Source organism: Blastomonas natatoria (genome assembly GCF_003201955.1).
Taxonomy (GTDB): Bacteria; Pseudomonadota; Alphaproteobacteria; order Sphingomonadales; family Sphingomonadaceae; genus Blastomonas; species Blastomonas natatoria.
In genome coordinates this window covers 117,728-173,476 of sequence record NZ_QJJM01000007.1, presented here as the reverse complement: position 1 = coordinate 173,476, position 55,749 = coordinate 117,728, and the positions used below count along the sequence as shown (strand labels likewise).

Genomic DNA, 55,749 nt, shown 5'->3' with positions numbered 1-55,749 from the left:
GGTCGACGCGACGCTCCTTACCCATTTCCATTCCGATCATATCGACGGACTGGGTGAAGTGCTGATGTTGCGCTGGGCCGGCAGCGGGCGTGATGCACAGATGCCGATCTATGGCCCGGAAGGAGTCGACAAGGTCGTCAGCGGTTTCGACGCCGCTTATACCGCCGATTACGGCTATCGCATCGCGCATCATGGCGCGGACATCATGCCCCGCAGCGGAGCAGGCGGACGGGCGGTGACGGTCGCGACATCTGCCACGCCGGTGCCAATCTACGATCGGGGCGGTGTGAAAATCAGTGCATTTCAGGTGAAGCACGATCCGGTGGAGCCTGCGCTGGGCTATCGCTTCGATTACAGGGGCCGCTCGGTCGTCATCAGCGGCGATACGGCACCCGCCGCCAGCGTTTCACGAGCGTGCAATGGGTGCGACCTTCTGGTGCACGAGGTCCTCAATCCGGCGATGGTCGGAGTGATTTCGCGCACCGCTGCGGCCCATGGTGACAAGCGCATCGCGAAGATCATGTCGGATATTCCAGGCTATCACAGCTCGCCGGTTGCGGTTGCGCAGGTTGCAAAGCGAGGCGGCGCGAAAATGCTGGTCTTCACCCATATCGTACCGCGGATGCCCTCGAAGCTGCTCCATCCCTATTTCCTGCGCGGGGTCGCCAAAGCCTATTCCGGCAAGGTCGTGATGGGCGAGGATGGAATGCGGATCAGCCTGCCCGCCGGCAGCGACCGGATCGAACAGGCTGATCTGCTGTAAACTGAAACGTCCGGATTACTGGGCTTCTTCCTTGGCCTCGGCCTTGGCTTCGTCCCATTCCTTCTCGATCTTGTCGCCCGCCTTGTCGGCCTCGGCATCGAGATCCTTGGCAGCTTCATCGACGCTCGCTTCGACGTCGGCCGCAGCATTATCGATCATTTCGCCAGCGGCATCAGCATTGGCCTCGATATCGTCGCCGGCTGCATCGGCAGCGGCATCAGCCTTTTGTTCGGTCTCGGCCGAGCAGGCAGCGAGCCCCAGGGCAAGGGCGGCAGCGCTGACAATGGCAAGATTTCGCATGGGATAGCTCCTTCATAAAAGTGCCCGATGGGACACCTTCCCCGACCGCCTTACGCATCCCGCAAAGCGTGGTTCCAAAATCGCATGACCGTTCGCAGCACCGCTGCTATCGCTTCGGTCATGGCACAGCAGAACCATCTCTATCTCGTCGACGGCTCCTCGTACATCTTCCGCGCCTATCACCGGCTGCCCCCGCTGACCAATCCGGAAGGCACGCCGGTCGGCGCGGTCTATGGCTATACGACCATGCTCTGGAAGCTCGCCGACGATCTGCACAAGGCCGACGGCCCGACCCATATGGCGGTGATTCTCGACAAGAGCTCGCAAAGCTTCCGCAATGAACTGTACGACCAGTACAAGGCGCATCGCCCCGAGCCGCCCGAGGATCTGCGCCCGCAATTCCCGCTGATCCGCGATGCGACCAGGGCCTTTTCCATGCCCTGCATCGAGGAGGACAATGTCGAGGCGGATGACATCATCGCAAGCTATGCCAAGGATGCACTGGCCAAGGGATGGAAGGTCACCATCGTCAGCTCCGACAAGGATCTGATGCAGCTGATCCAGCCCGGGCTCGACATGCTCGATACGATGAAGAACGCGCGGCTCGGCCCCGAGGCGGTGATGGAGAAGTTCGGCGTGACCCCTGAGCAGCTGGGCGATGTGCTGGCGCTGATGGGCGATGCCGTCGACAATGTGCCGGGCATTCGCGGTATCGGCCCCAAGACGGCTTCCAAGCTGATTGTCGAGCATGGCGATCTGGAGAGCGTGCTCGCGGCAGCGCCATCGATGAAACCGTCAAAGATGCGCGAGAGCCTGATCGAACAGGCAGATATGGCGCGGCTGAGCAAGGTGCTGGTGACGCTCAAGGACGATTGCCCGCTCCCCAACGAACTTGACGATTTCCTGCTCAAGGACATTCCGCCCGAGCCACTCGCCGCATTCCTGACCAAGCATGGCTTCACCAGCCTGCTGCGCAAGCTCGGCGCGAGCGGTCCTGCGGATGCGGCCCCTACCCCATCCGGCGCTGCGAACGATGTTCCGCGCAGCGACAATGCCATTGCGCCGCAGCCGCTCAGCATGCCCACGATCAATGTCGACGACTATGTCTGCGTCCAGGATGCAGAAACGCTTGATGCCTGGATCGCGAAGGCGCGCGCCGAAGGCATGGCCGCAGTCGATACCGAAACGGATTCGCTCGATTCGATGCAGGCGGCCCTGGTCGGGGTCAGCCTGGCAGTCGCTCCGGGCGAGGCCTGCTATATCCCGCTCGGCCATGGCGGCACCGACATGTTTGCCGAAAAGCCCAGGCAGTTACCGTTCGAGGAGGCTGTCGCCAGGCTGAAACCGCTGCTGGAGGACGATGCCGTCCTCAAGATCGGTCAGAACCTCAAATATGACCTCAACGTGCTGGCGCGCCACGGCATTCATGTCTCCCCGATTGATGACACGATGGTGATGAGCTTCAACCTCGATGCCGGGCACGAGTTCGGAACCGGCGGTCACGGCATGGACGCCCTGGCCGATCGGCATCTGGGGCACACATGCATCAGCTTCAAGTCGCTGACCGGCACCGGCAAGAAGCAGATCGGCTTCAACGAGGTGCCGCTCGCCGATGCGACCCGCTATGCCGCCGAGGATGCCGATGTCACGCTGCGCCTGTGGCATGTTCTACGTCCCCGGCTGCCAATCGAGGGGGCGACGCGGATCTACCAGAATGTCGACCGCCCGCTCATTCCCGTGGTGGCGGGCATGGAACGGGAGGGCATCAAGGTCGACCGCGAGCAGCTTGCGGCACTGAGCCAGGATTTTGCCACCCGCATGGCCGCGCTCGAAGGCGAGATTCACGAGCTGGCGGGCCAGAGCTTCTCGATCGGCAGCCCCAAGCAGCTCGGCGAAATCCTGTTCGACAAGCTGGGCCTCAAGGGTGGCAAGAAGGGCAAGACCGGGGCTTATTCGACCGACGTCACCGTGCTCGAGAAGCTGGCGGGCGAAGGGTCGGAAATCTCGCGCAAGGTGCTCGACTGGCGGCAGCTGTCCAAGCTCAAATCCACCTATACAGATGCGCTGCAGGAGCAGATCAACCCGAACACTGGCCGCGTGCACACCAGTTACAGCCTGGTCGGCGCGCAGACCGGGCGACTGTCCTCGACCGAACCGAACCTGCAGAACATCCCGATCCGCACCGAGATCGGCCGGCAGATTCGCCACGCCTTTGTCGCAGAGCCGGGCAATGTCATCCTGGCAGCAGACTATAGCCAGATCGAGCTGCGGCTCGCCGCGCACATGGCCGATGTCGAGACGCTGCGCGATGCCTTTGCCAAGGGCGAGGACATTCACAACCGCACCGCGCAGGAGCTGTTCGGCGAGGTCAATCGCGACACCCGCGGGCGCGCCAAGACGATCAACTTCGCGATCCTGTACGGCATTTCGCGCTGGGGACTGGCCGGGCGGCTGGAGGTGAGTGCGGACGAGGCGCAGGCGATGATCGACACCTATTTCCAGCGCTTTCCCGGCATCAACCGCTATATCGCAGAAACAGTGGAAAAGGCCCGCGAGTGCGGCTTCACCGAGACCCTGTTCGGCCGGAAGACCCACTTTCCCCGGATCAACTCGAAGAACCAGGCCGAGCGTCAGGGCAGTGAGCGCGCGGCGATCAACGCGCCGATCCAGGGGACCAGCGCCGATATCATCAAGCGCGCGATGGTGCGGATGGGGCCGGCGCTCGAAGCGGCGGGTCTCGCCCATGTGCGGATGCTGCTGCAAGTCCATGACGAACTGGTGTTCGAACTGCCCGAGAGCGATGTCGAAGCGGCCTCGGCCGTCATTCGGCAGGTCATGGAGAATGCAGCGGAACCGGCCGTGACGCTCAGCGTACCCTTGGGCGTGGAGATCGGCACCGGGCCGAGTTGGGGGGCCGCACACTGATGCACGATATCATCCGGCAAGTGATCATTCCCAAAACGCCGGAGCTTGATGTCACCGCTTTTGCGGACCCGCTCTTCACGTCGGTGATCGGCCAGTTCCTGCTGACGCACTACAAGCTGTGGCTGCTCGCCATCGGCCTGGTCGTGCTGCTGGTCGCTTGGCTACCGCTGCTGCTAAAGAAGCTGCCCCTGTCGCTGCCGATCATCTTTGTCGGCATGGGCATGGCGATTTTTGCCTACACACCCGTGGGGCAATTCTCGCCGCACCCGGTGGAATCGCCAGTGCTGATCGAGAAGGCGAGCGAGTTCATCGTCATCATCTCGCTAATGGGTGCGGGGCTGAAAATCGGCAGGCCGCTGAGTTGGCGCGGGTGGAACCTGACGATCCGCCTGCTCGCCATCGTCATGCCGCTGACGATCCTGTTCATCGTCCTGTCGGGCATGTGGATATTGAGCCTACCGCTCGCTTCCGCGCTTCTCCTGGGCGCATGTCTTGCGCCGACCGATCCGGTGCTCGCGGCGGATGTGCAGATCGAACGCCCCGATAGCGACGACAGCGACGAGGCGCGCTTTGCGCTGACCTCGGAAGCGGGACTGAACGATGCGCTCGCCTTTCCGTTCGTCTATCTGGCGCTCGCCGCCAGCGCCGCCGCAGTGACGGGTGGCATGCTAGCGGAATGGGTCTGGTACGACGTGATCTGGCGGCTGGGGGTCGGCGGGCTGGTGGGCGCATTTGGCGGCTGGCTCATGGGGCAGATCATCTATCGCCTGCCGCAGGACACCCGCCTATCGCGAACTGGCGACGGCTTTATCGCGGTCGGCGCGACGCTCGCCATCTATGCCCTGACGGAATTTGCCCATGGCTATGGCTTTCTCGCCGTGTTCATCGCCGGACTGATCTTGCGGCGTTCCGCCGAGGGGGATGATTTCAACAGCGAGTTGCACGACTTTGCCGACGAGACCGAACGCCTGGTGATGATGGTGCTCCTGGTGCTGTTCGGCGGGATGCTCACCGGGGGCGAACTGCTGAGCGATATCGGCTGGACGAACGTGCTCGTCGCAGCGCTGGTGCTGCTCGTGATCCGTCCCGTGATCGGCTATCTCGGGCTGATCGGGGTCGACCGGCCACCATTGGAAAAGTTCGTGATCGCCTTTTTCGGCATTCGCGGCCTGGGCTCGGTCTATTATCTCGCCTTCGGCCTCAACCACGGCGACTTTCCGATGCAGCATACACTCTGGGAAACGCTGGGGCTGATCGTGCTGGGATCGATCCTGCTGCACGGGCTGACGGTGACGCCGATCATGCAGCACCTGTCGAGGCGGATCTACAACAGGACTGAGTGAGCCCCCTATTCGCGCGACATGGCTTGGGGATAGCTGCCGAGAATCCGCACCCATTTGCTGTGATAACCCAGCACCTCAAGTGCGCGATCGACCCCGGGCTGGCCTGGCATCCCCTCGATATCGGCATAGAATTCGGCGGCAGAGAAGCTGCCGTCGCGAATGTAGCTTTCCAGCTTGGTCATGTTGATGCCGTTGGTGGCAAAGCCAGACAGCGCCATGAACAGCGCGGCCGGAATGTTCTTCACCTCGAAGATGAAGGTCGTCATCACCTTGGGCACATCGGGCATGGGATCGTCGCGATGCGCAGCCAGCACGACGAAGCGCGTCATGTTGTGCGCGGCATCCTCGATGCCTTCCGCAACGACCTTCAGGCCGAAGACTTCGCCCGCGAGCCGTGAAGCGACCGCGCACAGGCCGGGTTCACCCGATTCGGCAACGAATGCGGCTGCGCCCGCCGTGTCAGGATAGGTGATCGGCTCGATGCCTTGCGCGCGAAGATAGTGCCGCGTCTGGCCAAGCGCCTGCGGATGGCTGACAGCTGCCGTGTAGGGGCCTGCATCCTTTGCCAGCAGGCAATGACGCACCGGCAGGAAATATTCGGCAACGATGGTAAGGCCGCTTTCCGGGAGCAGGAAGTGAATGTCCGCCACGCGGCCATGCTGCGAATTCTCGATCGGGATGATCGCGCGTGCAGCCCGGCCGTCCTTCACGGCATCCATCGCGTCCTGGAATGAAAAGCACGGCAGCGGGTGCCAGTCGGGCGCGAAGGCGCGCGCGGCGATGTGCGAATAGGCTCCCGGAGCCCCCTGATAGGCGATCGACCGCTCCGGCTCGGCAGCGGCGATTCGCGCCATGTCCTCAACCATCCGGCGGGCGATCTCAGGGTAGCTTTGCATGGGCACGCCGCATAGGCAGGCCCGGCCGTAACGACAAGGCGAAATCGCGCGCGTCGGGGCTTGCAGAGCGCCCGGTCGATCATTAGAGGGGGCGGCGGACCGGCCCTGTTGCGACGCGGCAACGGGGCCTTTCAACAGGGCGAAAAGACAGGCGGCATGACGCCGGTCTGATCGGATGACGACCGTTCAGGGCGCCGTGCCGACATGGCGTCCATATGAAAGATGAGGCAACAGGGCATGCAGGACAGCAAAAACACGATTGCAGGTTGGGTTCTTGCAGGGGGCATTTGTGCTCTTGGCCTGTCGATCATCAGCGGTAAGGTATTCCATGCCGACAAGCCTGAGCGTCCTGAAAAGCTTGGTTACGTGATCGAAGGCGTGGTGTCTTCCGAAGGCGAAGGCGCTGCTGCCGAGGTTCCGATCGAGACGCTGCTTGCCAGCGCCGATGTCGCCAAGGGCGAGAAGGTGTTTGCCAAGTGCTCGTCGTGCCACTCGATCAACAGCGGTGGTGCCAATGGCATCGGCCCGAACCTGTATGGCGTGCTCGGCAAGCCGCACGCTTCGGTGGCTGGCTTTGCCTATTCGGACGCGCTGAAGAGCAAGTCGGGTCCCTGGACCTTTGAGGAAATGAACAAGTGGCTCACCTCGCCCAAGGCCTATGCCGAAGGCACGAAGATGAGCTTTGCGGGTCTGGGCAAAGCCGAGGATCGCGCCAATCTGATGGCCTGGATGAACACCCAGTCGGGGAGCCCGCTGCCGCTGCCGGCTGCACCTGCCGCCGACGCTGTTCCTGCAGAACCAGGCGCCCCCGCCACCACCGAAGATCCGGTGAAGGATGCAGCTGCCCAGGATCCCGCCGCTGCAGGTGCGGTTGCAGCGCCGACCGGCGGCTAACTCGACAGACTTGCCATCTAGGATTGCAAAAGGCCTCTGCCCGCAACGGCAGAGGCCTTTTTCATTCGTCATCGTGCCTCAGCAGGCGTTCCTCGATCCGGATGCTGTGCATCGCCAGCCGGATTTCGGCGACGAACAGCAGCAGACCCAGAATGAGGAAGGCCATAGCCAGAATGAATCCTCCCGCGACAAACTGGCCGAACCGATAGCCGGTGAGCGACAGGACAAAGATGGCGGCAACCACTACGCTCACCGTGATCGCACTGAGCGTGCCCAGCAGGATCGCCTTGTTGATGATGTTGGCGCGGCGATCGAGAATACGCAGCTCATTCACGACCCGCACATGCGCTTCACCCTGCGTGCGATGAAATTCCTTCATCTGCACGCGCTCGCGATCGACCACCCGCGCCAGGCGATTGGCAAACATCTGGAGGATATTGCCGGTGGCGACCAGAAGAAAGGCCGGTGCCATGGCGATCTGGATGAGCCGCCCGATCTGTCCGATGTCGAAATCCGTGATCAGCATCCTGCCCCCATCTGGTCGTCGCCGGTCGACTATAGAGACGGCAAGACGGTCATCAATCGCTTATCGTGCCTGGCGTGAAGGGCGAGGCCGCGCTTCCGATGAGGCGCCAGCCCCGTGCATGACCGCTTCGGGTTGACGAACATGCTGCGCCATGTGCAGATCAGCCCACATGCATCGCCGCACCAGGCAATGCAGCCCTTGACGAATCGAGTTGATCCGATGCCCGAAACGCCGCCCGAAAGTGCCGAAAAACCGAGCGGCTTTGACCCCAGTGCTTTTGAAGGCATTCTTTCGAGACTGGGCCATGGCGGCCATCTGGGCATGCGCTACCGCGCCCATGGGGTCGGCTGGGTCGAGATGGAACTGCCTTATGCCGAACGACTGATCGGCGATGTCGAGACGGGTGTCATCGCCTCGGGACCGATCATCAGCCTGATGGACAATGCCACCAGCCTGTCGGTCTGGACTGCGATTGGCGAGTTCCGCCCGCAGGTGACGCTGGACCTGCGCGTCGACTACATGCGCCCCGCAACGCCAGGCAAGACCGTGATCGGGCGCGGCGAATGCTACAAGGTGACCCGGTCCATGGCATTTGTTCGCGGTATCGCACATGACGGCGATGCCGATGATCCGGTGGCGCATGTTGCGGGCACCTTCATCCGCATCGACAATTTCCTGGGCTGAACCATGACCACCGACACCGAGATGGCTGCAATCCTTGGCTTCATGCCCCCCTTCGCGCGCGAAATGGGGATGACAGTCGACCATATGCAGGGCGGCCTTCCCGTGATCGCCTTCGATTACGGACCCCATGTGATGGGTCGGCCCGGATTTCTGCACGGTGGCGCCATGAGCGGCCTGATGGAGATCGCCGCGATCGCTGCACTGCGCGTGACGGTAGCGGCCGAAGAGCCTGCTGTACGGATCAAGCCCGTCAACATCACCATCAATTTCATGCGTGGCGGTCGCGAAGCGCGGACCTATGCGCTGGGCGAGGTCACCCGCATCGGGCGGCGCGTCGCGAATGTCGAGGCCAAGGCCTGGCAGGACGATCCCGCCAAGCCGATCGCGACGGTGTTCATGAACTTTCTTCTGTCTTCGCCCAAACAAGTCTGACGACCACGCCCGACTCTTCGGCTTCGCTATCATCAACGCGCATGGCCGCATCGGCGCGGGCTCGCGACAATATGGTCCCGGGCATATCGAAAGGATGCAGCACCAGATCGGCGCTGCCCAGCAGACGCACCTGGCGAAGCGTGAGATCATCTGGATCGGTCGAGGCAATCGTCAGCGTGTAAAGGCCTGAGGCCACGCCCTGGCCGCCCTGTTCCAGCCAGTCAGCCACTGCGTTCTCGTCGCGATCGGTCAGCGGATCGAGCGGCCCGCCCGGTGCCAGCGCCGCATCGATCGCGCGCCTGCGCTCCGGTCCGCCGGGCCAGCGCCGGCGGATAGCGTCGCGCGCTGCGTCGAGCGCCTTGGCAAGTTTGCCCAGCCCCGCAGGCAGCATCGCCTCCAGACGCTGACGGAGCGCCTTCGCAAGACCCGCCGATGCGCCCCCGGTGCCGATCGCGATCAACACGGGATCGCGGTCGATGATAGCGGGCGTGGTGAAGTCGCACAGCGCAGGTCGATCCACGGCGTTGACGAGCAAGCCACGCGCCTTGAGCCGATCGACGGCGGCAACCGCTTCGGACTCGTCCTCCAGCGCGACAATGGCGATGCGGGCATCACGAACGTCCTCGCCGACGCACAGCCCCCCTGCCCGTTCGATCAGACGCCTCTTGGCATCTGCCATCTCGCCGTCGCCGAGCAGGATAACGCGCACCCCGCGCAGGTTCACGAAGATGGGAAGCTGGTTCACAGCCAGGCTGGAACGGTTTCCGCCGCCATGATCTCGGCAGGGCTGATGCGGTTGGCGACGACGGCGTACCGATCACCATCGACCAACACCTCGGCCACGATACCGCGGCTGTTGTAACTGCTCGCCATCGTGGCACCATAAGCCCCTGCCGTGCGAAAGATCGCGAGGTCGCCAGCGGACACCGTGTCAATGTCACGGCCCATGGCAAAGGTATCACCGCTTTCGCAGACCGGACCGACGATATTGGCCATCATCCGCGTTCCATCCGGATGCACCGCCTCGAAATCATGCCAGGCATCGTACAGGGCAGGGCGTGCCAGATCGTTCATCGCGGCATCGACCACCACGAACGGGTCGCGAATGCCTGGCTTGACGCGGATGACCCTGGTCAGCAGCACACCGGCATTGCCAGCAATGACGCGGCCAGGCTCGAACTGGATTGTCGCATCCCAGTCGCGCGTCACGCGTGCAACCAGCGCGCCATAGTCCGCAGGGGATGGCGGTTCGGTTGCTGCCTGATAGGGGACGCCCAGACCTCCCCCCAGATCGACATGGGTGATGACATGGCCTTCGCTCCGGAGATGCGCCACGAGCTCGCCGATCTTGCCGAAGGCGGCCTCGAGCGGATCGAGGCTGAGCAACTGGCTGCCGATATGCACGGCCACCCCGCGCAGGGCGATCCCCGGCAAGGCCGAGAGGCGCTGATAGATTCCAGGGCCGACATGCAAGCCGACGCCGAACTTGTTGTCGGCCTTGCCGGTGGAGATCTTGGCATGGGTGCCCGCATCGACATCCGGATTGATCCGCAGCGAAGCGCGCGCCGTGAGACCCATCGACGCTGCCACGGCCGCGAGCATCTGGCATTCTTCTTCCGACTCGATATTGAACTGTCCGATATCGAGCGACAGCGCATGGCGCATCTCGGCTTCAGTCTTTCCCACACCGGAAAAGACGATGTCCTGCGCCGCAATACCTGCGGCCAAGGCCCGGTCAAGCTCACCCCCCGACACGACGTCCGCCCCATAGCCGCGCCCGGCCAGCACCTTCAGGACGGCCAGATTTGGATTGGATTTTACCGCAAAGGCCAGGTGCTTGCGCGCAACTCCTGCCAGGCCTTCGCGGAACACATCGGCATGACGCTCCAGCGTGGCACGCGAATAGACGTAGACAGGCGTCCCGACCTCTTCGGCAATCCGCGCGAGCGGAACCTGTTCGGCAAACAGCTGCCCGTCCACCAGGGAAAAATGATCCATGGGCTTTTACAAACCTCGATTATTCGGGGGGAAGATCAAACGGGTCGTCGGCCCGGGCCTCGGACTTGCGGCGCAACTCCACGTTCCGCTCGGGGCGCGACTGCGTGCTTGGTTGCAGCAGTTCGTTCGGCCCCGCAGCCGCGGCAGCTCCATAGGCCGGCGGAACCGGCGTCACGCCCTCGACTGCGGTCAACTTCTGACGGCTGCCGCAGCCAGGCAGAGCGATCAGGGCGGCCATGGCGGCTCCAGCAATCAGCAGCGGCGTACGCATCATGGTCATTCTCCCGCCAGCGCGGCACGGGCGCGCGCTGCCTGATGCCTTACCTGATCGGGCGCGGTGCCGCCATAGCTGTTGCGGCTGGCGACCGAGGCATCGACCGACAGCGCGGGATAGACCGCTTGCGAGATGCGCGGATCGATCGCCTGCAGCTCATCGAGCGTCAGCGCATCGAGCGCGACGCCCCTGCCCTCTGCCAGCTTGACCACAGCGCCGGTAATGTGATGCGCCTCGCGGAAGGGAATGCCCGCCTGACGGACCAGCCAGTCGGCAAGGTCGGTCGCGGTCGCAAAGCCGCGTTCGGTCGCCTTGCGCATCGCAGAGGTGTCGAATCCGGTCTCGGCAACCATTCCGGTCATCGCAGCGAGGCTCAGCATCAGCAGGCCTTCGCATTCAAACACCGGCGGCTTGTCGTCCTGCATGTCCTTGGAATAGGCGAGCGGCAGGCCCTTCATCGTGATCATCAGCGCGGTCTGGCAGCCGATGATGCGGCCGGCATGGCCGCGCACCAGTTCCGCCGCATCGGGATTGCGCTTTTGCGGCATGATCGACGAGCCGGTCGAGAAACTGTCGGGCAGCTTGACGAACCCATAAGGCTGGCTCGCCCAGATGATGAATTCTTCGGCGAGGCGCGAGAGGTGCAGAGCACATTGCGCAGCGGCGTTCAGATAGTCGAGTGCAAAATCGCGATCGGACACGGCATCGAGCGAATTGGCGGTGGGCCGTTCAAATCCGAGTGCCGCTGCCGTGGCATCGCGGTCGATCGGAAAGCCGGTTCCGGCCAACGCGGCCGATCCCAGCGGGCACTGGTTCATTCGCTTGCGCGCGCTGGCGAACCGGTCGCGGTCGCGCGCGAACATCTCGTAATAGGCCAGCAGATGATGGCCCAGCGTCACCGGCTGTGCGATCTGCAGATGGGTGAAGCCGGGCATGATCGCATCAGCATTCTGTTCGGCGCGGTCGACCAGCGCGGTCTGCAACGCCTTGAGCGCGGCATCGACGGCGTCACAGGCATCGCGCACCCACAGGCGAAAGTCGGTTGCGACCTGATCGTTGCGCGAGCGTGCGGTGTGCAGCCGTCCTGCCGCAGGACCGATCAGCTCGGACAGCCGCGCTTCGACATGCATGTGAATGTCTTCAAGCGCCCAGTCCTCGGCAACGCCATTGGCAGCATATTCCGCGGCAATCTGCTTGAGGCCTTGCGTTATCGCTTCGGCATCGGCGGCGGGGATAATCCCCTGCGCCCCCAGCATCGCGACATGCGCCAGCGATCCGTCGATATCCTGCCGCCACAGCGCCTTGTCGAACGGGATGGAAGCATTTATGGCCCGCATCACGTCGGATGGCCCGGCGGCGAAGCGTCCGCCCCACATGCTGTTGGAGTTGTTTCCCATGCCTATCGTCCATCTTTCGCGCCGCAGCCTCTGGCCGGTGGTGGCCCTGGCCGCGCTGGCAACTGGCGCGTGCGATAGGCAATCGCCCGCCGGGGAGCAACCCGCAGGCACGGAAAAAACTGCTGAGAAATCCGCGCCCGAGGTGCCGCTTTCCGGCACGCTCGACATTTCGCAGCGCGGCAAGGCAGCGCCCGATGTGAGCTTCAAGGATCCTCTGGGAAAGACTGTCACCCTCGATGCGTTCAGGGGCAAGCCCGTGCTCGTCAACCTTTGGGCAACCTGGTGCGGCCCTTGTGTCGTCGAGATGCCGACGCTGGATGCCCTGGCAGAGCGGGAGAAGGATCGGCTTGTCGTTCTCACGGTCTCGCAGGACATGCAGAATCTCGACAAGATACCCTCGTTCTTCGCCGAAAAGGGTTTCAAGAACCTGCAGCCCTATATCGATGAAGAGAACAATCTGGGTTTCAGTTACCAGACCGGCGTAATGCCGACCACAGTCCTGTATGATGCGCAAGGCAGGGAAGTGTGGCGGATGATCGGCGGCATGGACTGGAACGGGCCGCGTGCATCGGCGCTGATGGAAGAGACGCTGGCCAGCAAGGGCTAAGCGCAAAAGCCTACATCAGGATCGGAGCGATCACGCGGCAGCGCTTTTGCGACTGCTCCTTTTTCGCACGCGGCGGAACGGTAACGATTCGCTTCTTGCCGACACAATCCTCGACGGCTGAACTGGCGCGATCCAGATTGACCAATCCGATCGGCAGCAGGGGCAAGATGCTGCCCAGAATGACGGTGAGGATCAGGTGGCTCGGCATGCGCGTGTGATGTCGTTCGCTGCCTGACCGGTAGCTGAACGAAACCTGCCTGCCTGAATTTTGCAGATTGCCGTTGCATCAGGGCAACGCTCGAGTGGACCATGGTGGGCGATGACAGGCTCGAACTGCCGACCCTCTCGGTGTAAACGAGATGCTCTACCAACTGAGCTAATCGCCCATGGCCACGGATAGGTGGCGCCCACTGCCAGTTTTGCAACGCGCTGGCAAGAGGGTGCGATACCGTGTTGATGCTTTCCTTCCAACGCCCTGCCCGCTATCGGCGCCCCACTGGATCGAAGATCACCATTTTTGGAGAATCACCTATGCGCCCATCAGGCCGCGCCCCCGACGAAATGCGCCCCATCAGCATCGAGACCGGTTTCACCAAGCATGCCGAAGGGAGCTGCCTGATCGGTTTTGGCGATACCCGCGTGCTGGTGACCGCAAGCGTCGAGGAGCGGCTTCCGCCCTGGCTCAAAGGCAAGGGCGAAGGCTGGGTCACGGCAGAATATTCGATGCTGCCGCGCGCCACGCATACCCGCGGTCAGCGCGAGGCTGCCAAGGGCAAGCAGTCGGGGCGGACGCAGGAAATCCAGCGGCTTATCGGGCGCTCCTTGCGTGCTGTAGTAGACCTCAAGAAGCTGGGTGAGCGCCAGATCACCGTCGATTGCGACGTGATCCAGGCCGATGGCGGCACCCGCACTGCATCGATCTCCGGTGCATGGGTGGCCTTGCGTCTCGCGGTCAACGGCCTGATGGCGCAGGGGCTGATTAAGGAAGACCCGATCAGTGCCAAGGTCGCCGCCATCAGCTGCGGCATCCATCAGGGCACGCCGGTGCTCGATCTCGACTATATCGAGGATTCGAATGCCGACGCCGATGCCAATTTCGTGCTGATCGAGGGCGGCAATATCGCCGAGGCGCAGGCGACGGCCGAGGGCGCGCCCTATGACGAGGAGGCGCTGCTGCGCCTGCTGCGCCTCGCCCGCATGGGCTGCGCGCAGATTTTCGAGGCACAAGGCAAGGCGGTCGGTTGACGTCATGACGCCACGCAGGCTCGAACCCGGCAGGCTGGTGATCGCCAGCCACAACCAGGGCAAGGTGCGCGAGATTCGCGCGCTGCTCGAACCGTTCGGCATCGAACCCGTCTCGGCGAGCGATCTCGGCCTGCCCGAACCCGAAGAGACGGGCACGACCTTCGCAGAAAACGCGCTGCTCAAGGCGCATGCCTCGGCCAGGGGCGCCAATTGCGTTGCGCTGGCTGACGATAGCGGGCTGTGCGTTGCTGCGCTGGGCGGCGCGCCCGGCGTGTACACCGCAGACTGGGCCGAACGGCAATGGTTCGAGGGTGAGCCGGGTCGCGACTGGTACATGGCGATGGGCAAGGTCGAGGGACGGCTTGCCGAACTTGGCCCCGATGTCGACCGCAGCGCCTATTTCGCCTGCACCCTCGCGCTTGCCTGGCCCGATGGGCATTCGGAAGTTTTCGAAGGCCGCGTGCATGGATCGCTGACCTGGCCGCCCCGCGGCAAGCTGGGTTTCGGCTATGACCCTGTCTTCGTTGCACAAGGCTTCGATCAGACCTTTGCCGAGATCGATCCGGAGCACAAGCACGGTATCAGCCACCGGGCCGATGCCTTCGCCAAGCTGGTCAAGGCCTGCCTTGAAGGCTGACAGCAGCCTGGCCTGCCAGCCGAAAGACGCCGAGCAGCCACTGGCGCTCTACGTCCATTGGCCGTTCTGTGTCTCGAAATGTCCTTATTGCGATTTCAACAGCCATGTCCGCGCAAGCATCGACTTGGACCAGTGGAGGGCTGCCCTGCTCGCGGACCTGGCGCATGAGGCAAGACTGCTGCCTGGCCGCAAACTCGGCTCGATCTTCTTCGGTGGCGGCACGCCTTCCTTGATGCCCCCAGCCCTCGTCGCCGACATTGTCGAGGCTGCCATAAGCCACTGGCAGGCCACAGAGGCGATCGAGATCACGCTGGAGGCGAATCCCTCGTCGGTGGAGGCGGCGCGCTTTGCGGATCTTTCGGCGGCCGGGGTGAACCGTGTATCGCTGGGTCTGCAGGCACTGGATGATACCACGCTCGGCTTTCTGGGGCGCGCGCATGGCGTCGATGAGAGTCTGCGCGCGCTGGATACGGCACAGGCGCATTTCTCTCGCGTGTCGTTCGATCTCATCTATGCCCGGCCCGGCCAGACGCTCGAACAATGGGACGCCGAGCTCCGTCGCGCGCTGGCTTTCGGGACCGGCCACCTCTCGCTCTATCAGCTGACCATCGAACCGGGCACGCGCTTCGAAACTCTGGTCCGGCGCGGCGAACTGGTCCCTGCCGATGACGATCATTGCGCGGACCTTTTCGAGCTGACCCGCAGCCTGACGGCCAAGGCCGGCCTGCCCGCTTACGAGATCAGCAATCATGCCCGCGCCGGCGAGCAGAGCCGCCACAATCTGACCTATTGGCGCTATGGCGATTATGCCGGCATCGGTCCGGGCGCGCATGGACGGCGGACCGCGCTGGCCACCGAGCGGCATCGCAAGCCGGAGAATTTTCTCTCCGCTGTTGCGCGCAACGGCCACGGGCTCTCGGTCGAGCGGCAGCTCGATCCGGCCACGCGGGCGATGGAAGCGCTGCTGATGGGACTGCGGCTAGCCGAAGGCGTCGATCTCGCCAATATCGCCAGGCGTACGGGAGTAGATCAGGCAGCCCTGGTCGACGCTGATGCTCTCGCAAGGCTTTCAGCCCTCGGGCTGGCTGCATCGAACGGTTCGCAGCTCGTCGTGACCGAACAGGGCATGCCTTTGCTCGATGCGATACTGGCCGAGCTGGTCGCGATTGAGCCCCCACCGGCGCTCTGATAATCTGCCGCCATGACCGCCCCGTCGCCCGGCCCCCATCTTCTCGAGCGCTGGCGCGCGCACCTGGCGGATAACCGCCGCCTCTCGCTGCACACGGTGCGCGCCTATGTCGCAACCGCCGAGCGCCTGATCGACTTTCTCGGCGACCATTGGGGAGAAGCCGCATCAGCGCAGCGCCTCGCTGACGCAACCCAGGCCGATCTTCGGGCCTTTCTGGCGTCAAGGCGCGGTGATGGCCTGACCAACCGCAGCACCGCGCGCGAGCTTTCGGCCATCCGCGCGTTTCTGGCTTTCGTGGCGTGCGAGGCGGGAAGCGCCAGCGCTCCACCCCGGATCAGGGGGCCAAGGCTGAAGCGCAGCCTGCCTCGCCCGATCGCGCCCGACGACATCATGGCGCTGGGCGACAGCATGGCGGCGCGGAATGCGCCCGCCTGGGTGCAGGCGCGGGACTGGGCTGTGCTCCTGCTGCTCTATGGTGCGGGCCTGCGGATCAGCGAGGCAACAGGGCTGACCGGATCTGTGCTGCCGATCGGCGAGACCTTGCGGATCATCGGCAAGGGCAACAAGCCCCGTGTCGTTCCGGTCTTGCCCCAGCTTCGAGACGCCATCGCGCATTATGCTGCGCTGGTGCCTTTCGCGCTGGAACACGACCAGCCCCTCTTCCGCGGCACGCGGGGCGGACCTCTCTCGCCTGCGCTGGTTCGCCGCGCAATGATGAATGCCCGCCGTCTCCTGGGCCTTCCCGAAGACGCCACTCCGCATGCATTGCGCCACAGCTTCGCCACGCACTTGCTGGCAGGCGGCGCAGACTTGCGCTCGCTGCAGGAACTGCTGGGCCATGCCAGCCTTTCCTCGACGCAAATCTACACGCATGTCGATGCCGCGCATCTGCTCGATGTTTATGAAAATTCCCATCCAAGGGCTTGATAAACTGAAAGATTGTTAGTCAACGCCCTGTTCGTCCGGCCGCCAGACGATCACCCGCAGAACATAGAAGACCACGATGATCACGATCACGCCGGTCGAGATCGGTCCGGTCCACGCATCGATTTCCTCGACCCGGGCACCCAGCTGAAAGCCGATCCCGGCGAAGATGATGTTCCACACTCCTGCGCCCGCAAAGGTCCAGAGCAGGAACTTGCGCCGGCTCATCTGGAAGATGCCGGCAGGGAGCGAGATCAGCGTGCGGATGGTGGGTACCATGCGCGCGAAGAAAATGGTGGAAGCGCCGTGCCTGTGGAACAGCCGGTTGAACTTCTCGACCTCCTTTCGGTCGAGTGTAAGCCAGCGTCCCCAGCGATCGACGAAATGGTCGAGCCGCTCGAGCCCGACCTTCCGGCCGACCCAGTACCAGACATAATTGCCGGCGACCGACCCGACGGTACCGGCCAGCAGCACCGCCCATAGGTTCAGGTTCCCCTTGCCGGCTTCTATCCCAGCCAGACCCATGATGAGTTCCGAAGGGATCGGCGGAAACACGTTTTCTAGCGCCATCAAGAGCGCCACCCCCCAATAGCCTCCCCTGGCGACGAGGCTCAGGACAAGATCGTTCATTCGCTTCCTGCTATTCGAGCCTCGATCGCGTCCCAGATCATGCCTGCGACGTCGCTGTTGTTGAAGGCACTGATCGCGACGATGCCCGTTGGCGACGTCACGTTTATCTCGGTCAACCAATGGCCGCCGATCACATCAATACCCACGAACAGCAGTCCGCGTTCCTTAAGCTCGGGCCCCATGGCGTCGCAGATTTCCTGCTCGCGCGGGGTCAGTTCCGCTGCCTCGGCATAGCCGCCGACCGCAAGGTTGGAACGAAACTCGCCCTCGCCCGGCTTGCGGTTGATCGCGCCCGCAACCTTGCCATCGACCAGCACGATGCGCTTGTCGCCCTTGGCCACTTCCGGAAGGAAGGGCTGGACCATGAACGGTTCGCGCCAGATCTGGCCAAACAGCTCGACCAGCGCGGAAAGGTTTGCGCCATCCTCGCCGATCAGGAACACCGCCTTGCCGCCATTGCCGTGCAGCGGCTTGACCACGATCGCGCCATGCTTCGCCTGAAAGCGCTTTACCTCGTCGAGCGAGCGCGTGATCAGCGTCGGCGGCATGAAGCGTTCGAAATCGAGCACATAGACCTTTTCGGGCGCATTGCGCACCGATGCGGGATCGTTGACCACCAGGGTGCGGCCCTTCAGCCGCTCCAGAATATGCGTCGCGGTGATATAGCCGACATCGAAGGGCGGGTCCTGCCGCATCAGCACGACATCGACATCGTCGCCCAGATCGAGACGTACCGGTTCGCCGAAGCTGTAATGATCGCCCGGCACGTTTCGCACGGTGACCGGATGTGCATGCGCCGTCACCTGACCCGCCTCGTAGCTCAGCGTCGCGACATCATAATGATAAAGCGTATAGCCGCGCGCCTGAGCTGCCAGCATCAGGGCGAAACTGCTGTCGCCCTTGATGTTGATGCCGGGCATCGGGTCCATCTGCACCGCGATCTTCATGAATATATGGCCTTTGCTCAAAGCGGATAGAAAATGCAGGCGTCAGTCGCCCTGCCAGACGTGCGTCAGATGGCGTGGCAGGCGGCGCGGTGCAAGCAGGATAACGTCAATCCGTGCATCCTGCCCCTCGCGCACGAAGCGGGGCATCAGCGCCTCGGCCGCCGCAGCCACCCTGCGCAACCGATGGTGATCGATCGCCTCGGCAAGCTCGCGCTGCGTCTTGCGGTGCTTGACCTCGACAAAGGCGACCACTCGGCCGCGGCTAGCCACCAGATCGACTTCCCCCAGCGGTGTTCGCACCCGGCTCGCCAGGATGCGCCAGCCTTTCAACCGGAGCCACCACGCGGCCAGCGTCTCGGCGCGCCGACCTGCCGCCTCAGCTTGTCGGCGCCGAGCTTCAGCCATCGCGCTCCGCCATGATCCGCGCATAAAGCGCCTTGCGATCCAGCCCGAAGCGCCTGGCCACCTCGCCTGCGGCCTTGCCCGGCGGCATGGTGGCCATCGCCTCTTGCAGCGCGGCCTCGACCGCATCCTCATCGGCCTGAACAGCATCATCCAGCGGGGGGCCGACCACGATCACGATCTCGCCCTTGGGCGCGGCATCGGCATAGCTGGCTGCAAGCTCGCCCAGCGTGCCGGTGCGCGTTTCCTCGAACTTCTTGCTGATCTCGCGAACCACCGCCGCCTCGCGATTGCCGAGACCTGCGTGCAGTGCTTCCAGGCACGCCGCGAGACGCTTGGCGCTCTCATAAAAGACCAGCGTTGCCGGAATCGCCGCCAGGGCGCCGATGTCCTTGTCGCGGGCACCGGCCTTGTTGGGCAGAAATCCGTGAAAATAGAATCTGTCGGTTGGCAGGCCGGCCAGGGTCAGGGCAACGATCACCGCAGACGGACCCGGCACCGAATGGATCGCCACACCTGCGGCGCGGGCCTCGCGCACCAGCTTGTAGCCGGGGTCAGAGATCAGCGGCGTGCCGGCATCGCTGACCAGCGCCACCGGTCCCTGCAGGGCTGCGCCAATCAGCCGCTCGCGATCAGCCGGGCGAGCATGATCGTCATAGCGCACGAGTGGCCGCTTGAACCCCAGATGGTGCAGGAGACCGCCGGTAACGCGGCTGTCTTCGCACGCGATCAGATCGGCCTGTTCCAGCACCCGCCGGGCGCGTTCGGAGAGATCACCAAGGTTGCCGATTGGGGTCGCAACGATATACAGGCCGGGTTCGGGATCGTGAATCACGCGGATGTTCATGGACCGGCAGGGCGGGAGCGACAAGCGATGAAACAGTTTTTGCGAAAATGGCAGGCCATTGTCCTGCTGGTTCTGGGCAGCCTTGCCCTGGCAGCCTGCCAGACCATGGTTCCCAAGACTGCACCGCCGAGCACGCCCACGCAGAAGCCCGACCGCCCCGATACCGGTCCCGACAGCCCGATTACCGGGGTGCTGCCCACCGACGAAACGCGCCATCGCATCGCCCTGCTGCTGCCGCTTTCGGGCAAGGACGCTACGGTCGGCCAGTCGATTGCCAATGCGACCACGCTGGCGCTGATGGACACCAAGGCATCGAACATCCGCATTACCAGCTATGACACTGCCAAGGGCGCACAGGTGGCCGCTCAGCGCGCCATCGCCGATGGCAACCGACTGATCCTCGGCCCGCTGCTGGGCGATGATGTCGTTGCCATTGCCGCGGCCGCCAATGCCGCGCGCGTGCCCATTATCAGCTATTCGAACGACGTCGGCATTGCCGGCAACAATGTGTTCGTGATGGGCTATGTCCCTGCCCAGTCGATCGACCGCGTGGTGCGCCATGCCCGTTCGCAGGGCATCACCCGTTTTGCCGCGCTCGTGCCCGCCGGCACCTATGGCCAGCGCGCCTCCTCGGCGATGCTGGCCTCGGTCAAGGCCGCAGGCGGCACGGTCGTGTCGATGCAGAGCTATGGCGCAGGCAATGCCGCGATCACCGCAGCGCTCAAGAAGATGCAGGGCGACAGCGCCTATGAGGCGATCCTGATCGCCGATAGCGGCGCGGCCGCGATCCGCATCGTGCCGCTGGTGCGCGCCAATGGCGGCACCGACGCGCGAATCCTGGGCACGGAACTGTGGAACACCGAACGCACCCTGACCTCCGCCGCCGCCATGCGCGGCGCGTGGTTCGCCAGCGTTTCGGACGGTCTCTATCGTCAATATGCCGCGAAATACCGCGCGCAGTTCGGCACCGATCCCTTCCGCCTTTCGACCCTGGGCTATGACAGCGTGCTGCTCACCACCCGCATCGCCCGCGACTGGAAGCCCGGCACCCCGTTCCCGGTTGAAAAGCTGCGCGATGCAGGCGGCTTTATCGGCCTGGACGGCGCCTTCCGCTTCAACCGCGCTGGCGTTGCCGAACGCCTGCTGGAGGTGCAGCAGGTGGGCGCTGGTGTGCTGACCATAGCTTCGCCGGCGCCGAAGAGCTTTGCGGACTGAACTCGCTCAGTCCTGACACAAAAAAGGCCGCCGAAGCTCCAATGCTTCGGCGGCCTTTGCATTTTGCTTCGTGATTTCGGACTGATCAGCCGATCGACTGTCCGGTCTTCGCCCAGTCGGCCATGAAGCCTTCAATGCCCTTGTCGGTCAGCACGTGCTTGAACAGGCCGCGGATCACGCTCGGCGGCATGGTGGCGACGTCGGCACCGATGCGGGCGGATTCGAGGACGTGGATCGGGTGGCGGATCGATGCGACCAGAATTTCGGTATCGAACGCATAGTTGTCATAGATCAGGCGAATGTCCTCGATCAGCGTCATGCCGTCGAAGCCGTTGTCGTCATGACGGCCGACAAAGGGCGAGATGAAGGTCGCGCCGGCCTTGGCGGCGAGCAGCGCCTGGTTGGCGGAGAAGCACAGGGTCACGTTGACCATCGTGCCATCGTCGGTCAGCTTCTTGCAGGTCTTGAGGCCGTCGAGCGTCAGCGGCACCTTGATCGCGACATTGTCGGCAATCTTGCGGAGGATTTCGGCCTCTTTCATCATCGTCTCATGGTCGAGCGCGACGACCTCCGCCGAGACCGGGCCTTCGACCAGCGCGCAGATTTCCTTGGTGACTTCGAGGAAATCACGGCCCGACTTGGCGATCAGCGACGGGTTGGTGGTGACGCCATCGAGCAGGCCGGTCGCGGCGAGATCGGCGATCTCGGCGGTGTCTGCGGTATCGACGAAGAATTTCATGGGTGGGCTCCTGCGCGTAAGGGCGATTCTCGGCCCCGCCTATAGCGCGTGCGGGACCGGGCGTTAACGGAAATAAGCCTGCCTTCCCCGTTCGCAAACGAAGGAGGAAGGATGCGTTCAGGGCTTGGGCTTGGCAGGCTTGCTGGCTGCAGCCTTTTTCGCAGGCGCCTTTTTGGCAGCGGGTTTCTTGTCCGCAGCCTTCTTTTCTGACGCCTTTTTTGGAGCGGCTTTCTTGGCAGGTGCCTTCTTGCCCTTCTTGGCAGGCGCCTTGGCGGCACGTTCGGCAATCAGCAGCAGCGCCTCGTCGAGCGTCAACTCATCCTTGTTCTTGTCCTTGGGGATGGTCGCATTGACGCTGCCATCGGTGACATAGGCGCCATAGCGCCCGTCCATGATCTTGACATCGGTATCGGTCGCCGGGTTCTTGCCGAGCACCTTGAGCGGCTCGGGCGTGCCCCGCCGCGCACGGCCGCCGCCAGCGGCAGCTTCGGCCAGCTTGACCACGGCCGCGTTCATGCCGGTCTCGAACACCTCCATCGTGCCCGAAAGCCGCGCATATTTGCCGTCATGCGCAAGATACGGCCCATAGCGCCCGATGCTCGCGGTGATCGGCTTGCCCGTTTCCGGATGCTCGCCGATCTCGCGCGGCAGCGAGAGCAGCTTGAGCGCCCATTCGAGACCGAAATCCTCGCCCGGCACGTCCTTGGGGATAGAGGCACGCTTGGCATCCTTGCCGTCGCCGAGCTGAACATACGGGCCGAAGCGCCCCGAGCGCTTGCTCACCGCCTCGCCGGTGACGGGATCGGTGCCGAGTTCCTCGGGGCCGCTATCGCCCTGATCGCCCTCGCCGCCGCCCTGTGCGAAGCGCCGGGTGAACTTGCATTCGGGATAGTTGGAGCAGGCGACAAACGCGCCGAAGCGCCCGCCGCGCAGCGCCAGCCTGCCCTCGCCGCATTTGGGGCAAAGGCGAGGATCGCCGCCATCGGCCTTTTTGGGGAACAGATACGGTTCTAGGAACTTGTCCAGCTCTGCCGTGATCTCGGACGGCTTCTGCTCCATGACTTCCGCCGTCTTGGGCTTGAAGTCGCGCCAGAAGGCCTCGAGCACCGCACGCCACTCTGCGCGTCCCCCTGAGACGTCGTCCAGTTCCTCTTCCAGCCCGGCAGTAAAGTCATAGGCGACATAGCGTTCAAAGAAGCGTTCGAGAAAGCCTGTCAGCAATCGGCCCGATTCTTCTGCGAAGAAACGGTTTTTCTCGACCCGCACATAGGCGCGGTCCTTCAGTACCTGGATGATCGAGGCATAGGTCGAGGGGCGCCCGATGCCCAGTTCCTCAAGACGCTTGACCAGCGAGGCTTCGGAAAAGCGCGGCGGCGGCTGGGTGAAATGCTGGACCGCATCGACCGACTTCTTGGCCGGGCTGTCGCCTTTCGACATCAGCGGAAGCAGGCCGCCATCCTCGCTGTCGGGATCGTCCAGCCCTTCCTCGTACAGCGCTAGGAAGCCCGGGAATTTTACCACCTGACCATTGGCGCGCAGTGCGGTGCGACCCGTGCCATCGACCAGTTCGACAGTCGTGCGCTCGAGCAGCGCTGTCGCCATCTGGCTGGCCAGTGCGCGCTTGAAGATCAGGTCATAGAGCTTTGCGTGGTCGCCGGAACCGGCGCGGTCGCGGCTAAAATCGGTCGGACGGATCGCCTCATGCGCTTCCTGCGCATTCTTGGCCTTGGTCTGATACTGGCGCGGAGTTTCGGGAAGATAATGGCCGGAATAGCGTTCCGAGATTGCCTTGCGCGCTTCCTGGATCGCGCCGCCATCCATCTGCACGCCGTCGGTCCGCATATAGGTGATCGCGCCGTCCTCGTAGAGCGACTGGGCTATGCGCATCGTGTGACTGGCCGAAAAGCCGAGCTTGCGCGCGGCCTCCTGCTGCAGCGTCGATGTCGTGAAGGGCGGCGGCGGGTTGCGCTTGACCGGCCGCGTCTCGACCGTCTCGACGGTGAAATGCCCGGCCTCGACCTTCGCCTTGGCCGCCTCGGCGGCGCCGGCGTTCCCCAAGGACAGCTTGTCGAGTTTTTCGCCCTCCAGCCGCACCAGACGCGCAGTAAACGGCTGCCCATCCTGCTCCATCTGCGCGCTGACCGACCAATATTCCTGCGCGGTGAACGCCTCGATCTCGCGCTCGCGCTCGACGATCAGCCGCAGCGCGACCGACTGTACCCGCCCCGCCGATTTTGCACCCGGCAGCTTGCGCCAGAGCACCGGAGACAGGGTGAAGCCCACCAGATAATCGAGCGCCCGGCGGGCGCGATAGGCATCGATCAGATCGTCATCGAGTTGGCGCGGCGCGGCCATCGCTTCCGTGACGGCCTTTTTGGTGATCGCGTTGAAGGTCACGCGCTCCACCGCCTTGGGCAGCGCCTTGCGCTTGCCCAGAACTTCCAGAACATGCCAGCTGATCGCTTCTCCCTCGCGATCGGGGTCGGTCGCCAGGATCAGGCGATCGGCCTTCTTGGCCTCGTCGGTGATTGCCTTGAGCTGGCGCGTCTTGTCGCCATAGGCTTCCCAGACCATGTCGAAATCATTGTCCGGATCGACCGAGCCGTCCTTGGGCGCGAGATCGCGAATATGGCCATAGCTGGCCAGCACCCGGTAGTCGGACCCCAGATATTTTTCGATGGTCTTGGCCTTTGCAGGCGATTCGACGATAACCAGTTGCATGTATTGGATTTCCCAAAGCTCTCGCGTGTACGTGTAAGCTGGGGGGCGTTATCGGCATTCGTCAAGGCCGTCCAGTGCGGGCATGGAAGGTCAGACGAGCGACACCTTCCCCGCAGCATGGCGCTCGATGATGCCCCCCAGTTCGAGATCGAGCAGGATCATCTGCACTGCGCCGCTGTCGATGCCTGACTGGCGCACGAGTTCGTCAACGCCAATGGGCGAGTGACCTAGCAGATCGATCAGCGTGCGGCGCGTGGCGTCGTCGGGCTCTGGGGCAGGCGGCACCGCATAGCGATTGCGCGGCGCGGCGACCTCGTGAGCGGGGAGGCTACCCGCCATTGGCTGAATGAGTTCGAGAATGTCGTCCACGCCTTGCACCAGCGTCGCACCGTTGCGGATAAGTTCATTGCACCCGCGCGAGCGCGAATCGAGCGGCGACCCGGGGATCGCCATCACATCGCGCCCCGCCTCGGCAGCCAGCCGAGCGGTGATGAGCGAGCCCGATTTCGGCGCGGCCTCTACCACCAGGGTGCCGATGGCCATGCCGGCGATGATCCGGTTGCGATACGGGAAATGGCGCGCGAGCGGTTCGGTCCCCGGCGGCTGTTCGGCTATCACCAGCGCGCGTTCACCCATTTCGGCCTGCAGGGTCCGGTTCTCCGGAGGATAGCTGATATCGATGCCCGATGCGATCACGCCTGCGGTGCTGGCCTGCCCGCTGCCGGCCATCCGCATCGCACCCTCATGCGCAGCCGTATCGATGCCGCGTGCCAGCCCGGAAACCACGAGAATGCCGGACTCGCAAAGCTCACCCGCAATCTGCCGGGCAAAGCGACATGCCGAAGCGGAGGCATTGCGCGCGCCGACAATGGCGACAGCCGGGCGTTGCATCAACGCACTGTCGCCGCAGATCGTCAGCAGCGGAGGCGCGTTGTCGATATGACCTAGCAACGCAGGATAATCGGTGTCGTCGGCAAAAACATAGCGCGCACCCGCCGTTTCGACACGCTGGGCCTCCTTTTCGGCCTGGTCGAGCGTGGCGATGCGGATGGAGCGACCTCCGGCACGCTGCACAAGATCCGGCAATGCCTCGATCGCGGCAGCAGCGCTACCGAAGCGCGAGAGCAGTTGCGCAAAACTGATCGGGCCGATGCGATCGCTGCGCAGCAGGCGAATGCGCGCCAGATGCTCGGCGCTCAGCATGGCGTCTCGTTCAGGCGGCGGAGGATTTGCCGATCTTCGGCTCGGTGCCGGCCATCAGCCGCTCGATATTGCCGCGATGTTTCCACAGCACGAATACCAAGGTCACGACGAAAACCCACAGAGCCTGCTCCATGCCAAACCACCACGCTGCGACCGGCATTGCCGCTGCTGCCAGCATTCCCCCCAACGAGGAATAGCGGAAGGCAAGAGCGGTTCCCAGCCAGACCACTGCGAAAACGATGCCAAGGGGCCAGTAAAGCGCAATCGCGATGCCAAGCAAGGTCGCAACGCCCTTGCCGCCAGCAAACTTGAGCCAGATCGGATACAAATGCCCCAGGAACGCGCCCAGCCCGGCGATCGGCCCGCTGCCCGGCGCGACCGCCTCGGCGATCGCGATGGCCAGCGCCCCCTTGCCCAGATCGAACAGCAGCGTCGCCGCAGCCAGCCCCTTGCGCCCGGTGCGCAGCACGTTGGTCGCGCCAATATTGCCCGAGCCAATGCTGCGCAGATCGCCCGCGCCCGCCAGCCGCGTGAGGATGATGCCGAACGGGATAGAGCCCAGCAGATAGCCCATCAGCATCAGCCCGCCCAAGGTCGCCACGGCAATGCCTGCCAGATCGCTCATCACATTCTCGTCCCGTATCCGCGCGGATCGTCCGCGGCCAATGCGTGATAGGCTGGCGCACGTTTTTGGCAAGCATGGTTGATCGATTGCGCGCGGCTGCTAAGCGTGCGGCATGACGCAAGCCTCATCGCCAGCGAGCGAGATCGACCCCAAATCCCCGCTGCTGTTCTTCGATTCCGGCGTCGGCGGGCTGACGGTACTGGATGCGGCGCGCAAGCTGCTGCCGGATGCGCCCATCGTCTATGCCGCCGACTTTGCCGGGCTGCCCTATGGCGAAAAGACCGAAGCCGAAATCGGTGCACGCGTGCCCGCGCTGCTTGGACGGCTGGTCGAGCGCTACCGCCCCCGGCTGATTACCATTGCGTGCAATACCGCCTCGACGATCGCTCTGCCCCAGGTGCGCGCCGCGCTCGACCTGCCGGTCGTGGGCACCGTGCCCGCGATCAAGCCCGCGTCGGAGATTTCGGCCAGCCGGGTGATCGGCGTGCTGGGAACCGAAGCGACGGTACGCCAGCCCTATGTCACCAATCTGGCGCGCGAATTTGCCGGCGATGCCACCATCCTGCGATACGGAGCGCCGGAACTGGTGCGGGCAGCAGAAATGAAGCTGCGTGGCGAGACACCCGATCACGGCATTTTTGAACGCGCGGTGGCGGGGTTGATCGACCAGGAACGTGCGGTTCCGATCGACACCGTGGTGCTGGCCTGCACGCATTTTCCGTTGGTCGAGGAGGAGCTTGCTCGCGCCTTTGATCGGCCTGTCCAGTTCGTTCACGGCGCCGAGGGCATTGCCCGGCGCGTCGCCTGGCTGACCCGCGAACAGCGGTTCGACGGCAATGGCTTGCGCTTTGTCGCCACCGGACCTGCCGCTGCGATCCAGGCTTATGAGCCCGCGCTCAAGACGCGCGGTTTCGCATCTTTCGAAAGCCTCTGATCGACCGATACGATCAATCTGACACCGATTTTCCATTGGCACACGGACTGCGCGAATGCTTAACCGGCACCCGCTATAGGACGTTTTGTCCCATCAGTTGCGAGCCGTTATCGCTGGAATTACGGGATTTAGTTGTTATGAAGTCGCCAGCAGATGCGCACGCAGATGGTCGCGTAAAGGGTGGGGCGCACCGGCTTGCAACATCATATGTCAGGACCAGGGTGGCTGCGTGAACTACGACCAGATTTTCGAAGCGGCGATTGACCGGCTGCATGCCGAGGGACGCTACCGGGTCTTTATCGACATCCTTCGCAACAAGGGCGCCTATCCCAATGCGCGCTGCTTTCACGGCCATAACGGTCCCAAGCCGATCACCGTGTGGTGTTCGAACGATTACCTTGCCATGGGCCAGCACCCCAAGGTCATCTCCGCTATGGAAGAGGCGCTGCACAATGTCGGCGCAGGTTCGGGCGGCACGCGCAATATTGGCGGCAACACCCATTATCATATCGAACTCGAACAGGAGCTGGCCGGTTTGCACGGCAAGGACAGCGCGCTCCTCTTCACGTCAGGCTATGTCTCGAATGATGCGACGCTCTCCACTCTGGCGCGCATCCTGCCGGGCTGCATCATCTTTTCCGACGAACTGAACCACGCCTCGATGATTGCGGGTATCCGCAATTCGGGCTGCGAAAAGCGCGTCTTCCGTCACAACGATGTCGAGCATCTGGAAGAACTGCTCGCCGCCGAGGACCCCAATGTCCCCAAGCTGATCGCGTTCGAAAGCGTCTATTCGATGGACGGCGACGTGGCCCCGATCCACGCGATCTGCGACCTTGCGGACAAGTATAACGCGCTGACCTATCTCGACGAAGTGCATGCGGTCGGCATGTATGGCGCGCATGGCGGCGGTATTTCCGAACGCGACGAGGCTGCCAGCCGCCTGACGATCATCGAGGGCACGCTCGGCAAGGCGTTCGGCGTGATGGGCGGTTATATCGCGGCCGACCAGAAGATCATCGACGTGATTCGCAGCTATGCGCCGGGCTTCATCTTCACGACCTCGCTCTCGCCAGTGCTGGTCGCAGGCGCGCTGGCGAGCGTGCGCCACCTCAAGCAGTCGAGCGAGGAACGCGAGGGCCAGCAAGCCGCCGCTGCGACGCTCAAGCGGCTGTTCAGCGAGGCCGGGCTGCCGGTGATGGACACCACCACGCATATCGTGCCGCTGATGGTCGGCGATCCGGTCAAGGCCAAGCGGATCAGCGACATGCTGCTCGCCGAATATGGCGTGTACGTGCAGCCGATCAATTTCCCGACCGTGCCGCGCGGCACCGAGCGGCTGCGCTTCACGCCCGGCCCCAGCCATGACGAGGCGATGATGCGCGATCTCACCACTGCGCTGGTCGAAATCTGGGACCGCCTGGAACTGCGCAAGGCTGCGTGATCGGATGATGGCTCAGCGCTACAGCCTGGGAGCCATCATTCTTCACTGGCTGATCGCAGCAGCGCTCGTCTTTCAGATTGTCTTTGCCGAATCGCTTGAAGGGCCTCGCGGACCTGACCTTTTTGCGCGCTATCAGCTACACAAGTCGGTCGGCATCGCCATCCTGCTGCTAAGCGTGCTGCGGCTGGGCTGGCGTATGGTCGCGCCTCGTCCCGCACCGGTGCCCGGCCCCAAATGGGCGATGACGCTATCGGGACTGGTCCATTTCGGCTTCTATGTCTTCATGATCGCCGCGCCGGTGACCGGCTGGATCATAGTCTCGACATCCCGGATCAAGGTCGAGACGCTGCTGTTCGGATCCCTCCCCTGGCCGCATCTGCCAGTGCCCGCAAGCTGGGGTGAACCGGCGGAATTCCTCCACCATTTCATGCCCAATGTCGCCATCGCGCTGCTCGTGCTGCACGTCGCCGGAGCGCTGCGGCATCAGTATCTGCTCGGCACGCCGATCCTGGCGCGGATGCTACCCGGCGGCCATGGCAAGGCGATCGGCGCGGTGCTGACAGCAGCGGCGATCATGCTGGGCGGCGTGGTGCTGGGCAAGGTGATCGATCCCAAGGGCGCTGCGCAAGGCGCCAGGCCCGCTGCCACGGCGACGGCGCCTGTCGCGGCACCGGCCCCGGAAGCTGCATCGGCCGCAGCACCGGAAAGCGAAAAGGCCGAGGTCGAAGAGGAAGCGACCAAGAAAGAGGCGAATGCCGAGCCGCGCAACTGGGTCGTCGGAAAAGGTGGAACTCTGGGCTTTTCCGCGCGATGGAACGGAGAGCCGGTCGATGGCCGCTTCGCGCGCTGGACCGCCAACATCCTGTTCTCGCCCGAAGCACTCGATGGTTCGAAGATCGATGTCAGCATCGATCTCGGCTCGGTCGATACCGGCGACGGCCAGCGCGACGGTACGCTCACCGGTAGCGATTTCTTCGATACCGGCAAGTTCGCCCGCGCCACCTATCGCGCGAGCAAGTTCAAAGCGCTCGGCGGCAATCGCTATCGCGCCGATGGGACGCTCACTCTGCGCGGCGTGAGCAAACAGGTGCCGCTCACCTTCACCCTCGACATCACCGGCAACAAGGCGCGCGCGAAGGGCAGCGCGACGATCGACCGCACCAGCTTCGGCGTCGGTCAGGGCGATTATGCGAGCACCGCAGAAATCGCAGGGCCTGTTGCGGTGAGTTTCGACTTTCAGGCGACCGCGCGCGATTGAACCGGCGCACGGGCGACTCCATATCGCCCCGATGAATGCTTCTCCGCACTGGATCGAACCCTTTCCCCATGGAATCTATGTGCGGCCCGCCGATGCGTGGATCGATCCTTCGCGTCCAGTCCCGCGCGCATTGATCACGCACGGCCATGCCGATCATGCGCGCGGCGGGCACCAGGCGGTCTGGGCAACGCCCGAGACGCTCGATATCATCAACCTGCGCTATGGCCGCTACGATGGCGAGAATGCGGTCGGCTATGGCGAGAGTGTCGATCTGAACGGTGTGCAGGTGTCGTTTCATCCCGCAGGCCATGTGCTGGGATCGGCGCAGATCCGGCTCGAATATCAGGGCGAGACGGTGGTCGTCACCGGCGATTTCAAGCGTCGGCCTGATCCGAGCTGCGCACCCTTCGAACTGGTGCCGTGCGATATCTTTATCACCGAGGCGACCTTCGGTCTGCCGGTCTTCCGTCACCCACCGACGCCCGACGAGATCGCCAAGCTGATTGCGATGCTCGAGGCGCATCCCCAGGGCTGCGTGCTGGTGGGGGCCTATGCGCTGGGCAAGGCGCAGCGGGTGATCGCCGAACTGCGCGATGCGGGTTTCAACGATCCCATCTATTTGCACGGCGCGCTTGAAAAAATGTGCGCGCTCTACGCCGATCACGGCATCGATCTCGGCGAGTTGCGCCCCGTCGCAGGTACGGACAAGAGCGAATTGATGGGCCGCATCATCCTGGCCCCGCCCTCGGCGCTGGCCGACAGGTGGAGCAGGCGGCTGCCCGATCCGGTCACCGCCATGGCCTCGGGCTGGATGCGGGTGCGGGCACGCGCCCGGCAGCGCGGGGTGGAGCTACCGCTGATCATATCGGACCATGCCGACTGGGACGAGCTCACCCAGACGATTCGCGATGTCGGCCCGCGCGAGGTCTGGGTGACGCATGGCCGCGAAGAGGCGCTGCTGCGCTGGTGCCAGCTGCACCAGATCAGGGCGCGCGCGCTGGCGCTGGTCGGGCGCGAAGACGAGGACGACGCCTGATGCGCGCCTTTGCCGCGCTCGTCACGCAGCTGGGCTATACCCGCTCGCGCAACGCCAAGGTCGCGCTGATCGCGGACTATCTGCGCGCGACGCCCGATCCCGATCGCGGTTGGGCGCTCGCGGCGTTGACCGGAGAGGCGGATTTTTCTGCGGTCAAGGCCTCGGCAGTGCGCACCATGGCGATGGAGCGCGTCGATCCCGAGCTGTTCCGCCTGAGCCGCGATTTCGTCGGCGATACCGCCGAGACGGTGGCGCTGATCTGGCCCGAGACGGCCACGCCGACCAACGATCTGCGCCTTGCCGATGCCGTGGACGCGTTTGCCACTGTCAGTCGCGCCCGCGCCCCTGCCCTGCTCGCAGACTATATGGACCGGTTAGACAGTGAGGGCCGCTACGCGCTGATCAAGCTTGCCACCGGCGCCATGCGCGTCGGCATTTCGGCGCGGCTCGCCAAGACCGCGTTTGCGCAAGCCTTCGGGCTCGATGTCGATGCGGTCGAGGAAGTGTGGCACGCGCTCGCCCCGCCTTATGCCAGCCTGTTCGCCTGGGGCGAAGGCGGGCCGCGTCCCGATCCCGAAGGCACACCCTATTTCCGCCCGTTCATGCTCGCGCATCCGCTCGAGGACGGCACCGTGGACCTCGCCGACTATGCCGCAGAGTGGAAATGGGACGGCATCCGCATCCAGATCGTGCGTATCGGCGATCAGGTGAAGCTGTTCAGCCGCGGGGGCGACGACATCACCCTCGCCTTCCCGGATATCGCGCAGCACATGCCGGTCGAAGGCGTATTCGATGGCGAACTGCTGGTGCGCGGCGAAGCGCAGATGGGCGAAGCGGCCAGCTTCAATGCGCTGCAGCAGCGGCTGGGACGCAAGACCGTCTCGGCCAAGATGCTAGCCGAAGCGCCGGCGTTCGTGCGGCTCTACGATCTGCTGATCGACGGGCGCGAGGACCTGCGCAGCCTGCCCTGGCATATCCGCCGGACGCGGCTCGAGGCCAAGGTTCCCGCCTTGCCCGCCGACCGTTTCGATCTGTCGCAGGTCATCGAGGCTGCCGATTTTGTCGAGCTTGGCCGCATCCGCGACGGCGCGCGCGATGCGGCGATCGAAGGCGTGATGCTCAAGCGACGCGACAGCCTCTATGTCCCCGGTCGCCGCGTCGGGCTGTGGTACAAATGGAAACGCGATCCACTCACCGCCGATTGCGTGATGATGTATGCCCAGCGCGGCAGCGGCAAGCGATCGAGCTTCTACAGCGATTATACCTTCGGCTGCTGGAACGACGAGGGCGAGCTGGTGCCAGTCGGCAAGGCCTATTCGGGCTTTTCCGACAGCGAACTCAAATGGCTCGACAAGTTCGTGCGGCAGAACACGGTCAACCGTTTCGGCCCGGTGCGCGAGGTGGAAAAGTCGCTGGTGCTCGAAGTTGCATTCGATTCGATCCATGAATCGAAGCGGCACAAATCGGGCATCGCGATGCGGTTCCCCCGCATCGCCCGGCTGCGCCGCGACAAGCCCGCGTCCGAAGCGGACACGGTGGCAGCGCTGCGGGCTTTCATTACTTGAGCGATCAAACCCCGTCACCCCCGCGAAGGCGGGAGTCCCGCTTTTTCGGCGCGAGAGCAGAAGCGGGATTCCCGCATTCGCGGGAATGACGAGGAATTACCCCCCGATCACCGCATATTGCGCATAGCCGCGATAGAGCGGGCGATGATCAATTCTGAGACCGCAAGTCTGGGCGACATTCTGCGCCACCAGCCCCAATTCGCGCCTGGGGCTCACCTGAAAGCGCGCCAGCCAGGCATGGAGGCTCTTGGCGAACCAGCGCGGCAGCTCGTCCTGCATGCCGAAATCGACGATATGCATCCGCCCGCCAGGGGCCAGTGACGCGGCTGCCGCCGCGACGGCCTTTTCCCAGCCCGGGATCATCGACAGAGTGTAGGAACAGAACACCCGGTCGAAGCCCTGCAAGCCGAACAGGTGCTGCGCACTGAAGGCAGTGGCATCGCCGCGGGTGAGGAATATGCGCCCTTCCAGTCCAGCCTTGCGCACAGAAACGCGCGCGGCCTCCAGCATCGCCTCGGAAATATCGAAGCCGAAAAACCGCGCATCCGGATAGCGCTTCGCCGCGATGATCAGGTTGCGTGCGGTGCCGCAGCCCAGTTCCAGCACCGTGCCCCCCGGCGGCGGGGCCAGATCTGCGATCAGGCGGTCGCGGCCGAGCAGATAATATTTGCGTGTCAGATCATAGATATGCCGCTGCGTCCGGTAGATCGCGTCCATCGCCTCGGCATGGCTGCGCGCAGGCGCACCTGCCTCATTTGAGGACATAAAGATGCACCCCGCCATAGATCGAGGACCGGTCGCGGGCGGTGAAGCCGAGCGATTCTTCGGCCCGATAGTCCCAGCGCGCCAGGAGATCGTCGGGAATGCGGCCGGGCAGCAGGCTGGGTTCGGCAGCGGTGCGGAAAAGCACGCGGGCACCGGGGCGGGCAGTGCGGGTAATCTCGGTCCAGAGAGTCGTGAGTTGCTGGTCGTTCATCCAGTCCTGCGCGTCGAGCAGGATATAGCGGTCGAGACTGGAATCCTCGATCGCCTGCAGCCGTTCGACGAAATTGGCGTGTTCGAAGCTCACGCGATCGACACGCGCGTGCACAGCATCATAATGCTGCGCCTGCAGATAGGGCGGCAGCGGCTTGTCGGGACCCTTGCCATAGCCGCGCCCGAATGCCTGCCAGGCGAAATAGTTTTCGCGAATCTCGAAATCGCAGGCGAGTTTCTCGAGCCGCTTGCGCAACACGTCGGCCATCTTCTCGTCACCGGCGAGCGCGTCGAACTGCGCGCGCGGAATGCCCAAGCCGAACAGTGCCGGCGGCTGATCGGTGAGCCAGCGGACGAACTTCTTGTCGAAAACCGGTGCCAGATGCTGCTCGAAGATCGCGCGCTGCTCGTCCAGCGACTGCGCGCCCAGCATGCGCTTCAGATCGATCTTGTAGAGCCGTGCCAGCAGATGCGCGGTGCCGATGAAGCCGCCGAGCAGGCCACGCTTGTATACGCCGCTGCTGAAACCCCCGATGCGGCGGCGTCCGGCGATGTCGCGGCCTTCCCAGTAGCGGCGGCTGGTCTCGTCGAGATGCGGGCGGATGAACCGCTGGTAGTCGCGGATATTCTGCCGACTGTCTGCCTCGGCAAAGAAGCGGTGAAAATGGGCGTGGTCGGGGAGATGCAGCGCCGCTGCGATCTTCAGCCTGCCGAGCGCAACATGCGCGGTGTTCAGATCGACCGCGATGATTTGGGCAGGGTTGGCGACCAGGTAGGACAGGACATTGCAGCCGCCGGACGCAATGGTGATGATCCGGCTGTCAGGCTGGATCTGCAGCGCTTCCATGTCGACCACCGGGTCTTCCCAGATCTGCGCATAGACCAGACCCTTGAAGGCAAAGGCAAAGGCGCGGTCAAGAAGCCCCTGCCTGGTCGTCGTGCCCGATTGCGTGACGGCTTCGACGATCTTGGTATTGCGCATCGGTCCGGCCATGCTGCCCATCTCCCTTGCTGCATGTTGCGTGGAACCCTTGTTCCAATCGCGCCGCTAGGACGATTGCATGACCCGTGCATGACGGAACCGCGTCACTGGCTGTCACATTCACTTGCCGCCGGAATCAAAGGGCCCGCTGGCCTGGGGGGACCAGCGGGCCTGTGATGTGCCAGAGGTAAGGAGGGGATCAGCCCGGCATCACCACGGTGTCGATCACATGCACCACACCGTTGCTCTGCATGACATCGGTCTGGGTTACGATCGACTTGCCGCCCTTTGCGTCAGTAAGGACGACATTCTGACCCTGCAGCGAGGCTGTGAGGGTTCCACCCTGCACGGTCTTGATCTCAGCCTTGCCACCGCCCTTCTTGATAAGCGCGACGACATCGGCAGCGGTCACCTTGCCGGCGACGACATGATAGGTAAGGATGCTGGTGAGCGTGGCCTTGTTCTCGGGCTTGACCAGCGTTTCGACCGTACCGGCGGGCAGCTTGGCGAAGGCATCATCGGTAGGCGCGAACACCGTGAACGGGCCAGGCGAAGCAAGCGTATCGACCAGGCCAGCTGCCTTGACGGCGGCCACCAGCGTCTTGAGATTGGGAGCCGCGCTGGCATTTTCGACGATAGTCTTCGTCGGGTACATGGCGGCTCCGCCGACCGTCGACGAGCTGGCCATATGATGGTTGGCGAGAGCGGGACCAGCCAGCGCAAGGGTCGCAGCAGCGGTGGCAGCAAGAAGGCTGGGGGCAAAAGTCTTCAGCATCAGTTTCTCCGTCTATCTTCTCGTATCCTCATGGGGAAGTCCGGATACGGGGCAGCTACGGAACGAGAACACAGGCGGATGCGAAGAAATTAACAAAAGCCGAACCGGGTGAATCCGGCGCGCGCAAAATCGTGCCCGATGCAGGTTTTTCGGGAATGGAACGGAATCGAAGGCGCCTATCGGCCCGATACTACCGCATCAGTCCGCCAAGAAGGTTACGCGCGAACCGGCCAAGGCCCGGAAACCCGAATGCCTTGCCGATTTCGGTGGCCATGGTTCCGGCCGCGGCCGACGCCGCCGTGGCTACAGGCTTGGCGCGGCTTTTCTTGCCAGTCAAAGCCCCGGCGATCACGGCACCGGCCGAGGCAGCTGCAGCACCCGCTGCAGCCTGGCCCGCCTTGGCCCAGACCGAAGTCGTCTTGCGCGGTTGCTTGGCCACCTCTTCCCTGCCCCTGGTTTCGACCTCTTGCGCGACGGCAGCGGCATCGGCGGCCTTTTGGGCCAGCACTTCCATTGCAGACTCGCGCTCGACGCGGGTGTCGTACTTGCCATCGTGCGGCGAGACCGACTGAATGATTGCGCGCTCCTTCGGGCTGAGCGGGCCGAGGCGCGAACGCGGCGGCTTGATCAGCGTGCGCTGCGTGATCGAGGGCGATCCGTCCTCCAGCAGCGTCGAGACCAGCGCCTCGCCGACCTTCAGCTCGGTGATCGCGGTGGCGACATCGAGATCGGGGTTGATGCGAAAGGTATCCGCCGCCGCCCTTATCGCCTTCTGGTCGCGAGGGGTGAAGGCGCGCAGCGCGTGCTGGACGCGGTTGCCGAGCTGGCCCGCCACCTTCTCCGGGATATCGATCGGGTTCTGCGTGACGAAATAGACGCCCACGCCCTTGGAGCGGATGAGGCGCACGACCTGCTCGATCTTCTCCTCCAGCGCTTCCGGCACATCGTCGAACAGCAGATGCGCCTCGTCGAAGAAGAAGACGAGCCTGGGCTTTTCCGGATCGCCGACTTCGGGCAGCGTTTCGAACAGTTCGGACAGCAGCCAGAGCAGGAAGGTGGCATAGAGCTTGGGGCTCTGCATCAGCTTGTCGGCGGCGAGCACGTTGATATAGCCGCGCCCCTGATCGTCGCAGCACAGGAAATCGTCGATCTCGAGCGCAGGTTCGCCGAAGAATTGCGCCGCACCCTGGCTCTCGAGCTGGAGCAGTTGCCGCTGGATCGTGCCCACGCTTGCCTTGGTGACATTGCCGAACCGCGCGGAGAGCTCTGCGGCGTTCTCGGCGGTATAGGCGAGCACCGACTGAAGATCGGCCAGATCGAGCAGCAGCAGCCCCTGTTCGTCGGCGAAGCGGAAGGCGATGTTGAGCACGCCTTCCTGCGTGTCGTTCAATCCCATAAGCCGCGCGAGTAGCAGCGGCCCCATTTCGCTGATCGTGGTGCGGATGGGATGGCCCTGCTCTCCATACAGGTCCCAAAACACCGCCGGGTTGTCCGAATAGGCAAAGCCTTCCAGCCCGATTTCCGCCGCGCGCGCGACCAGCTTTTCGTGCGCCTTGTGCGTCGGCGACCCGGGCATCGCGATGCCGGCGAGGTCGCCCTTCACGTCCGCGACGAAAACGGGCACGCCTTCGGCCGAAAAGCTCTCGGCAATGCCCTGCAGCGTCACGGTCTTGCCGGTGCCGGTCGCCCCAGCGATCATCCCATGCCGGTTGGCGCGCGACAGCACGAGAATCTGCTTCTCACCCCCGCCAAGGCCTAGAAAGATATCGGACATGGCATTCCCCTGCTGATCTTGCTGCTGCTGGTATGCCGCGCGAGCGGAGGCAAGTCGAGGGCGAGGGTGTGTAAAAGCCCGCTCTCTCCCCTTCAGGGGAGAGATGCGGAGGCTTATCAGCTTGCTGATTAGCCGAAGCTGAGAGGGGCCTGAATCGCGCATGCCCCTCTCCCAACCCTCTCCCCTGAAGGGGAGAGGGCCTCAAAGGATCATACCCATCCCGCCAATTCCCGCCGCACGATCTTCTCGAGCATGTCCATGCCCTCCGCACTGGCATTGAGGCACGGCAGATACGCGAATTTCTCGCCGCCCGCTTCCTCGAACTGCTCCCGGCCCTGGATCGCCAGTTCCTCGAGCGTCTCGAGACAATCGACCGAAAAACCAGGTGCGACGATGGCGATGCGCTTGACGCCTTTCTTGCCCAGGGCCTCCAGCGTCGCATCAGTGGCCGGTTCCAGCCATTTGGCGCGGCCGAAGCGCGACTGGAACGAGACGATCAGGTTGCGCCCCATCGCCTCGCTCAGCAGGCGCGCGGTCTTGCGGCACTGGCAGTGATAGGGATCGCCCAGGTGCAGCGTGCGCAGCGGCATGCCGTGAAAGCTGGTGACGATCTCTTCGGGCTCGAAATCGAGGGAGGCGATCGCGTGCTCGATATTCCGCTTCAGGGCATCGATATGCGCCGGATCGTCATGATAGGCGGGCAAGGTGCGGATCGCGGGTTGCCAGCGCATCGCCTGCAGCACTTCGAACGCCTTGTCGTTGGCAGTGCCTGTCGTCGCGCCAGAATATTGCGGGTAGAGCGGGGCAAGCAGGATGCGGTCGCAGCCCGCCTGCTTCATCGCGGTGAGGCGTGATTCGATCGAAGGCTGACCATATCGCATCGCCAGATCGACCAGCACGCCCTCGCCCAGCCGTTGCTGCAGCGCCTCGGTCTGGCGGCGCGAATAGACCATCAGCGGCGAGCCGTTGTCGGTCCAGACCTCGGCATAGGCGGCGGCGGATTTCTGCGGCCGGGTATTCAGGATCACGCCGCGTAGCAGCGGCTGCCAGACGATTGCCGGAATTTCGACCACGCGCTTGTCCGAAAGGAACTCGCCCAGATACTCGCGCACGGCCCTGGTGGTCGGCGCGGCGGGTGTGCCGAGGTTGATCAGCAGCACGCCAACCTTCGGCTTCAGGATCGGCGGATGCTCGGGCGGAGGAACCATCCCCGAGCGGGAAATTTCGGTATCGCTCACAGGCCACCTGATAGCAGGGGAAGCTGGCGCAGGCGTAGCCCCGTCGCCGAGGCCAGCGCGTTGGCGATGGCGGGTGCAACAGCAGGCACGCCAATCTCGCCCAGCCCCGCAGGCGGCTCCTGGCTTTCGATAAGGTCCACACGGATCTCCGGAATGTCCGCGAGCAGCGGCAGGGAAAGGTCTCTTAATGCTCTGGCATCGGGATAGCCATCGGTCCAGCCCGTCGCACACCCCATTGCCATTGCAAGGCCGAATATCATGCCGCCTTCGATCTGTTGCAAGGCTATGTCGTGATTGATGATGCGGCCGGCATCGACCACGGCAGAAAGCCGCTCGACGCGAAAGCCGCCACGCGCCGCTCCTCCCTCTGCGCCAACGCTGGCGCGCGACGCGCTGGCGATCACGGCGATATGCGCGCCGTTCCACGAGCAGCATGCGACCCCCTGCCCGCTATTGTCCATGCCGCCATCCCATTCGCCAAGACCCGCGACACGCGTGAGGCAATTGGCCAGACGGATGTTCTGCGCAAGCATCTGCACGCGATAGGACAAGGGCTCGCGCCGCCCGCGCGATGCAAGCTCGTCGATGAAGGTTTCGGTGACAAAAACGCCGTAACTTGCGGCATTGCCACGCCATCGTCCGGTGGGCACATCGATGCGGACGGGATAATGATCGATCGCTAGATCCGGTATGTCATAGGGCACCATCGCGCCCGCTACCGCCATGCGATCGGCCTCGCCGCTGCTCGCCTCGATCGCCTCGACCGGGTGGGCGTCGTTGAACAGCCGTTGCGCAAATTCGCGCGCGCTGGGAGGGCAGGCGATCTTGATGGAGAGCGCCTTGATATTGGCTTCGGTATCGGTGAGCGCGGCGATGCGCGCTGCAGCAGGCGTCCGCACGGGATCCCGGACCGATTCTTCCATCCGCGAGCGCATCAATTGTACCGGGCGGCGCAGATCGCGGGCAAGGATCGCGGCCGGAGCGACCAGATCGTCGTCGAGCCTGCGATCGAACGAACCACCTGCGGGCATCGGATAGATCTGCACATTCGCTTCGCTGATACCCAGCGCGTTGGCGGCCCGGCGGCGTGCAACCTGCGAAGCCTGGCTGGCTACCCATATCTCCAGCCGGTTGTCGCCAAATCGCGCCGTCACAGCGCCGGTTTCCAGCGTGGCATGCGGCGCTGCGGCAATGGCATAGCGCGCCGCCATGCCCTTGCCTTGCCCAAAACCGGCATCCGCCTCACCCCGCGCGAACATACGGTAGCCAGAACGCCCGCCCTTGGCAGGCCCATCCAGCGCCTTGTCGAGCCGTTCGGCGACCTGCTCGCCGCTCAGGCCGCTGCCCTTGTGCGTGAAGCGTGGCCGCAACAACCGCACGGCCTTGTCGGCACCCCACCAGCTTGTCGCCGCCGCCGCTACCCAGTCATCGCCCTTGATCACGTCAATCAGCCCGGTGACGCCTTCGGCCGGCTTGCGATCGACGCTGACCAGGCTCGTCGCGCCAACCGGACCCTGGCGGATTGCAGCATAGACCATATCCGGAAGGCGGACATCACCAGCAAAGGTCGCGCTGCCATCGACCTTGCCCGGCTGATCAAGCCGCGCGAACGGAGGTGCATCGCCAATCGGCTCGGCCCGCGCATTGCCCGGCAGCGCTGTCCGTAAGGGAGGCGGAATCGGCACATTATAGGTTACAGCCTCTTCGGCCAGCTCGGCAAAGCGCAGCTTTTCGTTGCCCCAGACGACGAACCCGTCGCGTGTGTCGGTTTCCTCGACCGCAGCGCCCCATCGATCCGCAGCCGCCTGGCACAGCAGCGACCGCGCTGTCGCAGCGGCGGCGCGATAGCTCGGTTCATAGGCAATGACTTCCGTGTCCCCGGCTGTCACCACGAAATCGCGCATGGCCGACCAGCGGCGGATCAGGATATCATTCTCGTCGGGCTGCAAATCCCAGCCCGGCGGCATGATCAGCGGCATCCATTCGCTGGCCAGCCGGTTGTTGGCAAAGATCGGCACGGGCGGCGCTGGTTCGAGCGCGATGGTGCGCCAGTCCGCGCCCAGTTCCTCGGCCACGATCTGCGCCAGCACGGTGCCGACACCCTGGCCCATCTCGCAGTGCGGATTGCTGACAATCACCGTGCCATTGGTTGCGATGCGAAGATAGGCGCCGAAAACCGCGACATTCTTGGCAAACGCAGGGGCATCGTCATAGCGGCGCGGCCATAATGCCCAGGCCACGGTCAGTCCAGTGCCAGCGGCTGCCGTGATCAGCAGCCCGCGCCGCGTGATCAGCGCCATGCGTTCAACCCGCCGTACCGAAGCGATTGTCGATCCATGTCGAGATGCGCGCGGCTATTCCGATGAACGCGTCCGCGATCAGACCCTCGCCCGAAGCCGGCGGCACGCCCGCGTCCGATGCGCGGCGGATGGTCATGTCGAGCGGCACACGGCCAAGGAACGGCAGGCTCATCGATTTTGCTGCCGCTTCTGCGCCTCCAATGCCGAAAGGGTCGGACAGCTCGCCGCAATGCGGACAAACATAGCCGGCCATGTTCTCGATCAACCCGATGACCGGAACCTTGCCCTGTTCGAACAGGCTGATCGCCCGCACTGCATCCATCAGCGCCAGATCCTGAGGCGTCGAGACGATCACCGCTCCTGCGGGCTTGTGCTTCTGCAGCATGGAAAGCTGCACATCGCCCGTCCCTGGCGGAAGATCGACGATGATGTCCGTGACATCGCCCCAATGCGCATCGATCAGCTGGCCCAGGGCGTTGCCCGCCATGGGCCCGCGCCAGGCGATGGCCTGGCCGGGCGGTACCAGATGGCCCATCGACAGGATCGGCACCCCGAAGTCGTTGGACACCGGCACCAGCTTCTGGTCGCGTGCCGTGGGCTTCACATCTTCGCAATCGAACAGGCGCGGCTGGCTGGGGCCGTAGATGTCGGCGTCGACTAGCCCGACCTTGCGCCCAGCACGGTGCAGCGCGACCGCGAGGTTGGCGGAAAAGGTCGATTTGCCAACGCCGCCCTTGCCCGAACCCACGACGATGATCCGCGGGGGACGGCGCTCGGCGGTCATCGCCACCTGTACCTTGGTCACCCCGTCGAGTGCGAGCAGCGCACCCTTGACCGCAATTTCCAACTTGTCGCGCGCGAGCGGTTCGAGCCCTGCAACATCCAGAACCAGCGACACGACGCCGCCATCACGCAACCTGACCGCACTGGCCCGGCCCTGTCCCGCTGTTGCCGCTACGGCCTCTAACTCGTTCTGCTCTGCCATCTTGCCCTCGCGCATAAAGCGATGCGGCCCCGGCAGGCAAGCCTTGCCGGCGGACGCTTGGCCCCGCCTATACGAAATGAGCGCCCGCGCACAACAGAAGCGCATGAACCCCCTGTTTTTTGCAGAGTCACGACCTATAAAGGTGACATGACAAGACTTACCGGGTTGTTCCCCCGCATATTGACAATGGCCAATAACAGCCCCTGGGGCAGCGGATCGGGAGGTTCGGACGGCTCCGGCGATTCCGGATCCGGCGGCGATTCCGGCAATGGTCCGCGCAATCCCTGGCAACCGCAGGGCAGCGGCGGCGGCGGTCGCAAACCGAACAATATCGAGGATCTGTTCAAGCGCCGCCCGGGCGGCGGCGGGGGCGGCGGTTTCCGTGGTGGCGGCTTTGGCGGCCTGCCGAAGCGCCCGAATGGCAAGAGCTACGTGCCGATCGCGATCGGCGTGGTGGTGGTTGCCTGGCTGGTCCTTTCGAGCTTTCACCGTGTCGGCCCGCAGGAACGCGGGGTCGTCACCTTCCTGGGCAGCTATTCGCGAACGGTTGAACCCGGCATTGCCCTGACCCTGCCCGCGCCGATCGAATCTTTCGAGACTGTCGACGTGCAGAATATCCGCACCATCGACATTCCGGCGGCCGGCACGCAGGAAAACCTCATCCTTACCGGCGACCAGAATCTGGTGGACCTGGCTTATTCGGTGCGCTGGACCATCAAGGATCCGACGCTGTATCTTTTCCAGCTGGCCGATCCGGAAGCGACGATCCGCGAAGCGGCAGAAGCTGCGATGCGCGCGAGCGTTGCCGAAGTGACGCTCGACGATGCGATCGGCCCTGGCCGTATCGAGGTCGAACAGAAGGTCGAGCAGCGGATGAAGGAACTGCTCGACAGCTATCGCTCGGGCATCCAGGTGCAGGGCGTCGCGATCAAGAAGGCCGACCCGCCCGAAGCGGTGAACGAGGCGTTCAAGGCGGTGTCCGCCGCGCAGCAGGAAGCACAGACCTATCTCAACGAAGCGCGCGCCTATGCGCAGCAGCTCACCGCCGCTGCCCAGGGCGAGGCGGCTGCGTTCGACAAGGTGTACGAGGAATATCGCCTCGCGCCCGAGGTTACCCGCCGGCGCATGTATTACGAAACCATGGAGCGCGTGCTGTCCAAGCTTGACAAGACGATCATCGAACCGGGCAACGTGACCCCGTATCTACCGCTGCCCGAGCTGCGCAAGAAGATGCAGGAGAGCACCACCGTCGAAGCCCCCCGTGCGCAGGGAGGGTCGAACTGATGAACGGTCTGATGCAACGCCCCATGCTGCTGCTGGGCCTTCTCGCGCTGGTGCTGATCGTGCTGGCGAGTTCGGTCGCGATTGTGCCCGAGACCAAGCAGGCGGTGATCGTCCGCTTCGGCCAGCCGGTGCGTACCTTCAACGTCTATCGCGACAATGAGGAATTCGGGAAGACCGGCGCGGGCCTGATCGCGCGCATTCCGTTTGCCGAACAGATTGTCTGGGTCGACAAGCGGGTCATCGCCGTCGAGATGGAGCAGCAGCAGGTGCTGTCCACCGACCAGCTGAGGCTCGAAGTCGATGCATATGCCCGCTTCCGCATCGTCGATCCCGAGCGCATGTATGTGTCTGCCGGTAGCGTCGAACGCGTCGCGGCGGAGCTTCGCCCGATTCTGGGTTCGGCGCTGCGCAACGAACTCGGCAAGCGGCAGTTTGCGGCATTGTTGAGCCCCGAGCGCGGCGGCATCATGGACCGCATTCAGGCCGGGCTCGATCGCATCGCGGCGCAATATGGCGCTCAGATCGTAGACGTGCAGATCAAGCGCGCCGACCTGCCGCAGGGCACGCCGCTGCAGAGCGCCTTCCAGCGCATGCGCACAGCGCGCGAGCAGGAGGCGCGGACCATCACCGCGCAGGGCCAGAAGAATGCACAGATCATCCGTGCAGAAGCCGATGCATCCGCATCGCGGACCTATGCCAACAGCTTCGGCAAGGATCCCTCGTTCTACGAATTCTATCGCGCGATGCAGAGTTATGAGCGGACATTCCTGGGCGGGTCGGGCGAAACCTCGATCATCCTGTCGCCGAACAACGAATATCTGCGGGAATTTCAGGGTCGGGGGAACCGATAACGACTTGCGGGCGTGAATGCGCGCCCGTCATTCAATCTGCGTTCAGGCGTGGATTGCAAACCGGGTTTGCCATGGTGTGTGCCGGTTTTCCGGCGATCTGGGGCATGCCGGTGGACGCTTCTTGATCAATGAAGAGGATTTGTACGTGCGATATGCCTATGCAGTGACGTCGGCCCTTTTGCTGGGTGGCAGCGCGATCGTTCTGGCGACGGGCCAGCCGCTGGGCGCGCAGGTGGCCCAGAACGACCAGAGCGCAATGCTTGCCGCTGCGCCGCGTCCCGGCGCGCCGATGAGCTTTGCCGATCTGACCGAGCAGTTGCAGCCGGCGGTGGTGAACATCTCGACCCGCCAGCGCGTGCGGGTGCCCAACAACCCGTTTGCCGGAACCCCGTTCGGCGGCCTGTTCGGCGCTCCCGAAGGCGGCGGTGGCGGCACGCGCGAGGCGCAGTCGCTGGGTTCGGGCTTCATCATCTCGGCCGATGGCTATGTCGTGACCAACAATCACGTGATCGCCGCTGAAGGCAATGCCTCGGTGGAGTCGATTACCGTGACCATGCCCGACGGCACCGAATATCCCGCCCGGCTGATCGGCCGCGATCCGCAGTCCGACCTCGCGGTGCTCAAGATCAGCGGCACCAAGCCGTTTCCGTTCGTGCGCTTCGGCGATTCGACCAAGACGCGTGTCGGGGACTGGATCATCGCGATCGGTAATCCGTTTGGCCTGGGTGGCACGGTGACCTCTGGTATCATCTCCGCGGTCTATCGCAATACCGGCCAGGGCGGCGCCTATGACCGCTATCTGCAGACCGACGCTGCGATCAACCGCGGCAATTCGGGCGGCCCGATGTTCGACCTCAACGGCAATGTCATCGGCATCAACAACGCGATCATCTCACCCACCGGCGGCAGCGTCGGCATAGGCTTCGCTATCCCGGCAGAGGTTGCCGCACCGATCGTCGAGAAGCTTCGCAGCGGTTCGGCCATCGAGCGCGGTTATCTCGGCATCGGCATCAACCCGCTGACCGACGATCTGGCGGCATCGCTCGGCCTTCCGAAGCGACGCGGCGAGTTCGTCCAGCGCGTCGAGCCGGGCGAGGCCGCCGAAAAGGCCGGTATCAAGGCTGGCGACGTTGTGGTCTCGGTCGATGGCAAGGATGTTACTCCCGATCAGACGCTGTCGTACATCGTTGCCAACACTGCACCCGGCAAGCGCATCCCGGTGGTCGTGGTTCGCAATGGCGAGCGGCTGACGCTCAACGCCACGGTCGGACGCCGTCCGAGCGAGGAAGAGCTGGCCGCGCAGACCTTCAACCCCGAAGCGGCTGAAGACTTCTCCGATCAGGACGAGCAGGACAGCGAACAGGCCACGCGCCAGGCGCTGGGCATGGCGGTGACCGAACTGACACCGCAAATCGCCCGCCAGATCGGCGTGCCGCCCGAGGTCAAGGGTGTGGTCGTCGCCGCAGTCGATCCGTCGGGCGATGCCGCGACCAAGGGCATTCGCCGTGGCGACGTGATCCTGTCGATCAACAACCGCCCTGTCACCACCTCGGCGGAAGTCGATCGGGTCATTGCCGAGGCACGCGCCGCCAATCGCGAGGCGGTTCTGCTGCGCGTCCAGCGCCGCACCGGTCAGCCGCAGTTCCTGCCTGTCCGTCTGCGCAGCAAGTAAGGCAGCATCAGAAAAGCAAGAAAGGGGCGGTGCCGGTGGCGCCGCCCCTTTTTTTCGCTCGCGAATGCGGGGAGTGGACTGGCGTGGTGCGCGATCCGGCAATCGGCCGCGCGGTCAGATTCGCTGCAGCCGTCCCTGCGCCACCGTCGGTGCGCTCGGCTTGTCTGGATCGGGCAGAACCTTGGGCTCCATCGTCAGAATGAGGTTGCTCAGCGGGTCGATGAACTTGCGATGCCCTTCGGGGATCTCGATGCGCGTCACCCCGCCCCGCATCAGCCGACCCAGGCGGCGTGGCTGACCATCGGCAGGAACGATCCACAATTCAGGCTCGGTATCGGTCACGGGCATGCCCTCGACACGAACCAGCATTTCCGAAGTGCTGCTGTCGTAACGGGCGGTGAGCAAAAGGCCATCAATCGGACCTGTGAGCTGCGCCACCGCCATGTCGGGCCTGGCCTGAGGCACTGGAGCGACTTCGGGCCTCGGCCAGACCAGAGCCAAGGCCAGCACCGCTGCAATGGCAGACGCAGCGAAGGTCGCCATCTTCCATCCACCGCCGGATTCCTTCGCCGGCAGAGGGGCAACAACCGACGACCCGGGCTCGACGGCGAGTTCGGCATCGATCAGGCCCTCGATGCGATTCATCAGGCCGGCAGGCGCATCGATCTCGGGAAAACCGTCGTAAAGCGGTGCGATGCGACTCCGCCAGGCGTCGACCTCGGCAGCGAAGCCAGGATCAGCAAGCATCAGGCGCAGCGCTTCAGCCCGCTCGGCGCCTTCCAGCAGACCCAGAGCGAGTTCGGCGGCCATGGCAGACCGGTCGGGCATGGCATCACTGCTCACGCGACAGGCACTCCTTCAACTGCATCAATCCCCGGCGGATCCAGCTTTTCACCGTTCCCACCGGCTTGTCCATCGCCTCGGCAATCTCGGGATAGCTGAGGCCCTGATAAAACCCTGCCTTGATCGCACTGGCCCTTGCCGGCTCCAGTTCGCCTAGGCAGCGGAAAATCTGCGCGCGCTCGCTGTCCTGCGAAAGCGCTGCCGAAGGATCAGCATCAACGTCCACCAGCGTTTCGGCGAGATCCACAGGCAGCGGATCCTCGTACCGCTGACTTCGCCGCCAATCGATCGCGGCATTGCGCGCGATGGCGCACAGCCAGGCAATGGCGCTCGCCTTGGCCGGATCGAACGACCCGGCGCGCTGCCACACCTTCAGATACACATTCTGCAATACGTCCTCCGCCGCGCCCCTGTCGATGCAGATACGGAGGCAAACGCCGTGCAGTTTCGCCGAGGTCATCGCATACACGGTGCGCAGTGCTTCGCGGTCCTGCTGGGCGACGCGAAGCAGAGCGGCCTGAAGATCGGCGCGGCGTTCGATGCTGGCGGGGGTCAAAGGATGCTCACGAGGCCAGCGCCCGCGAAAACAGTGCCGGTTCGACATTGCCGCCCGACAGGATGATCAGCGTTCGGTCGTCGACCTCGACCTTGCCCGCGAGCACCGCCGCCAATGCGACCGCACCACCGGGTTCGAGCACCAGTCGCAACCGCTCGTGCGCATGGCGCATCGCGCGGAACACCTCTTCGTCCGAGACGCTGACCGCTTCTGCCTTGCGATCCTTCAATATCTCGAAGGTGAGCGGCGAGACAACGGGGGTCTGAAGCGCATCGCACACCGTATCGGGAGCATCGGGCTCTACCGGAACGATCTTCCCCTTGCGCAGCGAACGGCCCATATCATCCCAGCCGTCGGGCTCGACAATGGTCATTTTGGCGCCGGGCATGGCAAGCGCGATGCCAGCCGCAAGCCCGCCGCCGCCACAACACGAGACAACCCGGTGCGGATTGATGCCGGCCTGGGCGATGATCTGGACCAGCGCCTCGAGTCCTGTGCTGCCCTGCCCCTCGATGATCCACGGATCGTCGAAGCTTGGCACGACGACAGCCCCGGTTTCGCCGGCGATGCGGTTGGCAATGGCAACGCGGTCCTCGGTCCGCCGGTCATAGGTGATGACTTCGGCGCCATAGCCCCGGGTCGATTCGATCTTCCGCGAGGGGGCATCGGCAGGCATGACGATCGTCGCCCTGATCCCAAGTCGCTTGGCTGCCCAGGCGACACCCTGCGCATGGTTGCCGCTGGAAAAGGCGACAACGCCGCGCGCACGCTCGTCTTCGCTGAGGTCGGACAGACGATGCCAGGCTCCGCGAATCTTGAACGCGCCGATTGGCTGCAGGCATTCGGCCTTGCACCACAGGGTCATTCCCTCATGCTTCAACGGCATCAGAGGCGTCGGCGGCAGGATCGCGGAAATCTTCTTCGCGGCGCGCTCGATGCCTTCGCGGCTCGGTTTGCGGTCCGGGGAAAGGGGATCACTTGGTTCTGTCATGCAGAGCCTCTATATGCACCCGCTGACAGCAATTCCAGCAATAAGGAAGATAGGGCCTTGGGCAAGATTCTGGTTATCGGTGCGGGCGGCGTGGGTTCGGTCGCGGTCCACAAGATGGCGATGAACACCGGCATTTTCAGCGAGATCACGCTGGCGAGCCGCCGCATCGCCAAATGCGACGCGATCGCCGAATCGGTGCTGAAGCGCACAGGCGTCAAGATCGCCACCGCCGAGGTCGATGCCGACGATGTCGACGCGACCGCCGCGCTGATCGAGAAGGTGAAGCCTGATCTGGTCTGCAATCTCGCCCTGCCCTATCAGGACCTTGCCATCATGGATGCGTGCCTGAAGACCGGCGTGCATTACATGGACACCGCCAATTACGAGCCGCGCGACGAGGCGAAGTTCGAATATGGCTGGCAATGGGCCTATCACGACCGGTTTAAGGACGCAGGCCTGATGGCGCTGCTCGGTTCGGGCTTCGACCCTGGCGTCACCAGCGTGTTCGCCAGCTATATCAAGAAGCATCTGCTCGACCGGATCGACACGCTCGACATTCTCGACTGCAATGGCGGCGACCATGGCCAGCATTTCGCCACCAATTTCAATCCCGAAATCAACATCCGCGAAGTGACCGCGCCGTCGCGCCACTGGGCGGATGGCGAGTGGGTCGAAGGTCCGGCGCTCAGCCACAAGCAGGTCTTCGATTTCGAGGGCGTGGGCGAGAAGAACATGTACCTCATGTACCATGAGGAGCTGGAATCGCTCGCCAAGCACTATCCCGAGATCAAGCGCATCCGCTTCTGGATGACCTTTGGAGATGCCTATCTCAAGCATCTGGAAGTGCTGCAGAATGTCGGCATGACCCGGATCGATCCGGTGATGTACGAAGGCCGCGAGATCATCCCGCTACAGTTCCTGAAAGCGGTGCTGCCCGAACCCGCCTCGCTGGGCGAGACGACCAAGGGCAAGACCAATATCGGCGACATCGCCACCGGCGTGAAGGACGGCGAGCAAAAGACGGTCTATGTCTACAATATCTGCGATCACGAGGATGCCTATGCCGAAACTGGCAACCAGGCGGTGAGCTATACCACTGGCGTCCCGGCCATGATCGGCGCGGCAATGATCCTGACCGGCGCGTGGAAGGGAGAAGGCGTGTTCAATATCGAACAGTTCGATCCCGATCCGTTCATGGACATGCTCAACCAGCATGGCCTGCCCTGGCAGGTCAGGGAACTGGAAGCGCCGCTGGCATTCTGATGCCACGAAAAGCCCTCTCCCCTTCAGGGGGGAGGGTTGGGAGGGGGGCATGCGGCCTCCCGATAGTCTGACAACCTGGAGAGCGAGTTCCCCTCTCCCCGACCCTCTCCCCTCCAGGGGAGAGGGGGAGAAGTTCAATGGAAACCAAGGCCGGCGATCCCGGTGCCTTTCGGCATTTCGACCTGAACCGCGTGCCCTCGCCCGCATTCGTGGTGGACGAGGCGGCGGTGCGGCGCAATCTGGCGGTGCTCGCCGATGTGCGCGACCGGGCGGGTATCAAGATGCTCGCTGCGCTCAAGGCGTTCTCGTTCTGGCAGCTCGGCGATGTAGTCAGCGATTATCTCGACGGCACCTGCTCGTCGGGGCTCTGGGAAGCGAAGCTCGCCTCGCACCATTATCATGGCGAGATCGCGACCTATTGCGCGGGCTACAAGGCGGAGGACCTGCGCGAGATCCTCAAGCTCTCCGATCATGTCATCTTCAACAGCCCCGGCCAGATCGCGCGATTCGCCCCGCTGATCGAGGAAGCGCGCGCTGCGGGCCAGAGCTTCGACATCGGCCTGCGCATCAACCCCGCGCTGCCGCTGGGCGAGACCGAGAAATACGACCCCAGCCAGCCGCACAGCCGCCTCGGCCATCCCATTGATCAGTTGCGCCCCGAGCATCTCGAAGGCGTGTCGGGTATCCATTTCCACTCGCTGTGCGAGCAGGATCTGGTGCCGCTGCAGCAGATCTGGACCAAGCTCGAACCTCTGTTAGAACCCTATTTCAACCAATTGAAATGGCTCAATTTCGGTGGCGGCCATCATATCACTCGGGCCGACTATCAGCGCGACGAGCTGGTCGAGTTCCTGATCGCGGTCAAGGCGCGCACCGGCTGCGAGATTTATCTCGAGCCGGGCGAAGCGGTAGCATTGGATGCAGGCATTCTCGTCGGCGAACTGCTCGATGTGTTCGATAACGGTATGAAGGTGGGAATCACCGACATTTCGGCCACATGCCATATGCCCGACGTGATCGAGGCGCCCTATCGTCCGGCGATGCTTGGCGAACGGTCCGACGCAGAACCGATACGGCTGGGCGGACCTTCATGCCTCGCCGGCGACATTATCGGCGACTATGGCCTGCCCGTCCCGCTGGAGCCGGGCCAGCGCTTCGCGTTTCTCGATCAGGCGCATTATTCCATGGTAAAAACCAATACGTTCAACGGGGTGCCGCTGCCTTCTATCTGGCTGTGGAACAGCGATGACGACAGCCTGCGCGAGATCGCATCCTTCGGATACGAGACGTTTCGCGACCGGCTGGGTTAGCAATTCGGTAGCAATTTTTTTCTTTACACGCGGGGCTGCGAACCCTATTTCGGCGGTCCGCTGCCCCAGGGGGACTTCCAATAACCGCAAGGCAGCCTTGTTGTTTGACTGATTTTTTGGGGGTCCCTTGAGTTGCACGAATATCTTGATGCGCTGGAGCTGATTCAGGCTCTGAACCCGGCACAGCCGGTTACGCTGAACCGTCCGCAAGCGGCCACCCGCGCGGCGCGTTTCTTCGTTGATCGCTTTCCTGGCAAGTCGCTCTACGCGGTCAAGGCGAATCCGTCGCCCGACCTGCTGCGCGTGCTGTGGAACGCGGGGATCACGCATTATGACGTCGCCTCGATCGCCGAGGTGCGGCTGGTGGCGGAAACGCTTCCGCAAGCGACCCTGTGTTTCATGCACCCGGTCAAGACCCCCGAAGCGATTGCCGAAGCCTATCATATTCATGGTGTGCGCGTGTTCTCGCTCGACAGCCGCGAGGAGCTCGACAAGATCGTGGCCGCCACCGGTGCGCCCGACGATCTGACGCTGTGCGTGCGCCTGCGCGTCTCGTCCGAACATTCGGAGCTCAGCCTCGCATCCAAGTTCGGTACCGAACTGATCGACGCGCGCGAACTGCTGATGGCAGCCCGCCAGGCGGCAGACAGCCTGGGCATCTGCTTCCATGTCGGCAGCCAGGCGATGAGCCCGCATGCCTATGTGCAGGCGCTCGACCGCGTCCGCGCGGCGATCGTCGACGCATCGGTCACCGTGGACGTCATCGATGTCGGCGGTGGCTTCCCTTCGGCCTATCCGGGCATGCAGCCCCCGCCGCTCGAAGACTATTTCGCGATCATCGAACGCACCTTCGAAAGCCTGCCGATCAGCTATTCGGCGGAACTGTGGTGCGAGCCGGGCCGCGCGCTGTGCGCCGAGTACAACTCGATCATCGTTCGGGTCGATCGTCGCCGTGGCGAGGAACTGTACATCAACGACGGTGCCTATGGCGCGCTGTTCGATGCCGCGCATATCGGATGGCGTTTCCCGGTCCGCTATCTGGGCAACCAGCGCAGCAGCACGACCGAGGATTTCAGCTTTTTCGGTCCGACCTGCGACGATATCGATTATATGGCCGGTCCCTTCCCGCTGCCCGCGGACATCAAGGCCGGCGATTATATCGAGATCGGCATGATTGGCGCTTATGGCGCAGCGATGCGCACCGGCTTCAACGGGTTCGGCACGAGCGAGCATTACACGGTCGCCGACGAGCCGATGCAGTCGATGTACACGGGCGAGGCCCGTCCGCATTGGCGCGCCGACAATGTGGTCAGCATCAATCGCTGATCCAGCAAACGCGTTGCAATTGACAATCTATCTGAGCTGACGCAGTTTCCTTCCCCATAAGCGGGGAGGAAACTGCGTATGTCTGCCAATGTTCTGACGCCAGCCGCAGTGCTGGTGCTCTGGTCGCTCGTCATGCTGTTCTGGATGGCGGGCACGCGCCTGCCCAACGCCAAGAAGCTGGGCGTCGATATTTCCAAGGCCGTGGGAGGGCGCGGCAGCGATCTCGATCCGATGCTGCCACCGCAGGCCGCCTGGAAATCGCACAATTACGCGCATCTGATGGAACAGCCGACCATCTTCTACGCGACTATTGCGATCGTCGCGATTGCCGGAGCCGGGACTGACGGTGTCAATGTCGCACTCGCCTGGGGCTATGTGCTGATCCGCATCGTGCACAGCATCTGGCAGGCCACCGTCAACAAGGTCCAGACGCGCTTCCTGCTCTTTCTCGCCTCGACCTTCTGCCTGATCGTGCTCGCGATCCGCGCATTGCTCGCCACGCTTTGAAAGGGCTCCGAAAATGACTCAGGCCATCTTGCAACCGGTCGTCGTCCTGCTTGCCTGGACCATGTTCATGTGGGCGTGGATGTACGTTACCCGGATACCGGCGATGCAGCAGGCGAAGATCGATGTCGCCAATCTGAAGGGCGGCACCGGCAAGGACCTCGACGCTGTTCTGCCACAGTCGGTTCAGTGGAAAGCGCACAATTACAATCATCTGCTCGACGAACCGACGATCTTCTATGCAGTATGTATCGTGCTCGCGATCATCGGTCACGGCGAGGGGATCAACGTCGCGGTGGCCTGGCTGTATGTAGCGCTGCGCATCGCGCACAGCCTGGTGCAGGCGACGGTCAACCGGGTTGCCGTCCGCTTCCTGCTGTTCGCCTCGTCGAGCATGTGCCTGATCGTGCTGATCTTCCATGCGGCGATCCCGATCTTCGACCTGCACCTGCATGGGTAACCACGCGATGGTTCGCGCTGCGATCATACAGGCAGCGCCGATCCCCCTTTCCGTCACCCAGGGCATTTCTGCCCTGCCCGCCCTCATCGAACCGGCGCTCGATCAGGGCGCGACGATCATCGCCTTTGGCGAGACGTTTCTCGGCGGTTATCCGCTCTGGCTCGACGAGGCACCCGGCGCGGCTTTGTGGGATCATCCGGGAACGCGCGCGCTGCATGCGCTGCTGCTCGAAGAGGCGATCCGGATCGGCGATCCACGCCTGAGCCCGATCCAGGATCTGGTCGATCGGAGCGGCGCGCTGGTCAGCATTGGTGCGCATGAGCGGATACGATCAAGTCTCTACAACTGCCAGTTGCTGCTTCGCCCCGGCCAATCGCCGCTTATCCATCGCAAGCTGGTACCGACGCATGGCGAGCGGCTGATCTGGGCGCGCGGCGACGGATCGACGCTCGGCACGCATACCGCCCCCTTCGGCCCGGTCGGCAGCCTGATCTGCTGGGAGCACTGGATGCCGCTCGCTCGCGCTGCCATGCACAACCAGCGCGAGGCGGTGCACATCGCCGCCTGGCCGACGGTGCGCGAGACCTATGCCATCGCTTCGCGCCATTATGCTTTCGAAGGCCGCTGCTTCGTTCTCGCCGCCGGGACCGTGCAGAACCGAGAAGACGTGCTGGAAGGCCTCGATCTTTGCCACCTCGACGCCGAGGCTCGCAAGGCCGCGCGCGCCCTGATCGAAACCATGCCCGAAGGACAACTCCAGTTCGGCGGCAGCATGATCGTCGGCCCGGATGCGACCATTCTCGCTCAAGCCGGGACAGGCCACGAGACCCTGGTCGCCGATCTCGATCTGCATGACATAGGCCAAGGGCTCGCCGCGCTTGATACCGATGGTCATTATGCGCGCCCGGACGTGTTCGAGCTTCGCGTCAATACGCGCGCGCGCGATGGCGTGGTGTGGAACGATCAGGACTGACGGACGAACAGGCTCGCCAGTTCGACATGCGTCGACCAGCGGAATTGCCCGACCGGCCATAGCGTGTCGAGCACGAAGCCTGCGTCGCACAGGATGCGCGCGTCGCGCGCGAATGTCGCGGGGTTGCAGCTCACATAGCAGACGCGGCTGATCGACGAGCCGGCAATGGCACGCACCTGTTCCTCCGCTCCCGCACGTGGCGGATCGAGCACCAGCCCGTCGAGCCGGTTCAGCATGTCGCGCTGCACCGGATTGCGAAACAGGTCGCGGTGCTCGGTAAAGACCGGCAACTGGCGCGCGTCGGCGGCAGCCTTCAACGCAAGGATCGGATCGCGCGCTGCTTCGGCCGCATAGATTCGGCGACCCGGTGCGATCAAGTGGAAGGCAAAACTTCCGAGCCCCGCGAACAGATCGGCGACCATGCGGCAGCCATCCAGCGCCTCGCGCGCAGCCGTTGCCAGCACCTCCTCACCATCTCGCGTCGCCTGGAGAAAGCTTGCTTGCGGAAAGCGCACCGCGATATCCCCAAAGGTGATCGTGGCGGGCACCGGCTCGTACTGGGTCTCGGGGCCGAAGCCCTGATCGATCGAGAGCCGCGCCAGTTTCTGCGCCTCGGCGAAACCGGAGAGCATTTCGTGCTGTGCCAGCGTCTTGGGTGCGATCCCGGTGATCAGCACATCGACCCCCTGATCGATTTCCGTCAAGTCGACACTGCCGGAAATCCGCACTTCCGGCCAATTCGACACGAGAGTGCGGACGGCCATCATGACGTCATGCAGTCGCGGGGTCACGATCTCGCATGTGCGGATATCGACCAGATCGTGGCTGCCTTGGCCTGCAAAGCCCAGGGTAACCTGCCCGCCCTTGCGGACATAACGCAGCGACGCACGCCTGCGGCTGCGCGGTGGCGAGAGATGTACCGGGCGGACATCGCGCGCGACGATATCCTTGGCAGCGAGCGGCCCCGTGACACGGTCACCCACGAAATCGGCTAGAGCGGCATCGTCGACATGCTGCAACTGGCAGCCGCCGCACAAGCCGAAATGCGGGCATGGCGGCACGGCACGATGCGGACCGGGCAAGATGCTCCCATCGGAGCAGATGGCATCCCCCGGGGCTGCTCCGGCGACATGCCGGCCCGAAGCGGTGACGCCATCGCCGCGCGCCGCAATGCGGACAATCAGGTCATCGCTCAAGACAGGCCTCCAGGGCTTGGCGCAGGGCCGTGGCAAGCTGCAGCGCGCTGAACGCCGGTCCTGCGATTTTGGCGGCACGATCGTGCAGCCACACAGCCTCGGCCATGGCGTCGAACGGCTGGGCATGACCTGCTAACCGTGCCGCCATGCAGCCGGCGAGCACATCGCCGGTGCCCGCAACCGACAACCACGAACAGCGCCGATCGGCAATCACCGCGCGGCCATCGGGTGCAGCGATCACGGTGTCTGAGCCCTTGTAGAGAACGAAGACATCCAGCTTTTCCGCGAGCGCCGCTGTTCGCGCGAGCTTGTTCATCGCATCGCTGCCCGTCTCACCTCCCAGCGCCTCGAACTCGCCCTGATGTGGTGTCAGCAGCACAGGCGCGCCGCGCCCCTTCAGGCTCCCGAACTTTTCGGGAAGCAGATGCAGGGCGTCGGCATCGATGATCAACGGGTGCGGGCATGCCAGCGCCAGCATCAGAAGGTTGCTTGCCGTGTCACCGCGCCCCAGGCCAGGGCCCACAACGACCGACCCAATTCTCGGATCCTGCAACGCTTCGGCAACCGCGCCCGATCCATCTGCACGCTGCCAGACGATGTCTGCAGGCAGTTGCGGTGGCGCATCGCCAGGCCCGATCAGCTTCACATAGCCGGCAGCTGCCCCTTGCGCTCCATGGGCTGAGAGCAGCGCCGCACCGCTCATCTCGCCGACCAGTACAGCGACCAGACCGCGCCGATACTTGTGCGAACGGGCATCGGGCGGCGCGATCCCAGGGCGCTCGATCCGGCGGACCTTGGCCGCCTTAGTACCGACTCCGATTTCGACCAGGCTGAGTGCGCCGCAATCGCTGGCCACCGGCTCCAGCAGATGCGCATGTTTCCAGGCGCCGA

At 63.9% G+C, this 55,749-nt stretch carries 54 protein-coding genes and 1 tRNA gene (2 of these 55 only partly in view); 26 read left to right on the top strand and 29 right to left on the bottom strand.

Annotated features, from left to right (window positions below; genetic code table 11):
* A protein-coding gene (locus C7451_RS10695) for an MBL fold metallo-hydrolase (RefSeq protein WP_110298941.1) crosses the window boundary here: on the top strand, positions 1 to 763 show its 3' portion. Its footprint begins 305 nt before the window's first position; the window shows 763 of its 1,068 coding nt (coding positions 306–1,068); the start codon falls outside the window, past its left edge; its stop codon occupies positions 761 to 763.
* A gap of 15 nt (positions 764 to 778) precedes the next feature.
* Here C7451_RS10695 and C7451_RS10690 read toward each other — a convergent pair whose 3' ends face one another.
* Positions 779 to 1,063, bottom strand: a complete 285-nt coding sequence (locus C7451_RS10690) for a hypothetical protein (protein ID WP_110298940.1) — start codon at positions 1,061 to 1,063, stop codon at positions 779 to 781.
* A 120-nt stretch (positions 1,064 to 1,183) separates the two neighbouring features.
* On the opposite strand from C7451_RS10690, the gene polA reads away from it, so the two are divergent.
* Positions 1,184 to 3,988, top strand: coding sequence for a DNA polymerase I (gene polA / locus C7451_RS10685; protein WP_110299031.1), 2,805 nt, complete (start codon positions 1,184 to 1,186; stop codon positions 3,986 to 3,988).
* Positions 3,988 to 5,331 carry a cation:proton antiporter gene (locus C7451_RS10680; RefSeq protein ID WP_110299030.1) on the top strand — a complete coding sequence of 448 codons (1,344 nt, stop codon included), beginning with the start codon at positions 3,988 to 3,990 and terminating at the stop codon, positions 5,329 to 5,331. Before polA ends, C7451_RS10680 begins: the two co-directional genes overlap by 1 nt.
* 5 nt (positions 5,332 to 5,336) lie before the next feature.
* On the opposite strand, the gene C7451_RS10675 is transcribed toward C7451_RS10680, so the two are convergent.
* Positions 5,337 to 6,227, bottom strand: a complete 891-nt coding sequence (locus tag C7451_RS10675; RefSeq protein ID WP_110298939.1) for a prephenate dehydratase — start codon at positions 6,225 to 6,227, stop codon at positions 5,337 to 5,339.
* A 237-nt stretch (positions 6,228 to 6,464) separates the two neighbouring features.
* Here C7451_RS10675 and C7451_RS10670 point away from each other — a divergent pair, with 237 nt between their 5' ends.
* Positions 6,465 to 7,121, top strand: a complete 657-nt coding sequence (locus tag C7451_RS10670; protein ID WP_110298938.1) for a c-type cytochrome — start codon at positions 6,465 to 6,467, stop codon at positions 7,119 to 7,121.
* A gap of 61 nt (positions 7,122 to 7,182) precedes the next feature.
* On the opposite strand, the gene C7451_RS10665 is transcribed toward C7451_RS10670, so the two are convergent.
* A complete protein-coding gene (locus C7451_RS10665) occupies positions 7,183 to 7,647 on the bottom strand; it encodes a DUF2721 domain-containing protein (protein WP_110298937.1) in 465 nt (154 codons plus the stop codon).
* A 219-nt stretch (positions 7,648 to 7,866) separates the two neighbouring features.
* On the opposite strand from C7451_RS10665, the gene C7451_RS10660 reads away from it, so the two are divergent.
* Positions 7,867 to 8,331: a PaaI family thioesterase gene (locus C7451_RS10660; protein ID WP_110299029.1), complete on the top strand. Its 465-nt coding sequence runs from the start codon at positions 7,867 to 7,869 to the stop codon at positions 8,329 to 8,331.
* A 3-nt stretch (positions 8,332 to 8,334) separates the two neighbouring features.
* Complete coding sequence (locus tag C7451_RS10655; RefSeq protein WP_110298936.1) at positions 8,335 to 8,763, top strand: PaaI family thioesterase; 429 nt, start codon at positions 8,335 to 8,337, stop codon at positions 8,761 to 8,763.
* Here the strand turns inward: C7451_RS10655 and C7451_RS10650 are convergent.
* From C7451_RS10650 to argH, 4 genes are read right to left on the bottom strand one after another with little or no spacing between them, the layout of a single operon-like run.
* On the bottom strand, positions 8,726 to 9,508 hold the full coding sequence (locus C7451_RS10650; protein ID WP_110298935.1) for a precorrin-2 dehydrogenase/sirohydrochlorin ferrochelatase family protein: 783 nt from the start codon (positions 9,506 to 9,508) through the stop codon (positions 8,726 to 8,728). The two genes, C7451_RS10655 and C7451_RS10650, sit on opposite strands and share 38 nt — an antisense overlap.
* Positions 9,505 to 10,761, bottom strand: a complete 1,257-nt coding sequence (lysA, locus tag C7451_RS10645; RefSeq protein ID WP_110298934.1) for a diaminopimelate decarboxylase — start codon at positions 10,759 to 10,761, stop codon at positions 9,505 to 9,507. Before lysA ends, C7451_RS10650 begins: the two co-directional genes overlap by 4 nt.
* A gap of 19 nt (positions 10,762 to 10,780) precedes the next feature.
* Positions 10,781 to 11,041 (bottom strand): hypothetical protein, encoded by a 261-nt coding sequence (locus tag C7451_RS10640; RefSeq protein WP_110298933.1) that lies wholly within the window; start codon positions 11,039 to 11,041, stop codon positions 10,781 to 10,783.
* Positions 11,038 to 12,411: an argininosuccinate lyase gene (gene argH, locus C7451_RS10635; RefSeq protein ID WP_110298932.1), complete on the bottom strand. Its 1,374-nt coding sequence runs from the start codon at positions 12,409 to 12,411 to the stop codon at positions 11,038 to 11,040. Before argH ends, C7451_RS10640 begins: the two co-directional genes overlap by 4 nt.
* A 19-nt stretch (positions 12,412 to 12,430) precedes the next feature.
* On the opposite strand from argH, the gene C7451_RS10630 reads away from it, so the two are divergent.
* Entirely contained in the window at positions 12,431 to 13,039 is a 609-nt protein-coding gene (locus C7451_RS10630; protein WP_244181808.1) for a TlpA family protein disulfide reductase, read from the top strand.
* 10 nt (positions 13,040 to 13,049) lie between these two features.
* On the opposite strand, the gene C7451_RS10625 is transcribed toward C7451_RS10630, so the two are convergent.
* Both C7451_RS10625 and C7451_RS10620 read right to left on the bottom strand, forming a co-directional pair.
* Entirely contained in the window at positions 13,050 to 13,247 is a 198-nt protein-coding gene (locus C7451_RS10625) for a hypothetical protein (protein WP_110298930.1), read from the bottom strand.
* Positions 13,248 to 13,349: 102 nt separating this feature from the next.
* Positions 13,350 to 13,425: transfer RNA gene (locus C7451_RS10620), tRNA-Val, on the bottom strand.
* Positions 13,426 to 13,570: 145 nt separating this feature from the next.
* On the opposite strand from C7451_RS10620, the gene rph reads away from it, so the two are divergent.
* The 4 genes from rph to C7451_RS10600 are packed head-to-tail and all read left to right on the top strand — an operon-like array spanning position 13,571 to position 17,037.
* Positions 13,571 to 14,284: a ribonuclease PH gene (rph, locus tag C7451_RS10615; protein ID WP_110298929.1), complete on the top strand. Its 714-nt coding sequence runs from the start codon at positions 13,571 to 13,573 to the stop codon at positions 14,282 to 14,284.
* A 4-nt stretch (positions 14,285 to 14,288) separates the two neighbouring features.
* Positions 14,289 to 14,921: an RdgB/HAM1 family non-canonical purine NTP pyrophosphatase gene (gene rdgB / locus C7451_RS10610; RefSeq protein WP_110298928.1), complete on the top strand. Its 633-nt coding sequence runs from the start codon at positions 14,289 to 14,291 to the stop codon at positions 14,919 to 14,921.
* Positions 14,911 to 16,110: a radical SAM family heme chaperone HemW gene (gene hemW / locus C7451_RS10605; protein WP_244181806.1), complete on the top strand. Its 1,200-nt coding sequence runs from the start codon at positions 14,911 to 14,913 to the stop codon at positions 16,108 to 16,110. The genes rdgB and hemW overlap by 11 nt, the downstream gene beginning before the upstream one ends.
* 12 nt (positions 16,111 to 16,122) lie before the next feature.
* Positions 16,123 to 17,037 carry a tyrosine recombinase XerC gene (locus C7451_RS10600; RefSeq protein WP_110298926.1) on the top strand — a complete coding sequence of 305 codons (915 nt, stop codon included), beginning with the start codon at positions 16,123 to 16,125 and terminating at the stop codon, positions 17,035 to 17,037.
* 15 nt (positions 17,038 to 17,052) lie between these two features.
* Here the strand turns inward: C7451_RS10600 and C7451_RS10595 are convergent, their stop codons facing one another.
* From C7451_RS10595 to rsmI, 4 genes are read right to left on the bottom strand one after another with little or no spacing between them, the layout of a single operon-like run.
* Positions 17,053 to 17,664, bottom strand: a complete 612-nt coding sequence (locus tag C7451_RS10595; protein ID WP_110298925.1) for a DedA family protein — start codon at positions 17,662 to 17,664, stop codon at positions 17,053 to 17,055.
* Positions 17,661 to 18,611, bottom strand: a complete 951-nt coding sequence (gene gshB, locus C7451_RS10590; RefSeq protein WP_425266478.1) for a glutathione synthase — start codon at positions 18,609 to 18,611, stop codon at positions 17,661 to 17,663. The genes C7451_RS10595 and gshB overlap by 4 nt, the downstream gene beginning before the upstream one ends.
* Before the next feature lie 42 nt (positions 18,612 to 18,653).
* Positions 18,654 to 19,016: a YraN family protein gene (locus C7451_RS10585; RefSeq protein WP_110298924.1), complete on the bottom strand. Its 363-nt coding sequence runs from the start codon at positions 19,014 to 19,016 to the stop codon at positions 18,654 to 18,656.
* Positions 19,009 to 19,860: a 16S rRNA (cytidine(1402)-2'-O)-methyltransferase gene (gene rsmI / locus C7451_RS10580; RefSeq protein WP_110298923.1), complete on the bottom strand. Its 852-nt coding sequence runs from the start codon at positions 19,858 to 19,860 to the stop codon at positions 19,009 to 19,011. Before rsmI ends, C7451_RS10585 begins: the two co-directional genes overlap by 8 nt.
* Positions 19,861 to 19,887: 27 nt before the next feature.
* On the opposite strand from rsmI, the gene C7451_RS10575 reads away from it, so the two are divergent.
* Complete coding sequence (locus C7451_RS10575; protein ID WP_110298922.1) at positions 19,888 to 21,075, top strand: penicillin-binding protein activator; 1,188 nt, start codon at positions 19,888 to 19,890, stop codon at positions 21,073 to 21,075.
* 85 nt (positions 21,076 to 21,160) lie between these two features.
* Here the strand turns inward: C7451_RS10575 and fsa are convergent, their stop codons facing one another.
* The 4 genes from fsa to plsY form a co-directional block, all read right to left on the bottom strand.
* On the bottom strand, positions 21,161 to 21,814 hold the full coding sequence (fsa, locus tag C7451_RS10570; protein WP_110298921.1) for a fructose-6-phosphate aldolase: 654 nt from the start codon (positions 21,812 to 21,814) through the stop codon (positions 21,161 to 21,163).
* Positions 21,815 to 21,931: 117 nt separating this feature from the next.
* On the bottom strand, positions 21,932 to 24,535 hold the full coding sequence (gene topA / locus C7451_RS10565; RefSeq protein WP_110298920.1) for a type I DNA topoisomerase: 2,604 nt from the start codon (positions 24,533 to 24,535) through the stop codon (positions 21,932 to 21,934).
* Between the two features lie 90 nt (positions 24,536 to 24,625).
* Positions 24,626 to 25,738 carry a DNA-processing protein DprA gene (dprA, locus tag C7451_RS10560; protein WP_110298919.1) on the bottom strand — a complete coding sequence of 371 codons (1,113 nt, stop codon included), beginning with the start codon at positions 25,736 to 25,738 and terminating at the stop codon, positions 24,626 to 24,628.
* Between the two features lie 10 nt (positions 25,739 to 25,748).
* Positions 25,749 to 26,363, bottom strand: a complete 615-nt coding sequence (plsY, locus tag C7451_RS10555; RefSeq protein WP_110298918.1) for a glycerol-3-phosphate 1-O-acyltransferase PlsY — start codon at positions 26,361 to 26,363, stop codon at positions 25,749 to 25,751.
* Positions 26,364 to 26,475: 112 nt separating this feature from the next.
* Between plsY and murI the strand changes: the two genes are divergently transcribed.
* From murI to C7451_RS10530, 5 genes are all read left to right on the top strand, one after another.
* On the top strand, positions 26,476 to 27,297 hold the full coding sequence (murI, locus tag C7451_RS10550; RefSeq protein WP_110298917.1) for a glutamate racemase: 822 nt from the start codon (positions 26,476 to 26,478) through the stop codon (positions 27,295 to 27,297).
* Between the two features lie 229 nt (positions 27,298 to 27,526).
* Positions 27,527 to 28,741 carry a 5-aminolevulinate synthase gene (hemA, locus tag C7451_RS10545; RefSeq protein WP_110298916.1) on the top strand — a complete coding sequence of 405 codons (1,215 nt, stop codon included), beginning with the start codon at positions 27,527 to 27,529 and terminating at the stop codon, positions 28,739 to 28,741.
* 4 nt (positions 28,742 to 28,745) lie between these two features.
* The gene (locus C7451_RS10540) at positions 28,746 to 29,999 is read left to right on the top strand and encodes a YceI family protein (protein ID WP_244181804.1); all 1,254 of its coding nucleotides are present in this window, start codon (positions 28,746 to 28,748) and stop codon (positions 29,997 to 29,999) included.
* A 31-nt stretch (positions 30,000 to 30,030) separates the two neighbouring features.
* A complete protein-coding gene (locus C7451_RS10535) occupies positions 30,031 to 31,035 on the top strand; it encodes a ligase-associated DNA damage response exonuclease (RefSeq protein ID WP_110298915.1) in 1,005 nt (334 codons plus the stop codon).
* Positions 31,035 to 32,600, top strand: a complete 1,566-nt coding sequence (locus C7451_RS10530; protein WP_110298914.1) for a cisplatin damage response ATP-dependent DNA ligase — start codon at positions 31,035 to 31,037, stop codon at positions 32,598 to 32,600. Before C7451_RS10535 ends, C7451_RS10530 begins: the two co-directional genes overlap by 1 nt.
* A 96-nt stretch (positions 32,601 to 32,696) precedes the next feature.
* Here C7451_RS10530 and C7451_RS10525 read toward each other — a convergent pair whose 3' ends face one another.
* The 7 genes from C7451_RS10525 to C7451_RS10495 all read right to left on the bottom strand — a co-directional run bounded on the left by C7451_RS10525 (position 32,697) and on the right by C7451_RS10495 (position 41,629).
* A complete protein-coding gene (locus C7451_RS10525) occupies positions 32,697 to 33,365 on the bottom strand; it encodes a class I SAM-dependent methyltransferase (protein WP_110298913.1) in 669 nt (222 codons plus the stop codon).
* Positions 33,352 to 34,569, bottom strand: coding sequence for a BtaA family protein (locus C7451_RS10520; RefSeq protein WP_110299026.1), 1,218 nt, complete (start codon positions 34,567 to 34,569; stop codon positions 33,352 to 33,354). The genes C7451_RS10525 and C7451_RS10520 overlap by 14 nt, the downstream gene beginning before the upstream one ends.
* A gap of 187 nt (positions 34,570 to 34,756) precedes the next feature.
* Positions 34,757 to 35,332 carry a fasciclin domain-containing protein gene (locus C7451_RS10515; protein ID WP_110298912.1) on the bottom strand — a complete coding sequence of 192 codons (576 nt, stop codon included), beginning with the start codon at positions 35,330 to 35,332 and terminating at the stop codon, positions 34,757 to 34,759.
* A 190-nt stretch (positions 35,333 to 35,522) separates the two neighbouring features.
* Entirely contained in the window at positions 35,523 to 37,106 is a 1,584-nt protein-coding gene (locus C7451_RS10510) for a helicase HerA-like domain-containing protein (protein ID WP_110298911.1), read from the bottom strand.
* A 209-nt stretch (positions 37,107 to 37,315) separates the two neighbouring features.
* Positions 37,316 to 38,314 carry a ferrochelatase gene (gene hemH, locus C7451_RS10505; protein ID WP_110299025.1) on the bottom strand — a complete coding sequence of 333 codons (999 nt, stop codon included), beginning with the start codon at positions 38,312 to 38,314 and terminating at the stop codon, positions 37,316 to 37,318.
* A 26-nt stretch (positions 38,315 to 38,340) separates the two neighbouring features.
* Positions 38,341 to 40,644, bottom strand: coding sequence for a xanthine dehydrogenase family protein molybdopterin-binding subunit (locus C7451_RS10500; RefSeq protein WP_110298910.1), 2,304 nt, complete (start codon positions 40,642 to 40,644; stop codon positions 38,341 to 38,343).
* A gap of 4 nt (positions 40,645 to 40,648) precedes the next feature.
* Entirely contained in the window at positions 40,649 to 41,629 is a 981-nt protein-coding gene (locus C7451_RS10495) for an Mrp/NBP35 family ATP-binding protein (protein ID WP_110299024.1), read from the bottom strand.
* Positions 41,630 to 41,776: 147 nt separating this feature from the next.
* On the opposite strand from C7451_RS10495, the gene hflK reads away from it, so the two are divergent.
* The 3 genes from hflK (at position 41,777) to C7451_RS10480 (ending at position 45,436) form a co-directional block, all read left to right on the top strand.
* Positions 41,777 to 42,913, top strand: coding sequence for an FtsH protease activity modulator HflK (hflK, locus tag C7451_RS10490; RefSeq protein WP_167398506.1), 1,137 nt, complete (start codon positions 41,777 to 41,779; stop codon positions 42,911 to 42,913).
* Positions 42,914 to 42,936: 23 nt separating this feature from the next.
* The gene (gene hflC / locus C7451_RS10485) at positions 42,937 to 43,764 is read left to right on the top strand and encodes a protease modulator HflC (protein ID WP_425266481.1); all 828 of its coding nucleotides are present in this window, start codon (positions 42,937 to 42,939) and stop codon (positions 43,762 to 43,764) included.
* Positions 43,765 to 43,909: 145 nt separating this feature from the next.
* Positions 43,910 to 45,436: a Do family serine endopeptidase gene (locus tag C7451_RS10480; protein WP_208625192.1), complete on the top strand. Its 1,527-nt coding sequence runs from the start codon at positions 43,910 to 43,912 to the stop codon at positions 45,434 to 45,436.
* Between the two features lie 114 nt (positions 45,437 to 45,550).
* Here C7451_RS10480 and C7451_RS10475 read toward each other — a convergent pair whose 3' ends face one another.
* Genes C7451_RS10475 through C7451_RS10465 form a run of 3 tightly spaced genes read right to left on the bottom strand, consistent with a single transcriptional unit; the run spans position 45,551 to position 47,826 of the window.
* Positions 45,551 to 46,279 (bottom strand): anti-sigma factor, encoded by a 729-nt coding sequence (locus C7451_RS10475; protein WP_110298907.1) that lies wholly within the window; start codon positions 46,277 to 46,279, stop codon positions 45,551 to 45,553.
* The gene (locus C7451_RS10470; protein ID WP_110298906.1) at positions 46,269 to 46,835 is read right to left on the bottom strand and encodes a sigma-70 family RNA polymerase sigma factor; all 567 of its coding nucleotides are present in this window, start codon (positions 46,833 to 46,835) and stop codon (positions 46,269 to 46,271) included. The genes C7451_RS10475 and C7451_RS10470 overlap by 11 nt, the downstream gene beginning before the upstream one ends.
* 7 nt (positions 46,836 to 46,842) lie before the next feature.
* The gene (locus C7451_RS10465) at positions 46,843 to 47,826 is read right to left on the bottom strand and encodes a threonine ammonia-lyase (RefSeq protein ID WP_110298905.1); all 984 of its coding nucleotides are present in this window, start codon (positions 47,824 to 47,826) and stop codon (positions 46,843 to 46,845) included.
* Positions 47,827 to 47,883: 57 nt separating this feature from the next.
* On the opposite strand from C7451_RS10465, the gene C7451_RS10460 reads away from it, so the two are divergent.
* The 6 genes from C7451_RS10460 to C7451_RS10435 all read left to right on the top strand — a co-directional run bounded on the left by C7451_RS10460 (position 47,884) and on the right by C7451_RS10435 (position 53,662).
* Positions 47,884 to 49,089 (top strand): saccharopine dehydrogenase family protein, encoded by a 1,206-nt coding sequence (locus tag C7451_RS10460; protein ID WP_110298904.1) that lies wholly within the window; start codon positions 47,884 to 47,886, stop codon positions 49,087 to 49,089.
* Positions 49,090 to 49,226: 137 nt separating this feature from the next.
* Positions 49,227 to 50,399, top strand: coding sequence for a carboxynorspermidine decarboxylase (locus tag C7451_RS10455; RefSeq protein ID WP_110298903.1), 1,173 nt, complete (start codon positions 49,227 to 49,229; stop codon positions 50,397 to 50,399).
* Between the two features lie 132 nt (positions 50,400 to 50,531).
* Positions 50,532 to 51,725, top strand: coding sequence for a type III PLP-dependent enzyme (locus C7451_RS10450; RefSeq protein WP_110298902.1), 1,194 nt, complete (start codon positions 50,532 to 50,534; stop codon positions 51,723 to 51,725).
* A 78-nt stretch (positions 51,726 to 51,803) separates the two neighbouring features.
* Positions 51,804 to 52,232, top strand: a complete 429-nt coding sequence (locus tag C7451_RS10445; RefSeq protein ID WP_110298901.1) for an MAPEG family protein — start codon at positions 51,804 to 51,806, stop codon at positions 52,230 to 52,232.
* Between the two features lie 13 nt (positions 52,233 to 52,245).
* The gene (locus C7451_RS10440) at positions 52,246 to 52,689 is read left to right on the top strand and encodes an MAPEG family protein (RefSeq protein WP_110298900.1); all 444 of its coding nucleotides are present in this window, start codon (positions 52,246 to 52,248) and stop codon (positions 52,687 to 52,689) included.
* Between the two features lie 7 nt (positions 52,690 to 52,696).
* Positions 52,697 to 53,662 (top strand): carbon-nitrogen hydrolase family protein, encoded by a 966-nt coding sequence (locus tag C7451_RS10435; RefSeq protein ID WP_110299022.1) that lies wholly within the window; start codon positions 52,697 to 52,699, stop codon positions 53,660 to 53,662.
* Here the strand turns inward: C7451_RS10435 and C7451_RS10430 are convergent.
* Both C7451_RS10430 and C7451_RS10425 read right to left on the bottom strand, forming a co-directional pair.
* Positions 53,653 to 54,858, bottom strand: coding sequence for a class I SAM-dependent RNA methyltransferase (locus C7451_RS10430; protein ID WP_110298899.1), 1,206 nt, complete (start codon positions 54,856 to 54,858; stop codon positions 53,653 to 53,655). The two genes, C7451_RS10435 and C7451_RS10430, sit on opposite strands and share 10 nt — an antisense overlap.
* Positions 54,848 to 55,749, bottom strand: the 3' portion of a protein-coding gene (locus C7451_RS10425; protein ID WP_244181801.1) for an NAD(P)H-hydrate dehydratase. The gene runs 523 nt beyond the window's last position; 902 of the gene's 1,425 nt are visible here — the last part of the coding sequence; its start codon lies off the right edge, out of view; it ends in the stop codon at positions 54,848 to 54,850. Before C7451_RS10425 ends, C7451_RS10430 begins: the two co-directional genes overlap by 11 nt.

What these genes read in the sequence shown, in the direction of transcription:
- rph (WP_110298929.1), top strand. Translation starts at nt 13,571, where the DNA reads ATGCGCCCATCAGGCCGCGCCCCCGACGAAATGCGCCCCATCAGCATC.
- rdgB (WP_110298928.1), top strand. Translation starts at nt 14,289, where the DNA reads ATGACGCCACGCAGGCTCGAACCCGGCAGGCTGGTGATCGCCAGCCAC.
- fsa (WP_110298921.1), bottom strand. Translation starts at nt 21,814, where the DNA reads ATGAAATTCTTCGTCGATACCGCAGACACCGCCGAGATCGCCGATCTC.
- C7451_RS10540 (WP_244181804.1), top strand. Translation starts at nt 28,746, where the DNA reads ATGATGGCTCAGCGCTACAGCCTGGGAGCCATCATTCTTCACTGGCTG.
- C7451_RS10515 (WP_110298912.1), bottom strand. Translation starts at nt 35,332, where the DNA reads ATGCTGAAGACTTTTGCCCCCAGCCTTCTTGCTGCCACCGCTGCTGCG.
- lysA (WP_110298934.1), bottom strand. Translation starts at nt 10,761, where the DNA reads ATGGATCATTTTTCCCTGGTGGACGGGCAGCTGTTTGCCGAACAGGTT.
- C7451_RS10595 (WP_110298925.1), bottom strand. Translation starts at nt 17,664, where the DNA reads ATGAACGATCTTGTCCTGAGCCTCGTCGCCAGGGGAGGCTATTGGGGG.
- C7451_RS10585 (WP_110298924.1), bottom strand. Translation starts at nt 19,016, where the DNA reads ATGGCTGAAGCTCGGCGCCGACAAGCTGAGGCGGCAGGTCGGCGCGCC.
- C7451_RS10675 (WP_110298939.1), bottom strand. Translation starts at nt 6,227, where the DNA reads ATGCAAAGCTACCCTGAGATCGCCCGCCGGATGGTTGAGGACATGGCG.
- C7451_RS10660 (WP_110299029.1), top strand. Translation starts at nt 7,867, where the DNA reads ATGCCCGAAACGCCGCCCGAAAGTGCCGAAAAACCGAGCGGCTTTGAC.
- polA (WP_110299031.1), top strand. Translation starts at nt 1,184, where the DNA reads ATGGCACAGCAGAACCATCTCTATCTCGTCGACGGCTCCTCGTACATC.
- C7451_RS10600 (WP_110298926.1), top strand. Translation starts at nt 16,123, where the DNA reads ATGACCGCCCCGTCGCCCGGCCCCCATCTTCTCGAGCGCTGGCGCGCG.
- hemH (WP_110299025.1), bottom strand. Translation starts at nt 38,314, where the DNA reads ATGGTTCCTCCGCCCGAGCATCCGCCGATCCTGAAGCCGAAGGTTGGC.
- argH (WP_110298932.1), bottom strand. Translation starts at nt 12,411, where the DNA reads ATGTGGGGCGGACGCTTCGCCGCCGGGCCATCCGACGTGATGCGGGCC.
- C7451_RS10625 (WP_110298930.1), bottom strand. Translation starts at nt 13,247, where the DNA reads ATGCCGAGCCACCTGATCCTCACCGTCATTCTGGGCAGCATCTTGCCC.
- C7451_RS10530 (WP_110298914.1), top strand. Translation starts at nt 31,035, where the DNA reads ATGCGCGCCTTTGCCGCGCTCGTCACGCAGCTGGGCTATACCCGCTCG.
- C7451_RS10575 (WP_110298922.1), top strand. Translation starts at nt 19,888, where the DNA reads ATGAAACAGTTTTTGCGAAAATGGCAGGCCATTGTCCTGCTGGTTCTG.
- C7451_RS10455 (WP_110298903.1), top strand. Translation starts at nt 49,227, where the DNA reads ATGGAAACCAAGGCCGGCGATCCCGGTGCCTTTCGGCATTTCGACCTG.
- hflC (WP_425266481.1), top strand. Translation starts at nt 42,937, where the DNA reads ATGCTGCTGCTGGGCCTTCTCGCGCTGGTGCTGATCGTGCTGGCGAGT.
- C7451_RS10665 (WP_110298937.1), bottom strand. Translation starts at nt 7,647, where the DNA reads ATGCTGATCACGGATTTCGACATCGGACAGATCGGGCGGCTCATCCAG.
- C7451_RS10680 (WP_110299030.1), top strand. Translation starts at nt 3,988, where the DNA reads ATGCACGATATCATCCGGCAAGTGATCATTCCCAAAACGCCGGAGCTT.
- C7451_RS10640 (WP_110298933.1), bottom strand. Translation starts at nt 11,041, where the DNA reads ATGACCATGATGCGTACGCCGCTGCTGATTGCTGGAGCCGCCATGGCC.
- rsmI (WP_110298923.1), bottom strand. Translation starts at nt 19,860, where the DNA reads ATGAACATCCGCGTGATTCACGATCCCGAACCCGGCCTGTATATCGTT.
- C7451_RS10440 (WP_110298900.1), top strand. Translation starts at nt 52,246, where the DNA reads ATGACTCAGGCCATCTTGCAACCGGTCGTCGTCCTGCTTGCCTGGACC.
- C7451_RS10655 (WP_110298936.1), top strand. Translation starts at nt 8,335, where the DNA reads ATGACCACCGACACCGAGATGGCTGCAATCCTTGGCTTCATGCCCCCC.
- C7451_RS10525 (WP_110298913.1), bottom strand. Translation starts at nt 33,365, where the DNA reads ATGTCCTCAAATGAGGCAGGTGCGCCTGCGCGCAGCCATGCCGAGGCG.
- murI (WP_110298917.1), top strand. Translation starts at nt 26,476, where the DNA reads ATGACGCAAGCCTCATCGCCAGCGAGCGAGATCGACCCCAAATCCCCG.
- C7451_RS10535 (WP_110298915.1), top strand. Translation starts at nt 30,031, where the DNA reads ATGAATGCTTCTCCGCACTGGATCGAACCCTTTCCCCATGGAATCTAT.
- C7451_RS10435 (WP_110299022.1), top strand. Translation starts at nt 52,697, where the DNA reads ATGGTTCGCGCTGCGATCATACAGGCAGCGCCGATCCCCCTTTCCGTC.
- C7451_RS10690 (WP_110298940.1), bottom strand. Translation starts at nt 1,063, where the DNA reads ATGCGAAATCTTGCCATTGTCAGCGCTGCCGCCCTTGCCCTGGGGCTC.
- dprA (WP_110298919.1), bottom strand. Translation starts at nt 25,738, where the DNA reads ATGCTGAGCGCCGAGCATCTGGCGCGCATTCGCCTGCTGCGCAGCGAT.
- plsY (WP_110298918.1), bottom strand. Translation starts at nt 26,363, where the DNA reads ATGAGCGATCTGGCAGGCATTGCCGTGGCGACCTTGGGCGGGCTGATG.
- topA (WP_110298920.1), bottom strand. Translation starts at nt 24,535, where the DNA reads ATGCAACTGGTTATCGTCGAATCGCCTGCAAAGGCCAAGACCATCGAA.
- C7451_RS10510 (WP_110298911.1), bottom strand. Translation starts at nt 37,106, where the DNA reads ATGTCCGATATCTTTCTAGGCCTTGGCGGGGGTGAGAAGCAGATTCTC.
- C7451_RS10500 (WP_110298910.1), bottom strand. Translation starts at nt 40,644, where the DNA reads ATGGCGCTGATCACGCGGCGCGGGCTGCTGATCACGGCAGCCGCTGGC.
- C7451_RS10465 (WP_110298905.1), bottom strand. Translation starts at nt 47,826, where the DNA reads ATGACAGAACCAAGTGATCCCCTTTCCCCGGACCGCAAACCGAGCCGC.
- C7451_RS10445 (WP_110298901.1), top strand. Translation starts at nt 51,804, where the DNA reads ATGTCTGCCAATGTTCTGACGCCAGCCGCAGTGCTGGTGCTCTGGTCG.
- C7451_RS10630 (WP_244181808.1), top strand. Translation starts at nt 12,431, where the DNA reads ATGCCTATCGTCCATCTTTCGCGCCGCAGCCTCTGGCCGGTGGTGGCC.
- C7451_RS10670 (WP_110298938.1), top strand. Translation starts at nt 6,465, where the DNA reads ATGCAGGACAGCAAAAACACGATTGCAGGTTGGGTTCTTGCAGGGGGC.
- gshB (WP_425266478.1), bottom strand. Translation starts at nt 18,611, where the DNA reads ATGAAGATCGCGGTGCAGATGGACCCGATGCCCGGCATCAACATCAAG.
- C7451_RS10495 (WP_110299024.1), bottom strand. Translation starts at nt 41,629, where the DNA reads ATGGCAGAGCAGAACGAGTTAGAGGCCGTAGCGGCAACAGCGGGACAG.
- hflK (WP_167398506.1), top strand. Translation starts at nt 41,777, where the DNA reads ATGACAAGACTTACCGGGTTGTTCCCCCGCATATTGACAATGGCCAAT.
- C7451_RS10520 (WP_110299026.1), bottom strand. Translation starts at nt 34,569, where the DNA reads ATGGCCGGACCGATGCGCAATACCAAGATCGTCGAAGCCGTCACGCAA.